Origin of the sequence: Klebsiella sp. CN_Kp100 (genome assembly GCF_040065315.1) — a bacterium.
Lineage (GTDB): Bacteria > Pseudomonadota > Gammaproteobacteria > Enterobacterales > Enterobacteriaceae > Klebsiella > Klebsiella oxytoca.
The window spans coordinates 114,252-169,197 of sequence record NZ_JBEAIJ010000040.1 but is presented as its reverse complement, the minus strand read 5'-3'; the positions used below and the strand labels follow the sequence as shown (position 1 = coordinate 169,197).

The window sequence follows — 54,946 nt, the reverse complement described above, 5'->3', positions numbered from 1 at the left end:
GCTGGCGGGTGCGGCGGCTTCGGCACGTTGGCGAACGGCCGCCAGGGTGGACTCAGCCTCTTCACGGCTGACGAAGTTTTTCTCAACTCGCCATACGCAGTCCTCATTATCAATAATCGAACCTACATCAATGGCACAGCCTTTGGTACTGCATTTATCTACAACATCTTTCATTGCGGTTACCTCGTAAAATTTTCTTTAGAATAAGAATCCATTTGCGGAAAGCAAACCAATAATATTCGTATGGTTGAGTCGTTTTATCATTATACGCCACCGCGTGAAGCGACTTCTTGCGCCACCGCATGGCTACGCCCTGATTGCGCACAGATCGCGCATCCGTCCTGGCGAGAGAGCCCAAAATATCGGCAACCATTCGTGCACACCATCACACTATCCTGCGTTGAGCCTCGTCTATAGCGCTTTGCGGCGTTACCCTTGTCACAAAATAACGCCAACAAGGAGCTGCCATGGCACTGCCAGTGATTATCGATTGCGATCCGGGTCACGACGACGCGATCGCCCTCGTTCTTGCCCTCGCCTCACCCGAACTCGATGTGAAAGCCGTCACCTCCTCCGCCGGAAACCAGACACCGGAAAAAACGCTGCGCAACGTCTTGAGGATGCTCACCCTGCTTAAGCGCCCGGATATTCCGGTCGCCGGCGGCGCGCTTAAGCCGCTGATGCGGGAGCTGATTATCGCCGATAACGTGCATGGCGAGAGTGGGCTTGACGGCCCGGCGCTGCCGGAGCCGGGCTTTGCCGCGCAGGCCTGCACCGCCGTCGAGCTGATGGCGAAAACGCTGCGCGAAAGCGCCGGGCCGGTTACGATCGTCGCTACCGGTCCGCAAACCAACGTCGCCCTGTTGCTCAACAGCCACCCTGAACTGCATAGCAAAATTGCCCGCATCGTGATGATGGGCGGCGCCATGGTGCTGGGTAACTGGCAGCCGGCGGTCGAGTTTAATATCTACGTCGACCCGGAAGCGGCAGAGATCGTTTTCCAGTCCGGGATCCCGGTGGTGATGGCCGGGCTGGATGTCACCCACAAAGCGCAAATCCACGTCGAAGATATCGAGCGTTTCCGCCGTATCGGCAATCCGATATCCACTATCGTCGCCGAACTACTCGACTTTTTCCTTGAGTACCATAAGGATGAAAAATGGGGTTTTGTCGGCGCTCCGCTGCACGATCCTTGCACCATTGCCTGGCTGCTGAAGCCGGAGATGTTTACCACCGTTGAACGCTGGGTCGGCGTGGAAACGCAGGGGAAATATACGCAGGGAATGACGGTGGTCGATTTCTACAACCTGACCGGCAAGATGCCAAATACGACGGTGATGCTCGACATCGATCGCCGGGCCTTTGTCGATCTGCTGGCCGAGCGGCTGGCGTTTTACGCCTGATGGTCAAACTATCCGGCAGGCGCGAAGCCTGCCGGGTACATGATTACTCGTCAGGAGAGACGCGTACCACGACCTTACCGAAGTTCTCACCCTTCAGCAGGCCGATGAGCGCCTGCGGTGCGTTCTCCAGGCCGTCAACGACCTGCTCGCGGTATTTGATTTTCCCTGCCTGCACCCAGCGCCCCATCTCCTGCTGGAACTCCGCAATCCGGTGACCGTAATCCTGGCCGATGATAAAGCCCTGCATCCGAATGCGTTTTTTGAGGATCGTCGCCATCAGCAGCGGTAAACGATCCGGGCCAGCGGGCAGCGCGGTAGCGTTGTAACCGCTGACCAGGCCGCAGACCGGCACGCGGGCCGATGTGTTCAACAGCGGCAGCACTTCATCGAATACTTTGCCGCCGACGTTCTCATAGTAGATATCGATGCCCTGCGGGCACGCTTCTAACAGCTTAACGGCAAAATCGGGCGCGCGGTGATCGATACAGACGTCGAAACCCAGCGTCTCTACCGCATAACGGCACTTCTCGCTGCCGCCCGCAATGCCTACCGTACGGCATCCTTTCAGCTTCGCTATCTGGCCGACCGTGGCGCCGACCGGCCCGGTGGCGGCGGCTACCACCAGCGTCTCGCCCGCTTTTGGCTGGCCGATATCGAGCAGTCCCATGTAGGCGGTAAAGCCCGGCATACCGAGGATACCCAGCGCCCAGGAGGGGTGTTCCGGGTTATCGCCCAGCTTCACCAGCCCGCTGCCATCGGAAATCTCATAATCCTGCCAGCCGCCGTAGCCGAGCACCCAATCGCCGGGCTGATAATCAGCATGGTTCGACGTTACAACGCGGCTTACGGTGCCGCCCACCATCACCGCGCCAATGGCGACCGGCGGCGAGTAGGAAGGCGCGTCGCTCATCCGCCCGCGCATATAGGGATCTAATGACAGAAAGACGGTGCGCAGCAGCAGTTGCCCCGGCCCAGGAGAAGCGACCTCACCCTCTTCCAGGCGGAAGTTCTCCCCGGTCGGCTCGCCGTGCGGACGGGATGCCAGCAGCCAGCGGCGGTGGCGTTGCGGATTAAAAGCCATAACAAACTCCTCTTTTGACAAGTCTGTATTGAGGCTAGCTGCTTTCCCGTCAGCGCGCATTGACATTATGAGGCAGATTGATTGAGCCGGACGACCAGATAGACGCAGGGCTGCGTGGTTTCATTAATGAAGCGGCAGTCGTTCGGCGGCCCGAGCTCCAGACAATCCCCCGCCTGCATTTCGTGGCGCGTAGTGCCTTCGATAAACACCAGCTCGCCCTGCTGCAGCCAGATAAGCTGTCGCGCCAGAGCATAAGAAGCCGCCGGCATCGGAATATCGCTGCCCCCGGGCAGCTCTACCTGCACCAGATCGATAGGCAAATCGCTACGCGGCGACACGTGACGACGCAGATAGTGGCTCTGCGGGTCGTGCCACACCGGCTGATTAGCCAACCGCAGCAGCTTGCCTTCCTGCATCTCGGCGCGGGCGATCAGCGTCGACATACTGATGCCAAAGGCGCCGGAAAGCCGCCCAAGCATAGAGGCCGTCGGGCTGCTTTCGCCGCGCTCGATCTTGTGGATCATCGCCCGGGACGCGCCCGCCCGATCCGCCAGTTCGCTCAGCGACCAGCCGCGAGATTCCCGCTCAATACGGATGCGTGCGCTGATGCGCTGGTTCAGGTTGTCTTCTATAGTGTTCATAGCGTGACACTATAGTGTAGGGCGTCTGTTTGCACAACCAGCCGAAAATGGCCGCTTATTCCGAGGAAAAGGCCCGACGTGATATTACGCCGGGCAATCTGGAGAAATCAGGGGATAATTAAACTTACATCCTTTAAGGCAATAAATGAAAAGAAAACGCCTCGACTAAATAAAGACGCGCAGGCCCACTGCGCCAAGATGATCGTCAATATTCCACGCCTCGTTATCGTTGCCCCAGGCTTTTTCGTAGCCGTATTCAAGATAGGTCACCGCGCTATTACCTAGCCAGTAATCAGTGCCTAATACCGTCGACTGGAAGTGCTGCCCGTCCATGGCATCCCCGCCCTGCGACCAGTTAAAATCAACGTACACTCCCCAGGCCGGCGTGATTTTAAACTGTGAGTCATATTCCAGGCCAAGCACCGTTTCCTGGTCATCACCATGCCGGGTATTACGATCGTAATGACCGCTGGTCGCCGCTTTAACATCATTAACTTTATTCAGGTAATACGTCACCTCCGCGCCGTTATACCAGGCGTGGTCACCGACGTTGGCGGTATATTTTGCGTTCATGCCCATGGAATACGTATTGCCGTCATAGGCATCACCGTTATTATCGGTGTAATGAAAGCAGTGACCATTCGGGCCAAAACTCTGGCAGCCGCTGGCTGATCCGCTATTTACCGTGTAATGATTATAGGCAACGGCGCTGGAGACGGAGAAGCCGTTATCCCAGCGATACTGCGCGGCGGCCGCGGCGCCGCCGTGAACGGTGGCTGAACCATCGCGGTAAGCGTCATGCAGGTTCGGGCCATCGCCATAGGCCGCAAAGCCGATGCTGTCGACGTTGTCATTACCTTGCCCCATGACGCCAAGGGTCATATTTTTATCATTAAAATAGTAGATTGCCGCGGAATTAATAATATCCGTCGACATTCCGGCGGTATCATGTTTCGCCTTTCCACCCCAGGCATAGGTTGTGTCAATGCCCAACCCCCAGTCGGTAGGCGCATATTGTTTACCGAAGGTCACTACACCATATCGATCGTTACCAATACCGGCATAAGCCTGCCGGGTATAAACATCGTTGCCCTGGTCATCTGTTGCGGAATCTAAACCATGAACGCCGGTCTCATAATAACCTACGGCATAATTACTCAGGCCGTTCAGATCAAAATTATGCCGTAAAGCTACCCCCAGCCGCGAGTCATTATTCTGTATATTATGTTCCTGGCTATGATGAGAATCCGTTTTGGCCATTAAACGTACGGATCCTAAAATACCGATCGCCGTATCATCATTGCTCCACAGCGTCTCCCCTTTAGTCTGCGTTGCGGTATAAGCCGGTGCCGCCTGTAGCACATTGGTTTCAGCCGCCATGGTGGTATTGACTAATACATTACCCATAATAATTGTCAGTATCGAAGGCACTACTACTTTCATATTTTTCCTACGCGCCATTGCTTCACCCTTATCAGCAAAATGAATCCCTGCGTATAAATACGCATAATGGTATGAATGGAATATCGTTATAAAATCCACCAGAGTTATGCCGTATATTTTTCCATACGCACTCTGATTAATGACAATATATCTTCCGGGGTTAAGCTATTTCTATTGCGTAAAAATAAAAAAGGGAATGCTATCACAATGATTTGTATCATCTTCAATACAATCATGAAGTTATCGTAGCCACAACTTCATTACTAAATGTCATCAAAATATAAAACCGGTAAATAAAAATTGAAAATATGACTGCCGAGTAATAGTGATACGTTTAATCAGTTGTAAAACAGGAAGTATTGATTTGAATGATGAGACAGGAGAGTCCTGGACAGACAACCGACGGAGTCGGCAAGCCAGAGGAAAAATTTATGGCTAAAACAGATGACAGCCTTGCGTACATTATTGTAATAATAGCGTACTACTATAGTGTACAAACCTGAGGGTTACCATGATCATCCGCCATGCCAGCAAAGACGATTGCGCGGCAATCGCAGAAATCTACAACCATGCGGTTGTCCATACCGCCGCCATCTGGAACGATAAAACCGTCGATACCGACAATCGCATCGCGTGGTATGAAGCCCGACAGATCGCCGGTTATCCGGTGCTGGTGAGTGAAGAAAACGGCGTCATTACCGGTTATGCTTCCTTCGGAGACTGGCGCGCCTTTGATGGCTTTCGCCATACCGTCGAGCATTCCGTATATGTCCATCCTGCGCATCAGGGCAAAGGGCTGGGCCGCAGCCTGCTGGTGGCCCTGATCGCCGAAGCTAAGCGGTTGAATAAGCACGTGATGGTTGCCGGTATTGAAGCGCAAAATGAGGCTTCTTTACATCTGCACCACACGCTGGGCTTTACCACCACCGGACAGATGCCGCAGGTCGGCACGAAATTTGGCCGCTGGCTGGATTTGACCTTTATGCAGCTACAGCTTGACGATCGCCGCGATCCGGACGGCGGCGCATGAATCAGACGCTGACCCTGGCCTGTTTGATTGCCGCCGGCATTGGGCTGGTCGTGCAAAACACCCTGATGGTACGAATTACCCAGTCCGCATCGACCATTCTGATCGCTATGCTGCTGAACTCGCTGGTCGGCATCGTGATTTTTGTCACGATACTGCTGCTGAAGCACGGCGCGGCAGGGATTCAGGAGCTGGCGGTCAGCGTAAAGTGGTGGACGCTAATTCCGGGCTTGCTGGGTTCGTTCTTTGTGTTTGCCAGCATCAGCGGCTATCAGAACGTCGGGGCGGCGACCACCATCGCAGTATTGATTGCCAGTCAGTTGATCGGTGGCCTGGTGATGGATTTACTTCGCGCGCATGGCGTTCCGCTTCGCGCGCTGATTGGCCCATTCTGCGGTGCGGTAATGCTGGTTATCGGCGCCTGGCTGGTGGCCAGACGCCAGTTCTAGCTCCTGGCTTAGTGGATCTCGCCGCCGCGGGTCAACTGCTCCCGGCGCGCTTCCTGTTCCTCATGCTGCTGGCGGCCATGATGAGCAATAGCGTTACGCAAACGCTGCTGCTGCACGTAGCGCTCTTCTCGCCCCAGCCCGGCGTCGTCGCTTAATGTAATCAGCAGTTCGTTCATATGGGTAATGACGCTTTCGGCAATCGCCGCGTCCACGCGCGCGACGACCTCATCCAGATGCGACATGCTTCCTCCTTCCGGCTTAATTAAGTTTAACTTTGGAAAAATCGCTGCCCATCAGGCTCACGCTGTATCCGCTAACGTTACTGCGCGTCGCGTAGAAGGTTTTGCCGGTTGCCAGGGTGATCCATGGGGCCTGCTGATAAAAAATCTCCTGCGCCTGAGCGTAGAGTTTAGCGCGCTCCTGCGGGTCGCTCACCAGGATAGCCTTTTTCACCAGCGCATCGTAGGGCTTATCGCACCAGCGGGCAACGTTGGAGCCGGTTTTAATGTTATCGCAGCTTAACAGGGTACCGGCAAAGTTATCCGGATCGCCGTTATCTGACATCCAGCCAAACAGCGCGCTGTCATGCTCCCCTTTGCGCATACCGGCGAGGTACTCGCCCCACTCATAGGTGACGATTTTGGCTTTGATGCCAACTTTGCTCCAGTCGTTCTGGATCATTTCAGCGATACGGCGCGAATTAGGATTATACGGGCGCTGCACCGGCATCGACCAGAGGGTGACTTCGGCCCCTTTTTCCAGCCCGGCCTGTTTAAGGAGATCTTTCGCTTTTTGCGGATCGTAGTCGTAATCGGGCAGATCTTTCTTATAGCCCAGCATATTGGCAGGGATCGGCGATTTCGCAACGCTGCCGGACTCCAGGAACACCGCTTTCACGATCGCCTGCTTGTCGGTGGCATAATTGAGCGCCTGCCGCACCAGCAGGTTATCGAACGGCTTTTTCTCGGTATTAAACGCCAGATAGCCGACGTTGAGCGCCTCAACCGAATGCAGCGCCAGATCTTTATTACCTTTAATCACCGGGAATTGTACCGGCGACGGAGCGGGAATAATCTGGCATTCATTGGTTTGTAGCTTCGCCAGCCGTGTCTCAACGTTCGGGGTGATCGAGAAGATCAGGTGTTTAGTCGGCACTTCACCATCCCAGTAGTGCGGGTTGGCAACATAGCGGATCAGCGAATCCACCTTATACTGCTGGAGGGCGTAAGGTCCGGTGCCGACAGGCCAGGTATCGATATACTCCGGCGTGCCTTTTTTCAGCATTGCATCGGCATATTCGGCAGACAGAATTGACGCAAAATCCATCCCCCAGTCGGCGAGGAATGCCGCATTGGGTTCGTTGAGCACAAACTGAACGTGGTAGTCATCGATCTTTTTGACCTCTTTAATCAGCTTATCCAGCCCGACGTCGTGAAAGTATTCGTATTGCCCGTGGGAAACATTGTGATAAGGATGATTCGCATCTTTCTGGCGCAGCACCGAGAACAGCACATCATCGGCGTTGAAATCGCGGGTCGGCTTAAAGAATTTATTGCTGTTGAACTGCACGCCTTTACGCAGGGTAAAGGTCCAGGTTTTGCCGTCCGGAGAGACGCTCCATTCCGTCGCGAGGGAAGGAACAGGCGTGTTTTTGACCGGATCAAAGTTTATCAGCCGGTTATACAGCACCTGAGAGCTGGCGACAAAAGAGGGCCCGGAACTGGCAATCTGCGGATTGAAGGATTCCGGAGAGGCTTCGGAGCAATAGACCAGCGTATCATCGCCCGCCGCCAGCGCGCTTGCCGCCGGCAGAAGTGCGCTCAACGCCAGCGCAATAGACGTTTTCCCTGTAAACATGGTTATAAACCTTATGAATTTGTTATAAGTCCTTTAATAACAGCACAGGGGAATTCAACCGGCAAATAATCAATTGGTATCAGGTTATGCTAAAAACCGCTTTTTCGCCGATTAATTCAGCATCTCTACTCTCACCCCCCCCTCGATTTCAGTCATAAATGTGAAGCGTGCGAAAGGTTGCGAAAAAACAGGGCGATAACCGCCCGGACGGCATCACGCGGCGGCGCAACCCGGTACACTCGGCAAATCGCAACGCCAGGAGAAACCTACAATGACAATAACCTGCACTCTCTACACCAACGGCCAGTGGCACGATGCGGAAGGCCATGCCACTTTTACCCGCTACAACCCGCTGACGCAAGAAAGCGCCTCCGTTGCCAGCGCCGCCAGCCTGGCTGACGCTCGCCGCTGCGCCGATACCGCCGGCGCGGCGTATCCGCAATGGCGCGATACGATACCCGCAGAACGGCGACGCCTCCTGCTGGACGCTGCCGAAGAGATGCTGCGCCGTGAGGCGAAGTTTATTGCCGCGATGGCGGCCGAAACGGGAGCCACCGCGCACTGGGCCGGTTTTAACGTGCATCTGGCCGCCGATATCCTGCGCGAAGCCGCCGCATTGACCACGCAAATCGAAGGCCAGGTGATCCCCTCTAACGTGCCGGGAAATCTGGCGTTGGGCATCCGTCAGGGGGCGGGCGTCGTACTCAGCATGGCGCCGTGGAACGCACCATTGATTCTGGCGACTCGCGCTATCGCCACGCCGCTGGCCTGCGGAAATACGGTTATTCTCAAAGGCGCGGAGCTCTCGCCGGCGACTCAGGGGCTAATTATCGATGCCCTGGCGGCGGCGGGCTTCCCCGCCGGCGTGGTGAATTATCTGACCTGCACTCCCGCCGACGCTCCTGCGCTGGTGGAGTCTCTAATAGCGCACCCCGCCGTACGCCGCATCAACTTCACCGGTTCGACGCCGGTAGGACGGATTATCGCCCGCACCTGCGGGGAGCATCTGAAACCGGCGGTGCTTGAACTGGGCGGCAAGGCACCGCTGCTGGTGCTCGACGACGCTGACCTCGAACAGGCGGCTGCGGGCGCCGTTTTTGGCGCATTCGCCAACGCCGGACAAATCTGCATGTCGACCGAGCGCATCATTGTGGATGCGGCCGTCGCGGAAGAGTTTGTGGCGCTGCTGGCCAGGCGCGCGGCGGCCCTGCCCGCCAGCCTGCTCGGCCCGGTGGTAGAGATGAAGACCGTCACCCGCTGCAATGCCTTGATAGAGGATGCGCTGGCGAAGGGCGCGCGCCTGCTCACAGGCGGCACATCCAATTCGACGCAAATGCGCGCCACCCTGCTCGATGGCGTCACCCGGGAAATGCGCATCTGGCATGAGGAATCGTTCGGCCCGGTGAAATCGATTATTCGCGTTCAGAACGAAGCCGAAGCGCTGGCCGTCGCGAACGAAAGCGAATATGGCCTCTCGTCGGCGATATACAGTCGGGACAGCGCCCGGGCGTGGAACCTGGCGCAAAATCTGCAAACCGGCATTTGCCACATCAACGGCCCCACCGTGCACGATGAAGCGCAAATGCCGTTTGGCGGCTGTAAATCATCGGGCTATGGCCGCTTTGGCGGACGCGCGGGGATTGCCGAGTTTACCGAGCTGCGCTGGATCACGCTGCAAACGCTCCCGCGCGAGCTGCCGTTTTAAGTTTCACGGCCGCCAATGGTTCTTGAATTCCCACAGGCGATTAAAGGCCACGTCATCCAGCTGTCGTTCTGCGGAAATATTGCCGCGGAACGGTCGGGAGGTGGTGGCCGCAGCGCCCCATGGGGAAAGCCGATCGTAGCTTTGATCGATAGCGCTGTTGGCGATCAGCACCTGTCCGTTGGCGGTCTGCCCCGCTAAATAGCCGGTCTTGCCTGCCCCCTGATCCCAGGCGCGGCCCAGCTTTGCCTTGAAACTGCCCTGATAGCCGCTGTCGCCGGTAAAGCGGCTGTTCTTCACCAGAAAGCCGTATGGATTATCCGGCAACGTGTTCGGCGCCAGCACGTAAGCCTCGGGAGAACGGCGCGTCGAGACGGTGTGGAAATGCACATTGTCAAAGACCGCATTCGCCCGGCCGAAGACATAATCCACGTCCCCTTCGACGTAGCTGTCTTTGACGTATACGCGGCTAATGCGATCCGTCACCGCTTCATTACGCAGGTTGCTGGTATTCAAATAGAGCGTATCCTGGCGTCCCAGCAAACGGACTTTCTCCAGCTGCACGCGATCGCCATCCGTCCGCAGAGCCACCCCCTGGTGGGTACCGCCATCAACGGTATCCAGCAGACTGTTGGCTACGCTAAGATTAACCAGCTGGAAATCAGCGCTTTGCGACCACATCACCGCCGCGCAGTTAGTGCCTATTGTCTTACTGGTACGCCCGGCGCAAAGCGCATACTGGTACCAGGCGGGGTCGCCTTCACGATACTGATGCTGGCCGTTCACCTGCTCGCGATAGCGCTGCGCAGAAAATTGTGAATCCAGCGCCAGCTCAATCCTGACCTCTTCGGGCTGCTCTCCGGCACCATAAAGGGTTATCGGCGGCGCCCCTGCGGGGATATAGACCGTTTCCCGATAGATGCCTGGCTCGATACGGATATAGATACGCTCATTCTTTGCCGAATGCTGGGCTATTGCCGCATTAACCGCCTGCTGAATGCGGGAGTACGGCGCTCCCGCTGGCGCCACGCGCCAGGCGCTTTCCGTTTGCGGAAGGCTAACTGGCGATGGCGACCATGGCCCATCCGGGGCACTCAACGCGCCGCCCTGCGCAAAATAGCGCTCCATGGTGAAGCTTGCCGCTTCCGCCGCAGTAAGCTGCGGGCGGGAAGCCGTCCCGCGCGGATGTTGCGTTACGCACCCTTGCAGAAGCAGAGGCGTACAGAGTAAAGCCGAGATACCCAGGATGTTGATTATTCGCATTTCACGCTCGCCACATATGAAAGAAACGGAATATCAAAATAAATGAAATATTGTTTCTTTTCGTATGTAGCGATCACGAATCAGACTTCTGCCTCAATGCTGGCATAAAAATTGTCCAGCGTGCGGGCCAGCGCCGATGGGTTTTCCCACGCCATTGAATGCCCGGCCAGCGGGATCGCTAACAGCGGGATCCCCGCCGCGACAGTATCCGTCGCTTCTTGAGCCGGTAACGAATGCTCTCCGTAAATCAGGGCCTTAGGACAGGATAAATGGATAAAGCGGGTAAACCAGGACGGATTAGCGCCCTTCACCAGGCTGGACGCTCCGCGCCACACCGCCCACGGAGCGCTGTTTTGCAGGCAACCGGCCCAGGGCGAGGTTTCGGCACTGAGCATCTCGGCATAGCCCCGGGCAATAAAGCGCTCTTCGGTTTGTTCCGCGATGCGTCTGCTGTACATACCGCCCCCGGGATAGAGATTGGGTTCGGCCACCAGCAGCCCCAGCACCCGTTCGGCGAGCCGTTCTGCGGCTTCAATCGCCACGCTGCCGCCCATGCTGTGACCATATAAGTAGCAGCACGTTAGCCCTAAGCAATCCAGAAGCTCAACTATCACTCCGGCCTGATCGCTGATGCGATAGCCGAAAGATGGCGGCTTGTCGCTGTAGCCGTATCCGGGTAAATCGACCAGAATCGTTCGCCGTCCGGCCAGCGCAGGATCGGCGGCCACGCGAGGATAGTCATAGGTTGAGGCGCAGCCCAGGCCGTGGATAAAGATAATCGGTTCACCGCGGCCGGGCAGATCCAGCCAGCGCACGTTGCCGCCGGCCTGAGAGGAATAGAAACTGTTCATCGAAGATCATCCGTTAGTTGAGCCTGTTTTTTTATACAGTCATCACTAAAAGTTAGCCATCGATTTTTCAATCAGAACAAAGAGACCAGCAGCGCCATGGGAAAGCTGAACGGCCATGTCGCGCCAATCAGCAGCGCCGCCAGCAGGCGGATCCAGCGGCTCTCTTTCGTTAAGAACCAGCTTATTACCGCGCAGATACAGCCCATAACTGCATAAAAAACCAGCATTTTCTGGTACAACGTCATTTTTCTTCTTCCTTCCCTGAGAGGCATTTTCGCGTCAAGCGATGCCTTTTCGTACCCCAGCGTACGTCAGAGTTTATGGCATAATAAAACGAGTCACGGCTTAAATTTTCAGAAATACGCCCGATTCGGCTTAGTCCGATAGCGCAACCTTTGACCTCGTACTATAACTGTAGAGGCTAATTCATTAAGGTGGCGTTATGGATGTTTCCAGCAAAACCGTCCTTCTGATAAATGTCGGCGCAGCGCTTGCGCTAATCGGCCTGTTGTCCGTTCGTTTTGGTTGGTTTTAGCGATTTTACTCAGCAATGAAACCTAAAAAAGCAGCCTTTGAAGGCTGCTTTTTTACGATTTAATAGCGCTTGCCTCAGCTGCAGAGGCGTGTTGTTGCACGGTCATCAGCTTCTGCAATTCAGGATCCCACGCCGGGAGCAGGTCAACTTTTTCACTGTCCCACGCGGCCGCAGCGCAAACCGCTTCTGCTACGCCCTGTTTTTCACAATCAACAATCTGTTTAGCGGGAAAATTCCCGTAAAGCATCGCTGTGGCGCAGGCCACGAAGAGAAAACACGCTATTTTTTTCAAAACTATATCAACGTCGAAGCAACAAATTGCGCCGAATGTTCGCATGAGCGGCTATATAAAGTCAAACCCGCTTCCCTGCCCCACCAGCCGTCATCATCGCGACTTATTTAACATAAACATTACATATTCGCTAAATTTAAAGGGGGGCACGAAAATATTAATGGCGATAAATGAATATCTCTTGCCTTTCAGAACTTATTCTCACAACCCGCAGTTAATAACACCTTTATTTATAGGGTTATATATTTGATGGCTTAAGTTTAAATAAGCCTCATTTGCCGCAATCAGCGCTGCGCGCTATTCTCCGAAGCTCACGGGCCTTTCCTGTCGCAGGGCAATTGTTCACTATTCTTTATCCAATCATCAGCATTGAGCCAAGAGGCGATCATCATAATTAGCGGGTTCAATGGCGGCCAGGATGCAGTAAAACGGGTTAAAAAGATAAAACATCATTACTTATCAATAACTTACAAAATAAAAATAGCGATAAAACTTTTCTATCGAGTTTAAATGATAAGAAATATCATTTGCCTTGTTTCGCATAAAATCATACATTCATAATTACAAGTTATGCGAAGCTTGTTTTTTACTCATTGCTTTTTGAGGTGGTACATGTCCGGAATCGCCGTGCTTATTGTGGCGTTAATTTTACTTATTGCTGCAATTTATAATCTTTTTTCTTATGTTCGCGAGCGTCGTCAATCAAGTTTACCGAGCAAAAAAAACAAACGTTAGCCTGTTAATCATTTGCCAAAAAATAAATAACGCCGTACGTATTTAATTTCTGATGACCTGATATCAGGCAAAATCACAGCAACAAGTTAATATCTCCAGCGCAACAAAAAGCCCCTGCATTGCCTGCAGGGGCTGGCGAACTTTTCCGTCAGTTAACGAGAGGACCCGGAAGAGCGCATCCCTCGCCCCGAGGACTAACCGGCCCCACCCGGCGCTTATCTCCGGCACTCATCATGGCTTAGCTCTTGAAGGGGCTTAAGAATATTCTCATAAACGCACGCTTCTGTTTTAACATTTTTTGCTATGGTAACTATTAGCAGGCTAATCTGAATCACTCATCCTCTACCCGTGCTTGATCATCACATGACGGATGGTCGTATAATCCTCCAGGCCATACATCGACATATCCTTGCCGTAGCCGGAGAGCTTCTGCCCACCATGCGGCATTTCGCTAACCAGCATAAAATGCGTATTGACCCAGGTACAGCCATACTGCAGGCGGGCGCTGAGCCGGTGCGCTCTGCCGACATCGCGAGTCCATACCGACGAGGCAAGACCATATTGGGAATCGTTGGCCCAGCACAGCGCCTGCTCTTCATCGCTAAATGCGGTGATGCTGACAACCGGACCAAAAACCTCCCGCTGCACAATCGCATCGTCCTGCTTCGCCCCTGCCAGCAGCGTGGGCTGGAAGTAGTAACCATTGCCCGGCGCTTTGCTGCCGCCGGTCACCACCTGAATATGCGGCAAGGCACGAGCCGCATCGACGGCGGCGCTGACCCTGTCCAGATGCGCCTGCGAGCTCAGCGGGCCCAGTTCGGTCGTTTCATCGTCCGGCGGTCCAATCTTCAGGCTGGCGACCGCCGCGCCGAGCTTTTCCACCAGTTGGTCATAGATTCCGGCCTGCGCGTAAATGCGGCAGGCGGCGGTACAGTCCTGACCGGCGTTATAAAACCCAAAGGTCCGTACCCCCTCCACCACCGCGTCAATATCCGCATCATCAAAAACGATAACCGGCGCCTTCCCGCCCAGCTCCATATGGGTTCGCTTAATCGACGCCGCGGTATGGCCGATTATATGCGCGCCGGTAGCAATCGAGCCGGTTAGCGACACCATGCGAACCCGGGCATGGGCGGTCAGCGGATCGCCGACGGTTGCTCCGCGCCCGAACAGAACATTAAGCACCCCGGCGGGGAAAATCTCCTGCGCCAGTTCACCTAACTTCAGCGCGGTGAGCGGAGTGATCTCAGAGGGTTTTATTACCACGCAGTTGCCTGCCGCCAGCGCTGGCGCCAGTTTCCAGGCCGCCATCATGAGCGGATAGTTCCACGGCGCGATAGAAGCCACCACGCCGACCGGATCGCGGCGGATCATCGAGGTGTGGCCTTCGAGGTATTCACCTGCCGCCATACCCGGCAGACAGCGCGCTGCACCGGCGAAAAATCGGAAAACATCGGCAACCGCCGGTAGCTCATCGTTGACCACGCAGTGCAGCGGTTTGCCGCAGTTCAACGACTCCAGTTGAGCCAGCTCCTGGGCATGTTCAGTAATCAGGTCCGCCAGCCGCAGCAGGCATTCGGCGCGGGTTTTCGGCGTCATCTGACTCCAGCCGGCAAAGGCCAGGTCAGCGGCGTCAACCGCGGCATCAACCTGCGTCGCCGAGGCCTCCGCAATCGACAAAATCTCTTCGCCGGTGGCTGGATTAAACACCGGCACAGTCTCGCCTTCGCCAGCCACTAACTTACCGTTTATCAAAAGGTTATTTTGCATAGCATTATCCTGTATCGGTTTTTTATTTTCCGTTTTCCGCGCTGATGTCGCCGTCACGAGTGAGCCACCAGGCCCCCAGAATCGGAAACATCGTCACCAGCATGACCAGCAGCGCGACGACGTTGGTGACCGGGACATCGCGCGGGCGCCCGAGCTGATTAAGCAACCAGAGCGGCAGCGTACGCTCGTGCCCGGCGGTAAACGTGGTCACGATAATTTCATCAAACGACAGAGCAAACGCCAGCATTCCCCCCGCCAGCAGCGCCGATCCCAGATTGGGCAGTACCACGTAACGAAAGGTTTGCCAGCCGGTTGCGCCTAAATCCATCGACGCTTCCACCAGACTCCATGAAGTGCGGCGAAAGCGGGCAATCACGTTGTTAAATACCACGACCACGCAGAAGGTCGCGTGTCCCACGACGATAGTCAGCAGCCCGGGTTCCAGATTGACAGCCTTAAAGGCGGTCAGCAGCGCAAGCCCGGTAATAATGCCGGGCAGCGCAATCGGTAATAGCAGCAGTAGCGACACGGCGTTTTTGCCAAAAAACGTGCTGCGCCACAGCGCACCTGCAGCCAGCGTGCCAAGTACGAGAGCGATGGCGGTCGACAGCGCGGCGATTTTGAGTGACAACGTCACGGAATCGATAATATCGCTACGCCCCGCCGCTTCGCTAAACCAGCGCAGCGTCAGGCCTGCAGGCGGAAAGCTGAAGGCGGCGTCTTCGGTATTGAATGCGTAGAGAGCGATAATCAGCAGCGGGAAATGCAGGAATATCACGCCACCCCAGGTGGCGACCTTCAGGAACAGCGGTGCGCGATCAGAGTGCATCAAATGCTCCCAGACGTTTCACGAACGCCAGATAGAGGGCAATCAGTACAATGGGCACCAGGGTAAACGCCGCCGCCATCGGCATGTTGCCAATCGCCCCCTGCTGGGAATAGACCATATTGCCGATAAAGAATCCCGGCGGCCCCACCAGCTGCGGCACGATAAAATCGCCCAGCGTCAGGGAGAAGGTAAAAATGGACCCCGCCGCAATGCCGGGGATCGCTAACGGCAGCACCACATAGCGAAAGGTCTGGCGCGGACGGGCGCCAAGATCGGCGGAAGCCTGCAGCAATGAAGACGGCAGGCGTTCCAGCGCCGCCTGCACCGGCAGGATCATAAACGGCAGCCAGATATAGACGAACACCAGGAAGCGCCCCAGCCCAGAGGTCGACAGCGTATTGCCGCCGACCGCCGGGATCGTCAGCACCATGCTCAGTACGCTTTCCAGACCAAGATGGCGCAGGAACCACTGGGCGACGCCATCTTTAGCCAGCAGCAGCGTCCAGGCATAGGCTTTGACGATATAGCTCGCCCACATCGGCAGCATCACGGCGATATAGAAAAAGGCTTTCATCTTGCCACGGGTATAGCGGGCCATATACCAGGCCATGGGCAGTGCCAGAATCGCGCTGGCGACGGTCACCGATAGCGCCATCACCAGCGTGCGCACAATAATGTCGTAGTTAGCCGGATTAAACAGCGCGCGCAGATTGGCCAGCGTCAGGTCGTTGGTGACCGACATGGTGAAATCATCAAAGGTATAGAAACTTTGCCACAGAAGGGTCAACAACGACCCCAGATAGACAATGCCAAACCACATGAGCGGCCCCAGCAGTAGCAGAAACAGAGCCAGCGAGGGATGACGCCAGAAGGTGCCGGCCAGGCGTCCGCCTCCGGCAGAGGGTATCGCCATCGTCATATCACCCTCCGCTCTCCAGGGGGACCATCGCCGCACGCGACCATGAAGCCAGCACCTGTTGCCCTACCGGAGGGGCGTTCAGCGCAGCCTGACCATCGACATTCGCCTGACTCACCAGCAGCTTCTCGCCGTCAGCCAGCTTCAGCTCGACGCGCGTGGCGGCGCCCATATACTGCACCGCCTGCACGATCCCCTGAATCTGCACCTCCCCGCCGGCATTCAGCCGAATATGCTCCGGACGCAGCGACCAGGCGCCCGTCATCGCGCACAGCTTCTGTGCCAGCTCGCTGCTAAACACGTTGGCGGTACCGACAAACCCGGCGACAAACGCCGTTCTTGGCCGCAAATAGAGATCCTGAGGCGCATCAACCTGCTCAATGCGTCCCTGATTAAAGACCGCCACGCGGTCAGACATCGACAGGGCCTCTCCCTGATCGTGGGTCACAAAAATGAAGGTGATGCCCAGCGCCTGCTGCAGTTTTTTCAGCTCCAGCTGCATCTGTTCGCGCAGTTTTAGATCCAGTGCCCCCAGCGGTTCATCCAGCAGCAGGACCCTGGGCTGATTCACCAGCGCCCGGGCGATGGCTACCCGCTGGCGCTGGCCGCCGGAAAGCTGAGAAGGCTTGCGCGCATGCACAAAAGCGAGCGCCACCTTCTCCAGCGCCTCCTGCGCACGGGCGTGGCGCTCCTTTTTGCCGATCCCCTTAACCATCAACCCGTAGGCGACGTTATCGAGTACCGACATATGAGGAAACAGCGCATAATCCTGGAAAACGGTATTCACATCGCGCTGCCAGGGCGGCAGCGCGCTGGCCGGTTGGCCAAAAATACGTATCGTTCCGCCCGAAAGCTGTTCAAATCCGGCAATCAGGCGCAGGCAGGTGGTTTTGCCGGAGCCAGATGGCCCCAGCATAGAGAAAAACTCGCCGTCGCGAATAGCGATGCTGACGCCATCCACCGCCCGCACGTCGCCGTACAGGCGCGAAACATTATCCAGCTCTACCGCGTGCATGTTCTTCGCCTCCGGCGACTTAACGACCGCCCATAATCGCGATGTAATCCTGCGTCCAGCGGCTGTAGGGGACGAATTTCCCGCCTTCGGCAACCGGCGTTTTCCAGAACGCAATTTTGGCGAATTCGTTGTAACCATTGGTTTCGCAGCCTTTATCCCCGAGCAGCGCGCTGGCTTTGCAACCCGCGGGTACGACCGGCAGCGAACCAAACCAGGCGGCGACATCCCCCTGCACTTTCGGGGTGAGCGACCAGTTCATCCATTTATAAGCGCAAACCGGATGTTTAGCATCGCTGTGCAGCATAGTGGTATCCGCCCAGCCGGTGACGCCCTCTTTCGGAAAAACGGTGGCAATCGGCTGGCCTTCCGCTTTCAGACCGTTGGCCTGATAGGGCCAGGCGCTGGAGGCCACCACGCCTTCGTTTTTAAAATCGCTCATCTGCACGGTGGTATCGTGCCAGTAGCGGTGGATCAGCGGGTGCTGTTCGCGCAGGACTTTCAGTACCGCCTGATACTGCGCTTCGGTAAGTTGATAGGGATCATTAATACCCAGCTGCGGCTGAGTGGCTTTAACGAATAGCGCGGCGTCGGCAATATAAATCGGCCCATCATAAGCCTGTACGCGGCCCTGATTGGTTTTGCCGTCCGGCAGATTTTGTTTTACGAACACCACGCTCCAGCTATCCGGCGGCGTCGGGAAGGTTTTGCTGTTGTACATCAGCAGGTTTGGCCCCCACTGGTACGGAGTGCCGTAGACCTGTCCGCCGACGTTAAACCACGCGCCTTTTTCCACGCGCGGGTCGAGGGAGTGCCAGTTAGCAATCAGCGCAGTGTTAATCGGCTGCACGCGCTTACCCATAATCAGGCGCAGCGAAGCGTCGCCGGAGGCGGTGACCAGGTCATAGCCTCCTTTTGCCATCAGGCTGACCATCTCATCGGACGTGGCGGCGGTTTTGACATTAACCTGACAGCCGGACTCTTTTTCAAACTGGCTCACCCAGTCGTAGCTTTTATCGGTTTGTCCCCGCTCGATATATCCCGGCCAGGCAATAATATCGAGACGACCTTCGCCTTTATCGAGAGAAGTCGGCGGCTCGGCGGCCTGCGCCGTCAGGAAAACCATCCCCAGCACGCAAAGGCTGCCACGGGCAATTTTTTTGCTCATCGGGTCATACTCCTGTCACAAGAAAATGAGCGGCAGCCGTGCCGTAAAAATATCTTCCTTCATAACAGTAGACGGCGCGCCTGGGGCCCCCGGGGAAATTTATTCAGGTTGTGACAAGGGGCGCATTACGCAAAAAACGGCATACACGGAATAACTTTATGGATTATAGACAAGGAGTTAGCGAGGCAATACGACTATGCGAATTTCCTATGGTTGGCATCAGTAAAAATAATAACCCACCTGTTCGCCGGCTTATTTTTCGGCCCGGTATCACTGGCGGGAAATAAATAACGCTAAGCCAGCATTTCGCGAATCAGTTCGCCCAAGCGTTTAACCCCCAGCTCCTCTTTTTCGCCCCAGCCCCACGCGGTATTAAAGCGGAAGAATGAAGTCCAGCTGGCGGTGGTGGAAAACATTTTCCCCGGCGCAATGCTGATGTTATACGCCAGCGCGCGGGCGCTCAGCTCCCCCGCATCGGCTCCTGCGGGAAGCTCAAGCCAGAGAAAATAACCGCTATCGCTATGATGAATTTTTACCTCTGCGGGAAGATGGCGCAGCAGGGCCTGCCAGGCCAGCTGTTTGCGCTCGGCAAGCTGGCGGCGTAAACGGCGCAGGTGGGCATCGTAGCGTTTAGTCGAAAGGTAGTCGACCAGCGCCAGCTGCATTGGCGAACTGGTGGAGAGCGTACTCATCAGCTGTAGCTGCTGGATCCGTCGGGCGTGCTTGCCCGCCGCCACCCAGCCGATACGGAACCCGGGTACCAGACATTTGGAGAAGGAGCTGCAGTGCAGCGTCATATCGTCGCGATCCCAGTATTTGGCTGGCAGCGGTTTCTCACGACCAAAGTAGAGCTCGCTGTAAACATCATCTTCAATCAGCATCACGTTATAGCGCGCCAGCAGCGCCACCAGCCGCGCTTTTTTCTCCGCGCTGAGGGTAAAGCCGAGCGGGTTTTGCCCATTGGTCATCAGCCAGCAGGCTTTCACCGGATAGCTCTGTAGCGCCTGCTCCAGCGCGGCGAGATCGATCCCCTCTTTAACATCCGTGGCCACCGATAGCGCTTTCAGGCGCAATCTTTCAAGAGCCTGCAGCGCCCCGTAGAAGCAGGGATTTTCCACCACCACCCAATCGCCCGGTTCGGTGACAGCCTGCAGACTAAGGTTCAGCGCTTCCAGCGCGCCGGCGGTGATCACGATGTCGTCCGGCGAGATATTCATTCCCTGCAGCGCGTAGCGCCGGGCAATCGCATGGCGCAGTTCATCGTTCCCCGGCGGCAGGTTTTCAATCACGCTCATGGCGGTTGCGGTTTTGCTCACCTGCGCCAGCGAGCGGTTGAGCTGCGGTAAGGGGAACAGTCGCGGATCGGGAAAAGCCGAGGCGAAGGGCAACATAGAGGCCTGGCGGCTGGCCTGCAGCACTTCAAAGATATAAGTGTTGATATCAACCGCTTCATCACGCGTTACCTGGGCGGGCGGCGCGGGCTGCCGCGGTTTAGTGGGCTGCGGCGCGACATAATAGCCGGACTGCGGACGGGCGATGATGCGTCCCTGGCTCTCCAGTAGCTGATAGGCGTGGCTAACGGTCATAAAACTCATTCCGCTGCTTACCACCTGTTCGCGCAGCGAGGGCAACCTGTCGCCGGGTAACCACACCCCAAGCGCGATCTGTTCGGTAATCTGCTGCGCCAGCCGCTGGTACTTTTTCATCCGTCGATCCGTGTCGCTATTCGTAGGGTCAATTATATATCAGATGAGAAATAATGGCAGTTTATAAAAACTGTTATGGTGTGTAGTGAAATAATACCTTACCGGAGGCGTTGCTGGCGCATCTATCCGGGCTAGCGGACCGCAGACGGCTGGGAGCCCGTAGCCCGGCTAAGCGCAGCGCAGACCGGGAGAGCGCCATTCTGCGTTTTGCCAAAAGGTCATAACAGACCCCAACTGTTATAGGGAAAAACAGCGTTTCTGTTCCTGCAACCCGTTATCAACGAAGCCTAGAATTGCGCTGAGTCAATTTTGTTGCGGAGTTCTGCATGTTCGGTCTTGATGCATTCCACCTGGCGCGGATCCAGTTCGCTTTCACCGTGTCATTTCATATTATCTTCCCCGCCATCACCATCGGGTTAGCCAGCTACCTGGCGGTACTGGAAGGCTTATGGTTAAAAACCAAAAACCCGACCTGGCGCTCGCTGTACCACTTCTGGTCAAAAATCTTCGCCGTTAACTTCGGCATGGGGGTCGTCTCCGGCCTGGTGATGGCCTACCAGTTCGGTACCAACTGGAGCGGATTCTCGGAATTCGCCGGGAGCATTACCGGCCCGCTGCTGACCTATGAGGTTCTGACCGCCTTCTTCCTTGAGGCCGGATTCCTCGGCGTGATGCTGTTCGGCTGGAACCGTGTCGGACCTGGCCTGCACTTTTTCGCCACCTGTATGGTCGCGCTGGGGACGATTATCTCCACCTTCTGGATCCTTGCATCTAATAGCTGGATGCAAACGCCGCAGGGATTTGAGATCGTCAATGGTCAGGTGGTGCCGGTGGACTGGCTGGCGGTGATTTTTAACCCGTCTTTCCCTTACCGCCTGCTGCATATGACGGTGGCGGCTTTCCTCAGCAGCGCGCTGTTCGTCGGCGCGTCGGCAGCCTGGCACCTGCTGCGAGGGAACAATACCCCCGCCGTCCGCGCGATGTTCTCTATGGCGCTGTGGATGACGCTGATTGTCGCCCCCATCCAGGCGCTGATTGGCGATATGCACGGGCTCAATACGTTGAAACACCAGCCGGCCAAAATCGCCGCCATTGAAGGGCACTGGGAGAACGCGCCCGGACAGCCCACCCCGCTGCTGCTGTTCGGCTGGCCGGATATGCAACAGGAGCGTACCCGCTATGGCCTGGAGATCCCGGCCCTCGGCAGCCTGATTCTCACCCACAGCCTGGATAAGCAGGTGCCGGCGCTGAAGGAGTTCGCCCCGGAAGATCGCCCTGACTCCACCATCGTATTCTGGTCCTTCCGCCTGATGGCCGGGCTCGGCATGCTGATGATCCTGCTGGGCGCGCTGGCCTTGTGGCTACGCTATCGCGGCCGCCTCTATCACAGCAGGCCCTTTTTACGCTTTGCGCTATGGATGGGACCTTCGGGACTTATCGCGATTCTGGCGGGCTGGGTGACCACCGAAGTGGGCCGCCAGCCGTGGGTCGTCTATGGCGTTCAGCGCACCGCTGATGCCGTCTCCGCTCACGGCGACCTGCATATGTCGATCAGTCTGCTGACTTTTATCGTTGTCTACGGTTCGGTGTTCGGCGTCGGCTACAGCTATATGCTACGCCTGATTCGCAAAGGTCCGCAGACCGCGCAGCCGCCGGCCTCCGGTACGCCAGCGCGTCCACTCTCCGCCGCTACGGGCCATGAACAGCAGAAGGAGTTCCGCTAATGGGTATCGATTTATCGGTTATTTGGTTTGTTATCATTGTCTTCGCCACCCTGATGTATATCGTAATGGATGGCTTTGACCTGGGCATTGGCATTTTATTTACCACTACCCGGGACACGGCGGACCGCGACGTGATGGTAAACAGCGTCGCCCCGGTCTGGGACGGCAATGAAACCTGGCTGGTGCTTGGCGGCGCGGGGCTGTTTGGCGCATTTCCTCTGGCTTACGCGGTCATTATCGATGCGCTGGCGATCCCGCTCACCCTGATGTTGATCGGTCTTATTTTTCGCGGCGTTGCCTTTGAATTTCGCTTTAATGCGACGCCATCGCATCGTCCATTCTGGGATCGCGCTTTTATGGTCGGTTCCCTTCTGGCCACCTTCACCCAGGGCATGGTGGTCGGAGCGGTGATCAACGGTTTCCCGGTCAACGGCCGCAGCTTCAGCGGCGGGATGTTTGACTGGTTGACGCCGTTTACCCTGTTCTGCGGTCTGGGGCTATGCGTTGCCTACGCGCTGCTGGGCGCCAGCTGGCTGGTGATGAAAAGCGAAAATGCGCTCCACCGCAATATGCGCATGACCGCGCGCGGCTTGCTGTTGGCGCTGCTGGCGGTCATTGTCGCCATCAGCATCTGGACGCCGCTGGCGCAACCGGCCATCGCCCGGCGCTGGTTTAGCCTGCCTGACCTCTTCTTCCTGCTGCCGGTACCGCTGCTGGTGGCGGCGATCGGCGCCTGGCTCTGGCGAACGCTTCGCAACAGCGCCAGTCACCTGCTGCCTTTTACTCTCACGCTGGGGCTGATCTTCCTCGGCTTTAGCGGGCTGGGGATCAGTATCTGGCCGCATATTATTCCGCCGGACATTACCCTCTGGCAGGCCGCCGCGCCGCCGCAAAGCCAGGGCTTTATGCTGGTTGGCGCGCTGCTTATTCTGCCGGTTATCCTCGGCTACACCTTCTGGAGCTACTACGTTTTTCGCGGCAAAGTTCAACACGGCGAGGGGTATCACTGATGCAACGAGTATGGCTTAAGCGAGCGGTATGGATGATAGTGCTGTGGGGAGGCAGCGTGCTGGCGCTGGCGGCGGTGAGCATGGGGTTTCGGCTGCTGATGACGGCCGCCGGGCTGAAGGTTTGAGCCGCCCGTGACGTCATTTTAGTCGGCCCGACGGCTCCACCGTCGGGCTTTTTTTCGCCATCCGTCAGGGAGCGCTGACAAAGGCTTTTCCCATCTTTGATAAACGCGGAAATAAGCTCAACAAATCCCTGGCATAGTAGCCCCACTCACCGACAGAAGGGAAAAGATATGCTCAGAAGATACGTTTCAGCGCTACTGCTGGTGTGCGCCCTGTTTTCCGGCCACGTGCTGGCCCACCAGCACGGACACGATTTCTTCCCGGTACAGGGCCTCGAGCAGCAGCTACAGCACGAAGCCGATAGCGATGAGCTACGCAGCCAGAGCGAAGAAGCCGCGTCCGATCTGCGCGAACATCACCGCTGGCAAAATGCGCGAAAGCCGAAAATGCACTTCTATCCCTAAGACCTGTCAGTCATCAGGCGCCCTTGCGTTTCGGCAGGGTTTTTATAAGCTCATCCGGGCTGACGGACGCCACGATGCTGCCCGGTAGCGGCATTTTAAGGATATGATTTTTTATCTTACCGACGACGTGCATTTCGCAGGGGCGGCAGTCAAATTTCAGCGTCAACACTTCATCGCCGTGAATCAACTGCATCGGCGTGGCTTTCCAGCTTTTAATCGACCCTTTAGCCTGTTTCGGACACAGATTAAAAGCAAAGCGCAGGCAGTGCTTAGTGATCATGACCGGCACATCGCCCTTCTCCTGATGCGCTTCATAGGCGGCATCGATCAGCTGCACGCCGTAACGCTGGTAAAACTCGCGCGCCTTATGGTTGTAGACGTTCGCCAGAAACGACAGGTGCGTTTCCGGATAGACCGGCGGCGGGACGGAAACCGGCTTGCGGCAACCGCGCACCACGGCTTTCAGCCGCGCGTCATCCAGCATATCTACGGTTTCCCGACGCAGCTGGTTCAACAGGCTGTTCGGCACGAATAGCGCACCCGGCAGGTTAATTTCCATGTTGCGCGAGTAGTAAAGGGTCTGGCCCAGCTTCGCCAGGCCGTCGCGCAGATTCGTCAGCGCTTTCTCCGCCTGGGTCGCTTCGGCAAAATCGCCGTCCAGAGTATGGGTGACGCTGACGCCCTCCTCGCTGGTCATGGTTAAGACCAGCTGTTCCTGCCAACCGCTCAGTTCGATATCCACCGCGATGCGACGCTCGCTGGAGGTTTTTAGCAGCGCCTGCTGCCAGTTATGATCGAGGTTGCGGTTTAGCGGCTGATGCGGGCGCACTTTGTGTAAATCCGCGGGCATCTCGTTCGGCCATACGCGGTAGCGATTTTCGCCCGTTTTTTCAACCGTGTTGGCGCGAAAGCCGACAACCTCACGTTTGATCATCACGTTCAGGCCGTCGCCGTTGGTCAGGGCTTCGCTCACCTCAACGTCGAGAAAATCCTTGCCGACTTTCAGCACTTCACCCACCGGCAGGCCAATAAACTTCGGCGAATCAAACGCGCCGATATCGCCTTTGCGGGCGTTGACAAAATAGTCGGTGCTGCCGCGATGGAAGGTTTTATCCGTGGACGGGATGAAGAAGTGCTCCGTACGTCCCAACGACGAGCGGGCCAGATCGCCGCGATCTTCAATGATGGCGTCAAGCATCTGGCGATAATGCGCGGTAATATTCTTCACATAGCTCATGTCTTTGTAGCGTCCCTCAATCTTAAAGGAACGCACTCCGGCATCGATCAGCGCGGCCAGGTTGGCGGTCTGATCGTTGTCTTTCATCGACAGCAAATGCTTTTCATAGGCCACCACGCGGCCCTGGTCATCTTTCAGGGTATAGGGCAGACGGCAGGCCTGCGAGCAGTCGCCGCGGTTGGCGCTGCGCCCGGTCTGAGCATGGGAAATATTGCACTGACCGGAATAGGCCACGCACAGCGCTCCGTGGATAAAGAATTCGATGGTCGCGTCGGTATTATCGTAAATCGCTTTGATCTGCTGAAGATTCAGCTCGCGGGCGAGGACGATTTGGCTGAAGCCGACATCGGAAAGAAATTTCGCTTTCTCCACGCTGCGAATATCGCACTGGGTGCTGGCATGCAGCTCAATCGGCGGAATATCCAGCTCCAGCACGCCCATATCCTGGACAATCAGCGCGTCCACGCCGGTTTCGTACAGATCGGTTATCAGACGTTGCGCCGGTTCCAGTTCATCATCATGAAGAATGGTGTTCAGGGTCACGAACACCTTCGCGCCGTAGCGGTGGGCAAATGGCACCAGTCCGGCGATGTCGCTCAGGCTATTGCTGGCGTTGTGACGCGCGCCGAAGCCCGGTCCGCCGATATAGACCGCATCCGCGCCGTGTAAAATCGCTTCACGGGCGATCCCGGCATCGCGGGCAGGACTCAATAGTTCAAGATGATGGTTTTGCAGGCGCATACGCTCGTCGTTATCCATTATAGGGGGTCGAAATGGCGGCTATTGTAGTCAGAACTGCGCGCAGACCAAAACATTTTCCACTGCCGCCGCAGGGGGAATTTTCACTTTTCAGCAAAGTATTGAAGGAAAAGATATTTCCCACAAAAAGCGCCTGAGGATACAGTCATCGCGTATTCCGGATTTTCCTCGTCACGTTGTGATTTGTTGTCTCAGTCATTTGCCTGGCCGCGAGTTTGCTCGCGGCTTTTTTATTGTGCTTTTGGGTAGTGGATCAGCGAATGGAAATGAGCGGTCTGCGCGCCGCTATTGCGGTAGGCGTGCGCTAAATCACCGGCGAACCGCCGCCCTTCCCCTGGCTGCAGCGACAGCCACTCGCCCTGCAGGCACAGATCCAGCACGCCGCTAATCACCACCACATGTTCAATAACCCCTTCCTCGTGCGGCGTAGACTCGCTTAGCGCGCCGGGCGCCAGGGTAATGGAGAAGTGATCGAAACGCAGCACCGGGTCCCAGGGAAAAACAGGCGTCACAACCATCGCCTGCTGCTGCGGGTCGAAGGCGGCTGGTTCAGCGCTATCATCGGCGATAATAAAGGCGGAAAACGGTACGTTCAGGCCGGTGGCAATTTTCCACAGCGTCGCCACGGTCGGACTGGATTCGTTACGTTCAATCTGGCCCAGCATGGCTTTCGATACGCCGGTTTCTTCCGCCAGGCGCGACAGGCTCCAGCCGCGCTGCTGGCGCAGCGTTTTTAGCGTCGCCGACAGATGTTGCGCAATATTCATTCAACCTCCCAATAATCTATTAGGGAATTATACGCACATTTGCCTGATTCTACAGGGTAACGACATCATCAGCCCCCTCTTCGCAGCCCTGTACTGGCCCGGCGGTGGTGAAAGGTAGTTGTGCGCTATAACGCACAATGCTACATTACAACGACCGTTATAACGCACAAGGTAATGTTTATGCGCTCTTTTACTCTGCCTTTTCCGACTCTGCTTGCCGGTTTTGTCGCAGTCTTAGTCGGCTACGCCAGTTCTGCCGCCATTATCTGGCAGGCAGCGGCGGCGGCAGGCGCCGATGCTTCGCAAATCGCCGGCTGGATGACCGCCTTAGGCCTGGGAATGGGCGTGAGTACCCTGGCGCTCACCTTATGGCGAAAAGTACCAATCCTGACGGCGTGGTCAACGCCCGGGGCGGCGCTGCTGGTTAGCGGCCTGCACGGCGTCACGCTGGCGCAGGCGATTGGCGTGTTTATTTTTGCTAACGGCTTAATCGTACTGTGCGGCGTAACCGGTCTGTTTGCCCGGCTGATGAAAATCATTCCCCATTCGCTGGCGGCGGCGATGCTGGCCGGTATTTTGCTGCGTTTTGGTATGCAGGCTTTCTCCAGCCTGCAGGGCAATCTGCTGCTATGCGGCAGCATGTTAGCCGCCTGGCTGATATGCAAAGTCTGCCTTCCCCGATTTGCCGTGGTGGCCGCCCTGCTGGCGGGAAGCGCGGTCGCCGCCCTCAGCGGAGATGTGACAGGGTCACAAATCAGCTGGCGCTTTGTCGCCCCCGCTTTTATCGCTCCTGAATTTACGCCCGCGCTGCTGCTTAGCGTCGGCGTACCCTTTTTCCTTGTTACCATGGCTTCGCAGAATGCCCCCGGCTTTGCTACCCTGCAGGCTTCGGGCTATCGGGTTCCGGCTTCATCGCTGATCGTGGCGACCGGCGGTCTTGCGCTGCTGCTGTCGCCGTTTGGCGTCTACTCGATCTGTATCGCCGCGATTACGGCCGCGATTTGCCAAAGCCCGGAAGCCCATCCGGACCCGCTAAAGCGCTGGCTCGCGGCGGCGGCGGCGGGCGTTTTTTATCTGCTGGCGGGAATCTTCGGCGGCTCCATCACTTCGTTGATGGCGGCGCTGCCGGCGGCATGGATCCAGATGCTTGCCGGACTGGCGCTACTGGGCACCATCGGCGGCAGCCTGTTTCAGGCGCTCAATCATGAGCGTGAACGCGATGCCGCGGTGGTGACTTTTCTGGTCACCGCCAGCGGCGTGGAGCTGGCCGGTATCGGCTCTGCTTTTTGGGGGCTGGTTCTCGGCGGCGTCAGCTACGTTTTACTGTCAGCGCTGCGCCGAGCGTAGCTGCGAGGGCGTCAGGCCGGTGGCGCTTTTTACCCGATTGCTAAAGTGGCTGGCGCTGCTAAAACCGCAGGCCATAGCAATATCGGTTAACGGCAGCAGACTGCGGGTAATGAGCGCCTGCGCTTTAACCATCCGGCGCTGCATCACGTACTGATGCGGCGCCATTTTCATTGACTGGCGGAACATCCGCGCAAAATGGTATTCGCTGAGCGCCGCTTCCTGCGCCAGATCGGCAAGGGTGAGCGGCCGGTCGAGGTTCTCCTCAATCCATGCCAGCAGATTACGCAAGACGTGCGGCGCCAGGCCACCGGTCACCGTCGGCAAACGCCACTGAACGTTTGAATAATGCTGAATCAAGTGCGTGAGCAGCAGCGTGCTGGCGGAACTCAACGTAAGGTGGTTGGCCTGCTGCTGCCAGTCGTTGTCCAGCAGAAACTGGCGATAGACAGCGGTAATTTTGTCATCGCTGGAAAAGGTTTTTTCCTGCAGCGTGAACGAAGCCGGGCTACGGTCCCAAATCTGCTCGCCTACCCGGCGGAGATGTTCATCGGTGCAGTAAAGGTGGACAAAAGAGAGGTCGCCGCGAATATCCCAGGTGCTCTCGTCGCCTTTCGGCATCAGGCAGAAACGGTCGGGCCCGCCGCCGTTTTTCCAGCCATGTGGCGTCTTCTGGTAGCTTTCGTAGCCATCGGCAATATACAGGCTCAGAGTGTGGTGATCGCTTTGTACCGTTATGGTATCGAGATTGTTATACCACGCCGCCAGCTGAATCCCGGAGTTGAGCTTAACCGTCTCCCGCAGCACGGCATTTTTTTGACGCAATGTTTCGAAAGTCCCGTAAGCCATAGCCTTCACAGTTCAGTTTCCGCAGATCCCTAGTCTAAGAAGAGTCGCTGACGGATACCAGCTTTCGCCCGCCGCCAACGCAAAATAAGCGCAAGAATTTGCAAGTCGGCAACACGTGGATGACAGCGCGGAGCATGGCGAGGCTGCAAAATGACGGGTACAACACTCACAGGAGAGACATTTTGAACGCATTACTCTACGGGTTAGTCGTCGTTATCTGGGGTACGACATGGATTGCTATCTTTTTGCAGCAGGGGCCGGTCGCCGCGCCGGTGTCTATTTTCTGGCGTTTTGCCGTCGCCAGCATCACCATGCTGACCATTCTGCTGGTTACCCGCCGTCTTCGCCCGCTGGCCGCCCGGGACCATCTTTTCTGCCTGCTGCAGGGCTGCTGTGTCTTCTGCTTTAATTTCTGGTGCTTCTATACCGCCGCTGCGTATATCAATACCGGGCTGGAGTCGGTGATCTTCTCCATGGCGGTGCTGTTTAACGCGATTAACAGTTTTCTCTTTTTCAGCCAGCAGCCTCCGGGCCGTTTCTGGCTGGCCGCCGCGCTGGGACTGGCGGGGATCGTAACGCTCTTCTGGGATGATTTGTGGGCCAGCGGCCTCAATGCCTCGCTGCTACTCGGTATTGCGCTCAGCGCATTAGGCACCTACGGATTTTCGCTCGGCAATATGCTCAGCCTTCGCCACCAGCGCCGCGGCCTGGAAACCTTGACCACCAACAGCTGGGCTATGCTTTACGGCACGCTGGTCATGGGCGCTATCGCCCTGGTACGCGGCGATAGTTTTGCCCCGCAGTGGACGCTAAGCTATATGGGCGCGCTGCTGTATCTGGCGGTGTTTGGCTCGGTGATCGCTTTCGGCGCCTATTTCACGCTAGTGGGGCGAATCGGCGCCAGCAAAGCCGCCTACAGTACCCTGTTATTTCCGCTCGTCGCGCTGACGATTTCCACCTTTTATGAGGGCTACGTCTGGCATAGCAACGCCGTCGCCGGGTTAGCGCTGATTCTGCTCGGCAATCTGGTGATGTTTGCTCGCCCGGAGCAGTGGCTGCTGCGGCGCAGGCTGGCCTGAGTTCGCTCGGATCGCTGCTGACGCTCGCGCTGCCGTCGAGAAGAAATGAAAAAGGCGCTATCAACCACTAGCGCCTTTATTCACGGATACGCCTGATTAACGGTTATTGGGGTCGAATTTCACCGCGTCAATCGCCATATCATCGATCACCTGCTTCAGGGTCTCGACGGTGAGCGGCGTATTTTCGTTGGACAGGTTTTTACCTTCGCCCTTACGGACCACTTTGATAACCGGCTTTTTGGTCGCCGCGTCAATCAGCTCACCTTCAAAGAACAGGTTGGTGTCCATGGTACGGTGACCGGTTGCCGCCTGGGTACCGGCGATAATCATCGCCACCGGAATCACTTCGTAGAACTGCAGGCCTTCTTTGCTGGAATCCACGCCGGTGATGGCGCCGCGGAAGATCAGGCTGCGTTTCCCTGCGGTGGTAGCCAGCGGTTTACGCTCGGAAATAGCCTGTTTCATCTCTTTGTTGGTGTAATTAAGGATATCGCTGAGCGCCTTTTCGCCAACCTGGGTCGTCGGCTTAGGGACCGGATAATAGGTGATGGGGTTATAAACGATATTGTCATAGTTGTTCGGATTGTAATCCGCAGAAATCCAGCGCAGCTCCGGTTTACCGGAAGCGGAGGTGGTTTCTTTTAAACCTGAGTAATCTTTTAAAAAACCGGAATATTGTTCAGGTTTAGCCAGTTTTGATGAACAACCGGCCAGGGCTAACAGGCCAGCCAGCGCGGCGACCTTAAAAAATAACTGAGTACGCATATAGTTTGATCCCTGTGAATACCATCTATCGGCAAGTGTTATAGCAAAAGACAGGGGTAAGTTTTGTGGCAAAAGTGGTGATACGTCAAGTAGCGTAAAAAAATAAACCCGCCGCTGCCGGCGGGCCGTTTTTTCGTATTTATTTTATATCAACCTGATAAAAAATATGCTTGCCGAAGGGGTCGATTTCGTAACCAGAAACGTTTTTACGTACCGGTTCAAAAATAGTCGAGTGGGCAATCATCACCGCCGGCATCTGGTCGTGCATCATCTGCTGCGCCTGCAGATAGAGCGTCTCGCGTTTTTGGCGATCGGTTATCGATTTCGCCTCGGCGATGAGGTTATCGAACGGCTGATAGCACCATTTCGCCGAGTTAGAGCCGCCGTTTGCCGACTGGCAGGTAAACAACGGGCCAAAGAAGTTATCCGGGTCGCCGGTCGCGGTGGTCCAGCCCATCAGCGCCGCCTGGTGTTCACCATCCTTAACCCGCTTTAAGTATTCACCCCACTCATAGGTTGTGATCTTAGTTTGCACGCCGATTTTCGCCCAGTCGGCCTGAATCATCTCGGCCATGCGTTTGGCGTTCGGATTATAAGGACGCTGCACCGGCATCGCCCACAGGTCGATGGTTATCGGCCCGGAAACGCCCGACTCCGCCAGCAGCGCTTGCGCTTTCTGCGGGTCATACTCGTAATCTTTAAGCTGGCTATCCGCGCTCCATACCCCCGGCGGCAGCAGGTTTTTCGCCGCCGTACCGGTGCCGTGGAAGACGGCTTCAATGATCGCCGGTTTATTGATCGCCATCGCTAAGGCCTGGCGCACCTTGACGTTGTCCAGCGGCGCTTTTTGCGTATTAAACGCCAGGAAACCGGTGTTGAGGCCCGCTTTGCTCATCAGATTGATCGCGTTGTTCTCTTTCATTCGCGGCAGGTCTGCCGGATTGGGGAACGGCATTACCTGGCACTCGTTTTTCTCCAGCTTGGCGTAACGCACCGAAGCGTCCGGCGTGATGCTGAAAATCAGGCGATCGATATGGGCTTTCCCCTGCCAGTATTCCGGGAAAGCGGTGAAGAGAATGCGGGAATCTTTTTGATACTGTGCGAGTTTGAACGGACCGGTGCCAATCGGGTCCATGTCCACGCGTTCTGGCGTGCCGGCTTTTAACATCGCATCGGCATATTCCGCCGATAAAATAGAGGCAAAATACCAGGCAAGATCGGCGACAAATGGCGCTTCAGGATGCGCTAATGTAAAACGCACCGTATATTCATCAGGCTTATCGATTGCGGTAATTAACTGACCAAACTCCAGGCTTTCAAAATTAGAATAATTGCCGTTGGAGACATTGTGATAAGGATGATGAGGATCTTTTTGCCGCATAAATGAAAAAATAACATCATCGGCATTAAAATCGCGGCTGGGTTTGAAATATTTATTACTCTGGAATTTAACGCCTTTACGTAAATGGAAAGTATAAACTTTGCCATCTTCGCTGACTTCCCAGCTTTCGGCCAGGCTCGGCACTAATTCCGTAGTACCGGCTTTAAAGTCAACCAGCCGGTTATAGACCGGTACCGCGCTGGCATCCACGCTGGTTCCCGAGGTATAGAGTTGAGGGTTAAAGTTTTCCGGCGATCCTTCTGAACAGTAGACCAGCGTTTTTGCGCTAATAGCTGAGCTGGCCGTCAGGGCCGCTACCGCCAGAGCAAGCGTCGTGAATCTGCGTTGCATATGTTTTCCTTTTTAATTTGTCAGCTAATGAATAGCTTGTTGTTTTCCCTTCCATACATAACACTAAAGCCTGATTGCAAACACCTGAAAACTCGAATAAAGAAGGAATCACTATGTCATCAGCCCTGGCCAGTCAATTAACCCAACGCTTCTTTCGCTATCTGGCGATAACCAGCCAAAGCGATCCGCGAGCGTCCACCCTACCCACCACCGCCGGGCAACACGCGATGGCACAGGCCCTTGCGGATGAGCTACGCCAGCTTGGGCTGGATGACATTGTGATTGACGAACACGCCACCGTGACGGCGGTGAAAAAAGGCAATGTCCCAGGCGCGCCGCGGATTGGCTTTATTACCCACATCGATACCGTTGACGTTGGTTTGTCACCGGAGATTCATCCACAAATTCTGCGCTTCACTGGTGAAGATCTCTGTTTGAACAGCGAGAAAGATATCTGGCTGCGCGTCGTCGAGCATCCGGAAATCCTCGCTTATCCCGATGAAGAGATTATTTTTAGCGACGGTACCAGCGTGCTCGGGGCGGATAACAAATCCGCCGTCACGGTGGTGATGACGGTGCTGGAAAACCTCACGGCGGAGCATCGCCACGGCGATATCGTGGTGGCCTTTGTGCCGGATGAAGAAGTGGGTCTGCGGGGAGCGAAAGCGCTGGACCTCTCGCGCTTTGCCGTCGATTTTGCGTGGACCATCGACTGCTGCGAGCTCGGCGAAATCGTCTATGAGAACTTTAACGCCGCCGCCGCGGAGATCCGTTTTACCGGCGTCACGGCCCATCCGATGTCATCAAAGGGCGTACTGGTGAACCCGCTGCTGATGGCCACCGATTACATGAGCCATTTCGATCGCCAGCAAACGCCGGAATATACGGCCGGACGCGAAGGCTACGTGTGGTTTAACGGCATCCAGGGCGATCAAAATAGCACCCTACTGCAGGCCAGCATCCGCGACTTCGATCTCGCCAGCTTTAATCGCCGCAAGCAGCAGATCGGCGAAGTGGCGCAAAAAATCGCCGCGCAGTATCCAACCGGTAAGGTGGAATTTCACGTCAGCGATACCTACAGCAACATCAGCAATGCGATTGGCGAAGATCGCCGCGCCATTGATCTGATGTTCGAAGCAATGGAAAGCTTAGGCATTACGCCGAAACCAACGCCGATGCGCGGCGGCACCGACGGCGCGGCCCTGTCGGCAAAAGGGGTGTTAACGCCAAACTTCTTCACCGGCGCGCATAACTTCCACTCGAAGTTTGAATTTCTGCCGCTGCGCGCTTTTGAAGCCTCTTATCAGACCGCGTTCCAGCTCTGCCTGTTAGCCGCGCGTTAGGCCGGTTTGCGCGCCAGCATGGTGGCGAAACGCAGCTTGATGCGATTGCCGTTGGCGTCGGTGCGGTGGAGTTCTCCGACGTCTTCGTTGTACTTGAGGAACGCCCAGCCCTGGTAGTAGTGGCTAAGTTCACCCGGTTTAAAGGCGAACGGGAAGCCAACGGTGCACGGATAATCGTCGGTATCCATAGCGGCAACGATCAGATTGTAGCCGCCGGGTTTGGTACAGCGTTGCATATTGGCGATAAGACCCGGGATGGTCTGTGCATCAAGGAACATCATCACCACGGTGGAAAGAATAAAGTCATACTCGCCATCAAAGCTCAGGGCGTTAAGATCCTTAATCGCCGTCCGCAGATTCTCCAGCCCTTCCGCCTGACGAATGCTCTCAAGATTACCGATGCTGGCAGGGTTTTTGTCCCACGCGGTAACATCAAACCCGTTGGCTGCCAGATACAAGCTATTGCGACCGTTGCCGCAGCCCAGATCCAGCGCCCTGCCCGGGGCGATCAGCGTGGCGGCGTGCAGCACCTCCGAATGGGTGCGGGTCATGCCGTATTTATCGGTAAAGTAGTTTTCGTCACGAAGCGTCATGATTAATCCTTATTTTTTAATAATGCGTCGCGTTCAACGCGAATAAGCAGTTTACCGCGCACCAGCAGCAAGAAGGTACGAACCAGCAGCAGGCCGACGATCAGATTGGTAAACAGAAACAGCGGGAACGCCAGAGTATGGAAAAAGCCGCCCGGATGCTGATGACCGAGATGCAGCCCGGTCGTCGCCAGCGCGGAGATGCCAAATGAGAAGCTCCAGAAAGAGGCGTTAAACGGCTGGCGTAGATACCAGGGCATCAGCCGCAGCATAAACAGCAGCTGGAGCAGACCATAGCCGAACAGCAGCTTAGCGAAGGTATCCGCCTCGCCGCCGTTTACGCTCAGCCAGGCGCTGCACGCCACCAGCGCCGGCGCCAGCTGAATGCCGAGCGAAGTCCGCATCGCCGTCGGCAGTTCGCCATCGCTGCGCAGGCGCTGCAGGATAACCGGCTCCAGGCTTAGCCAGGAGAAGATCCCGGCGCCAAGAAACACCAGTCCGGCGTCGTTAAAGCCCAACGCGCCGCAGGCCATGGCGCTGATAAAGTTATTCGCCACCGTCGGTAGATAGAGACCCGGCGTAGTTGCCTCGCTGGGATGTTTCCCCCGCCATAATCCGGCGCTCTGCCATGCCGAATAGCTCAGCTGCAGCACCACCCCAATCGCGAATAATACCAGCGACAGCGGCCGCAGCCAGGGAACAAAGCCGATGGCGACCAGCATGGTGGTCGCCGGAAACAGGCTGACAAAACTGCTGGCCACCGGATGTCGCATCTCCTGCAGTACGCTGTGCGGGAAACGGACCGCCCGGGTAATAAATGCCAGCGCCAGCAGTAGCCAGATGAGCGTAGCCGCGATCACCAGGGCGTCACCGACGACCCGGCTCACCGGCCAGATGGTGCTGGCGTAGCGCCAGGCGAAGCCCATGCCGATAATGCCCAGAACCATACCAAAATAGCCCGCCGGAAGATTCAGCACCCGGCTCGCGCGCTGCGTTTTATTCATTTTGTTTAAAATTTAAAATTATATTAAGTTGCATTTTAAAGGAACCTTCAAAAACGCGCTACGGAGTTTTTTGCTATGTTTATGTTAACCATACGTAATGAGATAGTCAGATGCGCAAATATTACCTCAGCGAGAAGGTTCGCCAGTTTCACTATGAGGCCGACGGCAACAAACATAGCGTAAATCTGCGGCAAATTGTCGCCTTACGTGATTTCGCTGACGTAAAAAGCGGTGATGAAGGCGGCTGGCTGGACGATGAAGCAGCCCTTAGCCACGAGGGCGCGTGCTGGATTTATGATCCTAATAGCGCCGTATTTGCCGGGGCAAAAATTGAGGGCAATGCGCGCTTAACCGGCGAGTGCATTATCAGCCATGGGGCCATCGTCAACGGTAACGCTTGTCTGGATAGCGCCGCAGTGAGCCATAATGCGCAAATAGGTGACAACGTCACAGTTTCACACTCGCGCATTCGCGGGTGCTGCCACCTGGCCGACCACGCGCGGATCCTCCCCCACTGTTTAATTATCGCTGCTCAAGGTCTGACTGCTGACAACGATAAAATCCTGCGCATTTATCAGCGGGCCACGGTCAGCGCATCGCGCGTCGTTCACCAGGCACAAATTTACGGCGATGCGTTTGTCGAACACGCTTTTGTCGAGCACCGGGCGGAAATTTTCGATCATGCGCGGCTGGAAGGTAATGAAGAGAACGACGTCTGGATCTGCGATAACGCCCGCGTTTATGGCCATGCGAGGATTATCGCCGGGTGGGAAGCAGACGCTATCCCGACCCTGCGCTACAGTTCGCAGGTGGCGGAGCACGCTGTGGTCGAAGGCAACTGCCTGCTGAAGCATCGGGTGATGGTAGGCGGCCATGCGCACCTGCGGGGCGGGCCGATTCTGCTGGACGATAGTGTGTTAATTGAAGGCCATACGGTGATTTGCGGCGATGTGGTGATCGAGCATCAGGTCACTATCGGCGATGAAGCGCGCATCGAAGCCAGCGCGGGAGACGCCATTTCTATCCGGGGCGCGAAGGTCATTAACGGCGACGAACATTATACCCGCACGCCCATTGTCGGCTTTCTTTAACCTTTGCGCCCGGCTGCGGGGTTTTCAGCCTCCGGCCCCTGCTCTGTTCCCGGGGGCGGCGCTCTACGCGCCTTGCCCGGGCATCCGGCCGTACGTCCTGTCGCCCGGGTAAAGCGTCAGCCGCGCCCCGGGAATTCATCAATAATGCGTCCGTAGATATTCTGATCATCATACGAACCGTTGAGATACTCAGCCTGCCTGAGGCACCCTTCGAGGCTAAAACCGTTACGCAGGGCCACCTGATTGCTTTTGTGGTTCGCCACCCGACACTTAATCACAAAGCGGCGGACCGTACCGCTGCGGGCAAAATAGTCCATCAGCGCCTGCAGAGCCTGCGAAAGCAGCCCCTGCCCCTGATGGCTTTCATCAATCCAGTAGCCAATGTAAGCGGTCTTGTTGATTGGCTCTATCTGATTGAACGACAGCACGCCGACAATCTCCTCCTGCAGAAAGAGCAAAAACATCTTGGCATAGCCGCGCTGGTGGAGCATCACGTTGCCCTGCACGTGGCGGCGGGTCTCCTCTTCGTGAGTCACCTCAGCGGGCCAGCTCAGCGACTGCTGAAGCCAGCGCTGGTTTTTCATCACCAGCTGATGCAGTTCCGGCACGTGACGCTCGTCAACCGCGCGCAGGGAGAGAGAATCCGTAACGGGGATATGTTCGATAGCAGATCTGTTTTCGGCGGACATGGCGCACTCTGATTAACGATGTGATTAAAAAAATACGCGCCCGCGCGGTTACCCGGCGGGCGCAGTAACGGACACTTACCTCATTACCCGATCGTCGACATAGTTGCGTTTATCCGGCGGCGGCGGGAAGTACTGATACAGCCAGGTCTCGCTGATAGCCTCCCCCTGGCAGCGCAGGAACATGCGCATCTCAACCGGGTCAGTCGAATCCGAAGTCGGATACCAGTCAAACTGAATGCGGTAGCCATCAAAGGGTTCAACGTAGAGGATTTCTATCTGTTTCGCTTCACCGCTCGACAGGGTAATGACCGGCTCGATGCCTTTAGGCGCAGCGGCCTTCAGGTCGCCGCCGACAAAATCGATAGCAAACCGACGGGTCCATTTATCCGGATAGTGTTCGCCCGGCGCCCAGCCTTCCGGGAAACCGCCCATCCCCGTCCGCGTTGCCATCACCCGCGCCAGCGGCGAGCGTACCGGCGGCTGCGCGCTCCAGTAGAGACGATAACGGAAGTCCAGTTCATCCCCGGCTTTCACCGGCTTCTCCGGCTGCCAGAAGCAGACGATGTTATCCAGCGTTTCGCCAGTGGTCGGGATCTCCATCAGGTTGACGGCCCCCTTGCCCCACTGGTTACGCGGTTCGACCCACAGACTCGGGCGCTTGTTGTACCAGCCCATAATATCCTGATAGTGGGAGAAGTCGCGATCCAGCTGCAGCAGGCCAAAACCGCGCGGATTCTTATCCTGGAAAGCGTTGAACTGCAGCTTTTGCGGGTTATTCAGCGGGCGACAAACCCACTCGCCGTTGCCCAGCCACATCGACAGACGGTCAGAGTCGTGAATTTGCGGATGGATGGTGTCACACATTCGCCGTTCGTTATTACCGCAGCTGAACATACTGGTCATCGGCGCGATGCCCAGCTGCTTGATGTCTTTGCGCGCATAGATATGGTTTTCCACATCCATGATCACCTGCGTCTCCTGACAGTTAACGATGAACTTATAGGCGCCGGTGACGCTTGGACTGTCGAGCAGCGCATAGACGGTAAATACCGTGGCTCCCGGTTTAACGGTCTCAAACCAGAAAGAGGTGAAGTCAGGAAACTCTTCCGGCGTATCGGTAAAGGTATCGATCGCCAGGCCGCGGGCGGAAAGACCGTACTGGTAAGTGCTGTCCACCGCGCGGAAGTAGCTGGCGCCGAGGAACGCGACGATGTCGCGACGCGCCAGTTCAGGGGCCTTAAATACGCGAAAACCGGCAAAACCCAGGTCGCTCTGGCCCACCAGCTGTTTGGTGTCGACGCCGGCATCATTGTATTTAAACAGTTCAGGCCGGAAGTGTATTTCACGTGCCTGTTGAGTTTGTGAATCCAGCGAGAACATTCTCACGCGGCGGCGGAACCCCATTCCCACGTGAAAAAACTGGATATCCAGCTTGCGCTCTTCAATGTTGCTCCACAGGGAGTGCGCGGCGTCATACTGAATGCTGTTGTAGGCCTGCGGCGTCAGGGTTGCCAGGGTTGGCGGCAGATCGCGAGGCGCGCCGCCCCATGGCTGACGGGCAAGATCGTGGGCCATCGACTGGAGGACACTATAATCAAAACGGCGCGTTTGCCCATCGGCAATTCCCGAATCTTCGGCGAATGCGGCTTTAGAAAATAGAGAGGCGACTCCTGACGTTCCGCATACGGCGGCAACAGCCATGGAAGATTTGAGAAAACGTCTGCGGTTCATGCCTGAGAGAGCATCCTTCTTCATATGTGAATTGAGACGCGACGTAACAAACCCATGCGTCGTGAATGTCGCTCACTCTAGACAAAAACGATTGATAATCCAATTGTTGAGGGCAGAAATCAGGTGAAAAAAATATGTCCACCGGACCAGACCGAATTGCCGATAGCCAGGGGCGGCGATGATTTCGCCAACCGGCGGCGTTTGATGCTTAATTCAGCGACAGTGAAGAGAAAGAGGAAGCGGCCAGCCGAGCGCCGGCCGCAGAGAAGCTTATTTTTGATTCAGAAGATTAAAGCTGGTCATCAGGTTGCGATAATCCGGGATATGGTTGGAGAACAGCGTGCCCAGTCCTTCGATATCATTACGCCAGTCGCGATGCAGTTCGCAGGCAACGCCAAACCACGACATCAGTTGCACGCCAGCCTGCGACATCCGATCCCAGGCCGCATCGCGGGTAATCGGGTTAAAGGTGCCGGAAGCGTCGGTCACCACAAATACATCAAACCCCTCTTCAATAGCCGATAGCGCCGGAAAAGCCACGCACACTTCCGTCACCACCCCGGCAATGATCAGCTGCTTCTTGCCCGTCGCTTTCACTGCCTTAACGAAATCTTCGTTATCCCAGGCGTTAATATTACCCGGGCGCGCAATATAGGGGGCATCCGGGAATTGCTCTTTCAGCTCAGGCACCAGCGGACCATTAGGGCCGTTTTCGAAGCTGGTGGTCAGGATGGTCGGCAGACCGAAATACTTCGCCAGGTCGCCAAGGGCAAGGACGTTGTTCTTGAATTTATCAGGATCAATATCGCGCACCAGTGAAAGCAATCCGGTCTGGTGATCGACCAGCAGCACGGCGGCATCATTTTTATCCAGACGAACATACGGTTTGGCCATGGTTTCTTCCTCATTTTAACGTCAGATTTTCCGTCAGAACGCCGGTTCTGCGGAGATGGTGTTAATAAGGCTGATCATAGTGTAATCACTGGCTGAGGATTAGCCGCCGAAAGTGGGACGCATTGTCCCATTTGCAGAACGCCACCCGGCTAGCGGAGATTTTGTGAATAATGTTAATCCAGCGTCACATGATGCTTCATGACCCGACGAAACAGCGCCAGACGCGCGCGCATAAAGCGGTTCTCCACCTTAAAGCCGGCCCGTTTGTGCAGCCCGATTCGCAGCAGGCGATCCCGTCCGCGCACGCTGGCGGGCCAGCGTACCGGCCCTGAGAGTTCATGACAGTCATTGCCGGCGAAGCGAGCGAAGTTCGCCCAATAGTCGGCGACCCGGGCGGCAAAGTCTCTGTCGCGATCGTTGGCATAATTTCGTACCGGCTCGGCAAGGTCGAGATTGTCAAAAACGTATGCCACTTCATTACCGTGCCACGCGCCGTGCGGATAGGTCTGGTGTTCCGCCTCGGCCACGTAGTCAAACCAGTAGCGCCAGCACGGTTGCCCTACTCGCTGCTGAGCCTGCATCACCACATAGCCCAGAGTGGTAAAGGCCATATCCCGGCAAACTTCGCGCCCCAGCGCTTCATCTCCCTTCACGCCGGGATAGAGCAATTTAATTAGACCCAGACCGAAACGGCGTTCACGGCGAAGCTTCTGGATCTGCCCGGCGATATCGACGCCAAACACCGCCATGACGCTCGCCTCATCGCTGTTCGAACCGATCATCACCGGCAGGGGATGCTGACGTCCGCTAAAAAAAGTCTCCAGCATCGGCTGCGGCAGCACGGCATCGCCAACCACGGGTGCCGGGCCGATGGTCAACGGCGCGGTCAACGACCAGAACGCTTGCGCCGGAATCGCCCGCAGCTGTTCGGCGCTGGCCTGCGGCAAAGAAAAGTGTTCCGCAATAAGCTGCCCCTTCGCCAGCGCCTTCTCTCGCGGCAGATCGGGCAAGGTATAGCCGCTCTGGATTATCGCTTTATGGAACAAGCCTCTGGACTTAGGCGAAACCATCAGCGACAGCACGCTGCGCGCGCCGGCGGATTCGCCGAACAGCGTCACGTTAGCCGCATCGCCGCCAAAGGCGTGAATGTTCTCCTGCACCCACTGCAGGGCGGCGATCTGATCGAGTAGCGCGAAATTATAGATACGCTCGCCGTCTTCCCCTTCCAGCGCCGGATGAGCAAAAAAGCCCAGATGCCCGAGCCGGTAGTTGACCGTCACCACTACCACGCCGCGGGAAGCTAAGGCTTTACCGTCATAGGGCGGCAAACTTCCCGCGCCGATGGTATAGCCCCCGCCGTGCAGCCAGACCATAACCGGCAGCGGCTGCGATCGGGCGGCGGGCGACCAGACATTAAGGTAGAGGCAATCTTCGGAAAAGCTGCCGGGATCGCCGCCGCCGAGCTCGCGGCAGTATTCAATATCCTGCCAGCTGGAGGCCGAGAAGGTCTCTGCCCGGCGCACGCCCTGCCAGCGGGCAGCAGGCTGCGGCGCGCGCCAGCGAAGATCGCCGACGGGCGGCGCGGCATAAGGAATACCGCGCCAGATATGAATGTTCTCTTCAGAGGTGCCGGATAGTATCCCCTGCCGGGTTTTCACCAACGGGGTGGACGGATTCTGCATGACCTGCTTCCTTTAACGACTCATGCCAGCAGAGTACTGATTTTACAGCAGACCGCAACGTCGTTTGCTGCGCTCTTCCGCCTGCTGATAGAGGGTGAACTCGTCATAAACCGCACAGCCCAGCGCCTCCTCAAAGGCCTCCCGGCTGGCGTTGCCGTGGCTGCGGGTCTGCACCTCGTTGCCCAGATTCGACTGAAATATCCCGGCGGCGCTTACCGGTAAAAAGTCTTCATAAATAATCGGTTGCGCAATCACCCAGCCGCGTTCGATCAGCGGCTGCGGATCGTCTCCGGGGCGAAACGCCTGACGATGGGCTTCTCCGGCAGGGGTCAGGCGGTAGCGGAAGTATGCCAGTCCCTGCTGACGCAGCAGGAATTCGCTGTCCGGAAACGCGCTAAACACCTCCTGCAGATGACGCTGATGGTTGAGGTTATCCTTGCCCACCCCCGCCTCGCCCAGAAGACGATCGTAGAGCGCGCGGCCTTTCGGCGTGAGGGCAATCCCGCGCTGCTCGATTTCACCAAAGCGAGCGGTATGCGTGCCTTTATGCTCTCCGGCAAACATCACCGGCTCCTCGAGAGCCTTAAAGCTGGTCTGGCGCAGTAAAATAGGCACTTCGCGGCGCGGCGGCCCTTCTATCAACGCCTTCGGGGCGATGCCGCATTCAGGCATCAGCGCCTGTACCCGATCGATATCCAGGGTGCGCGGAGTCAGATGATTGATGTGGCAGCCGGGGAAACAGACGACATCGGCAATCAGCCGGTGCTCATCGTGCAGCGCATGATAGGTTTCTTCATCGACGAGGGTCTGTCGATGCCAGCGAAAGGTTTCCAGCGCCTGTTCGACGAACTCCCGGGCCTCTGCGGCGGTGAATTCTCCTTTCTGTTCATAAAGCGCAATCAGTTCACGACAGCGTGGGGTGAAGATATCGCGCCCGGAAAGGATTTGCGCCGCCCGCTTACGCAACGCCTCATTAGCGATAAGCTCAAGGCGCAGAAGCGAAGTAAAAATACGAAACGGGTTGCGCGCCAGCGCGGCGTCATCAACGGGACGAAACGCGGTGGAGTGAACCGGCACGCCAGCCTGCGACAGATCGTAATAACTAACGGGATACATTCCCATAATGGCAAACATGCGACGCAAGGTCGCCAGTTCCTCCGCCGTACCAACGCGGATCGCGCCGTGGCGTTCAACGTTCAGCCGCGCCAGTTCATCGGCGTTAGCCAGTTGTTCATGCAGCTTCGGGTTATTCTCCAGAATAGCCAGATTAACGTCGGCCACCAGCTCCAGTAGCGTCCCGTACTGCGGAACTTCCTGCTGGTACATCGCCGACATCGCCTGCGAAAAGCACTCCCGAATCTCATCAGCCGTGATGGTGTTCGCCATGATGTCTTACCTCCAGTGAATTCTCCCTGGAGTGTAGAAAAGCTGTCTGAAGACGGTGGGAAGAATTTACAAACTGTGATGCCGGTAGCTGCCCGTTTAATTTCGCCTGAACACTTCATAACCAGTAGTTATGTTAAACACCCTTTAATTTCACTTTAAATTAACAAAACATTTACACACACTGCTTGTGGCGACATAACAACGATATGCCTCTCTACCGATAAAACGGAGTACCCTGATGAACGACAAATGGTCACCGCGCGAGGTTCTGCATCGCGACTATAGCAGCCATCCTCCGGCTTACGCGCCGGGCTATAAAACCAGCGTTCTGCGCTCGCCGCGCAATGCGCTTATCTCCCTACAGAATTCACTTTCGGAAATCACCGGGCCGGTTTTCAGTAGCGACGATCTCGGCGCGCTCGATAACGACCTGATCCTGAATTACGCCAAAGACGGCCTGCCGATTGGCGAGCGGATTATTGTGCACGGCTACGTACGCGATGGATTCGGTCGGCCGATGAAAAATACGCTGGTCGAAGTCTGGCAGGCCAACGCTGGCGGACGCTACCGACATAAAAAGGATCAATATCTGGCGCCGATCGACCCGAACTTTGGCGGCTGTGGACGCGTGCTGACCGACGAGAACGGCTATTATTGTTTTCGCACCATCAAACCCGGTCCCTACCCGTGGCGCAACCAGGTAAGCGACTGGCGCCCGGCGCATATTCACTTCTCTCTCTCCGGAGACGCCTGGGCACAGCGTTTAATTACGCAGATGTATTTTGAAGGCGATCCGCTGATCAAACAGTGTCCTATCGTCAAAACCATCAATAACGACGATGCCATCAGGACGCTGATCGCCGAGCTGGATACCCATGCCGCCGTACCGCTGGACTCGCTGGCTTACCGTTTTGATCTCGTGCTGCGCGGCCACCGCGCCACGCTGTTTGAAAACCGCACGCAGGGGGCCGCCCGATGAGAGATTTTTTACCCGAAACCGCTTCACAAACCGCCGGTCCTTATGTGCATATCGGCCTGGCGCCGGACGCCGCCGGATTTCATATCTTTGAGAATAACTTTGGCCCAACGCTGACGACCCCTGCGACCGAGGGTGAGCGCATTACCATTGAAGGCAGAGTCATTGATGGCTCCGGAACGCCGGTGCGCGATGTGCTACTGGAAATCTGGCAGGCCAACGCCGCCGGGCGCTACAATCACCCGGACGATCGGCAGCAAAACAAAAAGCTGGATGCGGAGTTTCGCGGCTGGGGGCGCAGCTGCTCGGACTTTACCAGCGGTATCTGGCGCTTCGAAACCATTAAACCCGGCGCCGTGGTGGGCCGTGATGGCCGCGTAATGGCCCCTCACGTCAATTTATGGGTGGTGGCGCGCGGAATAAACATTGGCCTTAATACGCGGATGTACTTCTCCGACGAGCAGGACGCTAATCAGGCCGATCCGGTACTCAATCTGATTGAGTGGGAAGTTCGCCGTCAGACCCTCATCGGGCAGCGCGAAGTGCGCGGCACGGAAATCGTTTATCGCTTCGATATTCACTTACAGGGCGACAACGAAACCGTGTTCTTCGATATCTAAATTTGCCCGTTCCTTCTCCGCCTCTGCCAGCCAGAGGCGGCGCTTTTCCACAATCTCAACAAAATCAACTTGTAAAATAATAATATAAAATGTTAATAATATTTTGCTATGAAGTTAACAAATTTAAACACCCTTACTTGTCACCGGTCAGCCTCAGTTCTTAACATTGATTATGCAAAAAAATGGTCTTTTCAGTCAGCGCATTCGCTTGCGCCATCTACATACCTTCGTGGCCGTCGCTCAACAGGGAACTCTTGGGCGCGCGGCTGAAACCTTAAACCTTAGCCAACCGGCTTTGTCCAAAACCCTGAATGAACTGGAGCAGCTTACCGGTACGCGGCTGTTTGAGCGCGGACGCCTTGGCGCTCAGCTCACGCTGGTCGGGGAACAGTTTCTTACCCATGCGGTGAAAGTGCTGGACGCGCTCAATACCGCCGGGCAAGCGCTAAATCGTAAAGAAGGCCTCAGCAACGACATCGTGCGTATCGGAGCGCTGCCAACCGCTGCGCTGGGGATTCTGCCCTCGGTGATTGGCCAGTTTCACCAGCAGCAAAAGGATATCACCCTGCAGGTCGCGACCATGAATAACACCATGCTGCTGGCGGGCCTGAAATCGGGAGAAATCGATATCGGCATCGGAAGAATGTCCGATCCGGAGTTGATGAGCGGTCTGAACTATGAGCTGCTGTTTCTTGAATCGCTGAAGCTGGTGGTTCGTCCGGGGCACCCGCTGCTGCAGGAAACCGTTACCCTGAGCCGGGTGATGGAGTGGCCGGTGGTGGTATCGCCAAAAGGCACACTGCCGCGACAGAATGCGGAAGCCCTGCTGCAAAGCCAGGGCTGTAAAATTCCCACTGGCTGCATCGAAACGCTGTCGGCCTCGCTCTCGCGCCAGCTCACCGTCGATTACGACTACGTGTGGTTCGTCCCCTCCGGCGCGGTGAAGGACGATCTGCGCCGTGGACTGCTCGCCGCGCTGCCCATACCCACTCAGGGCGCTGGCGAACCTATCGGTATTCTGACCCGCGTGGATGCCACCCTCACCGCCGGTAGCCAAACGTTGCTGAGCGCCATTCGCAAATCTATGCCGGTCTGACCGGCGTCTTCCGCTTTTCTCCCGGCGCCGCCCCTCCAGCCGCCGGGGAAACGCAGCCTCTTTTTCCAGCGATTCACTAACGTCATTCATCACAATAATCAATTAGTGCGAAATCATTCATTAACAATTGCGCAAATTTATTTAACAGATCTATCATAGCCACGATTTCACCAAATGGTTCACTCGAAATCAATAACAGCAAAAAACCCGCTTTTATGAAGGCCACGGTCACTTCATTCAAAAGAGTTAACTTGAAAATTTGATTCATCTGGTTCACGCCTGTTCAGGGGTGGTTAAGGAGACAAAAATGGCAACTGGCAACGTGCCGCGAGGGTTCCCACGGATCCTGCAGTGGCTTCTCGCCGGACTGATGCTGATCATCGGTCTGGCTATCGGTATTCTTGGTGCAAAGCTCGCCTCGGTCGGCGGGACGTTCTATTTTGCGATTATGGGCCTGGTGATGGTGATCGCCTCAGCGCTCATTTTCCGCAACCGTCGCGGCGGCATACTGCTGTATGGGCTGGCGTTTCTCGTCTCGATCGTCTGGGCGATTAGTGACGCGGGGTGGACTTACTGGCCGCTGTTCTCGCGCCTTTTCGCGCTCGGCGTGCTGGCCTTCCTGTGCGCGCTGGTGTGGCCGTTCCTTTCCCGCCAGCCTGCGAAAAAAGGGCCCGCGTTTGGCCTGGCAGCGGTGTTGGCAGTGGTCCTGTTGGCAAGTTTCGGCTGGATGTTCAAATCTCAGCCTCTGGTCAGCGCCAGCGAGGCGGTGCCGGTTAAACCGGTCGCCGCCGGCGAGCAGCAGAAGAACTGGGCGCACGGGGGCAACACCACCCACGGCGATCGCTTCGCCGCCCTCGACCAGATTAACAAACAGAACGTGAACCAGCTGCAGGTCGCCTGGATCGCCCATACCGGCGATATCCCGCAGAGCAACGGCTCCGGCGCGGAAGACCAGAATACGCCGCTGCAGATTGGCGATACGCTTTACGTCTGTACGCCCTACAGCAAAGTACTGGCGCTGGATGTCGATAGCGGTAAAGAGAAGTGGCGCTATGATTCAAAAGCCACCGCGCCGAACTGGCAGCGCTGCCGTGGTTTAGGCTATTACGAAGACAGCCAGGCCCAGGTGTCCTCTGCCGCCGATACGCAGCCGGCCGCCTGCTCCCGCCGTCTGTTCCTGCCAACTACCGACGCCCGTCTGATCGCCATTGATGCCGATAACGGTAAACTGTGCGACGCATTCGGCGACCACGGTATCGTTGACCTTAGCGTGGGGATGGGGGAAATCAAAGCAGGTTACTACCAGCAAACCTCTACGCCGCTGGTGGCGGGTAACGTCGTCGTGGTTGGCGGTCGCGTGGCGGATAACTTCTCCACCGGCGAGCCTCCGGGCGTGGTTCGCGCCTATGATGTTCACACCGGCAAGCTGGCGTGGGCATGGGATCCGGGCAACCCGAAACTGACCGGTGAACCGCCTGCAGGGCAAACCTACACCCGCGGTACGCCGAACGTCTGGTCGGCCATGTCCTATGACGCGAAGCTGAATCTGATTTACCTGCCTACCGGTAACGCTACCCCAGACTTCTTTGGCGGCGAACGTACCGCGCTGGACGATAAATACAGCTCTTCCATCGTGGCCGTTGATGCGACGACCGGACAGGTACGCTGGCATTATCAGACCACCCACCACGATCTCTGGGACTTCGACCTGCCTTCGCAGCCGCTGCTGTACGATCTTCCTGACGGTAAAGGCGGCACCACCCCGGTACTGGTGCAAACCAGTAAACAGGGCATGATCTTTATGCTCAATCGCGCCACCGGTGAACCAGTCGCCAAAGTTGAGGAACGCCCTGTCCCTGCGGGCAACGTCAAAGGCGAGCGCTACTCCCCGACCCAGCCCTATTCCGTTGGCATGCCAATGATCGGCAACGAGACGCTGACAGAGTCGGATATGTGGGGCGCGACGCCTGTCGACCTGTTGCTGTGCCGCATTCAGTTTAAAGAGATGCGCCATCAGGGTGTCTTCACCCCTCCAGGCGAAGATCGTTCGCTGCAGTATCCTGGCTCGCTGGGCGGGATGAACTGGGGCAGCGTGTCGGTTGACCCGAATAATAGCCTGATGTTCGTCAACGATATGCGCCTTGGCCTCGCCAACTATATGGTTCCGCGCGCCAACGTGGCGAAAGACGCCAGCGGTATCGAAATGGGGATAGTGCCGATGGAAGGCACCCCGTTCGGCGCCATGCGCGAGCGCTTCCTGTCGCCGCTGGGCATTCCTTGCCAGAAACCGCCGTTCGGCACGATGTCAGCGGTCGATCTGAAAACCGGCAAGCTGGTGTGGCAGGTTCCGGTGGGCACCGTAGAGGACACCGGTCCGCTGGGGATCCGCATGCATATGCCGATCCCTATCGGCATGCCGACGCTGGGCGCTTCGCTTGCCACCCAGTCCGGCCTGCTGTTCTTCGCGGGTACCCAGGACTTCTACCTGCGCGCGTTTGATACCGCCAACGGTAAAGAGATCTGGAAGTCGCGTCTGCCGGTCGGCAGCCAGTCCGGCCCGATGACCTATGTCTCGCCGAAAACCGGTAAGCAGTACATCATCATCAATGCGGGCGGCGCTCGCCAGTCCCCGGACCGCGGCGATTATATTATTGCCTACGCGCTCCCGGAGCAGAAGTAATCCTCAGGGCCCCAGCCGGGGCCCTTTTTACTGGCGAAGTACCTTTCCTGGATATTGCCCGGTGGCGTAAACGCCTTACTGTGCCTACCAGCGGTGGTTATCCACGGTGTTGCAGGTCGGGTCAGGCGCCAGCCGCTACCCGACATCACGACATCACGACATCACGACATCACGACATCACGACATCACGACAGCGAAATTGTCTTCTCATCTCCCTGAACGCGCCATTTTCATTCAGTCATGTTATTATTGCGAATGGTTATCAATAATAAAAACTGAACAAGGATAATGGATGAAAAGTTCAACCTGCCGCCTGCTCGCAGGCACCGTTTTGGCGTTAGCCGCTGCCTCCGCACAGGCGCTGAAGGCCCCGGAAGTGGACCTGCGCGATCCGACGATCTGGGAAGAGAAAACGGCCAATCCGCTCACCGCTGACCAGCCGCCCTGCGAGGTTTTTAGCGGCCCGCACTGCGCGGTCTGGGAAGATGAAAAATCTGATATTCAGCGAGAACGGGAGCGTCGGGAACAGCGGCGGTGGCATAGCGGTTATGAAAATTTGCGGCGAGAATAGCGTATATTCAGAAATAACCCGGGCAAGCCCGAGTTATGTTTGGACTGAAAAATCAGTTATCACCGAAATGGATGACGGTACGAATTGATTTCCCTTCATGCATCAGGTCAAAAGCTTCGTTGATCCGATCCAGCGGCATACGGTGGGTAATAAACGGGTCGAGGCGAATTTTGCCCGCCATCGCGTCTTCCACCATGCCCGGCAGCTGAGTGCGTCCCTTGACGCCGCCGAAGGCGGAGCCGCGCCAGACGCGCCCGGTAACCAGCTGGAATGGCCGCGTTTTGATCTCCTGGCCTGCGCCAGCAACGCCAATAATCACGCTTTCGCCCCAGCCTTTATGGCAGCATTCGAGCGCTGCGCGCATCACGTTCACGTTACCGATACACTCGAAGCTAAAGTCGACGCCGCCGTCGGTCAGCTCAACAATCACATCCTGAATCGGCTTATCGTAGTCATTTGGGTTGATAAAGTCGGTGGCGCCCATTTCTTTGGCGAGGGTGAATTTTTCCGGGTTAGTATCCACCGCCAGAATGCGCCCGGCTTTCGCCTGTACCGCGCCCTGAATCACCGCCAGACCAATGCCGCCAAGCCCGAAAACGGCGACGGTATCGCCCTCTTTCACTTTCGCCGTGTTGTGCACCGCGCCGATGCCGGTCGTGACGCCGCAGCCCAGCAGGCAGACTTTGTCCAGCGGCGCCTGCGGGTTTACTTTGGCCAGCGAAATTTCGGCCACTACGGTGTATTCGCTAAAGGTGCTGGTCCCCATGTAGTGGTAGATTGGTTCACCGTTATAAGAGAAACGGGTGGTGCCGTCCGGCATCAGGCCTTTACCCTGGGTAGCACGAACCGCCTGACAGAGGTTGGTTTTGCCTGATTTACAGAATTTACATTCGCCGCATTCGGCGGTGTAGAGCGGAATAACGTGGTCGCCCGGCTGCAGGCTGGTTACGCCTTCGCCAACCTCGACGACAATACCGCCGCCTTCATGACCCAGCACCGCCGGGAAGACGCCTTCCGGATCGTCGCCGGAGAGGGTGAAAGCATCGGTATGGCATACGCCGGTATGGGTGATCTTCACCAGCACTTCGCCCTTTTTCGGCGGCGCGACGTCAATCTCAACGATTGAAAGCGGCTGGCCTGGGCCAAACGCGACGGCTGCACGTGATTTCATATCTCTCTTCCTCGTGGTGATTTTATTTTAAATAGGATCGTAGCAGATGCCCGACTTCCGCCATTCTGGCGGCGCGCTGGTCTGGCGTCGTTTCGCCGCTAACCAGTTCGTCCTGCAGATGAATCTCAACCATCTCCCCCATCAGGCCGTTAGCGGCGCCGCGAATAGAGGCAATCTGTTGCAGAATGGTCATACAGGGTTCGCCAGATTCCAGCGCCCGCTCGAGCGCTTCAACCTGGCCGCGGATGCGCCTTACCCGGCTGAGGGCACGCTTTTTATCTTCAGGTGAATGTGGCATGGTGTCGCCCTCCATATCATATAGGGGGGTATACTATATTTATTATTGCCATGAGGCAAATGGCTTCGCCGCTTTAACCGTAGCATAGCGGCGAGAATTTGCGCTCAGTCGAGGCTAAGGATCATCGATTCACAGCGTAAGTCGGCGTTCGCCATGTTCGAATGCCAGCGCTTTTCGCCGGTTGAAGTGAATCCCAGGCGCAGATAAAAACCGGCCGCGTTTGGCGTTGCATCGAGGGTAATGTGCCTGAACTTGCGTTGTTTCGCCTCCCCGATAATCGCCGCCATAATCATGCTGGCGCAGCCTTTACCCTCCCAGGTCGGCAAAGTAAATATGGCTTCAACGCTACCCGCTTTGATATCCAGATAGCCGCTGGCGACTGGCTTGCCCTGCCCATCATCAACAACAAAAAATGGATTATCGCGCACCGCATGGCGATAACCTTCAGGCATGTTGTCGGGAGTCCAGGCCTGGAGGACTTCCGCAGCATAGCTTTCACGGCAGCCGTGGCGAATCGCCTGATTACGAACTTCCCAAAGGGCCGGAGCCTCTTCTGCGATGGCAAGTCTGACTTTCATACCCTTCCCCTTTTTTTATTGTTGATAACATTTTTATCACAATTAAAATAAAGAGCGACAAAAAACCCGCCGAAGCGGGTTTAGCGGGGTTTAATGCTTACGCGGCATCATCCGCAGCAGCGTGTTATCTTTCCAGAAATAATGGTGCATCAGCGCCGCCAGCGCGTGCAGGCCGATAATAAAGTAGCCGGTATTGGCCAGCAGCTCATGCCACGCTTTCAGATTATCCACCAGTTCAAAGTCGCTTTCCGCTGCGTGCGGCATGGTCAGACCAAAAGCGAACCACGGGTTGCCGCGATAGTACATCATGACCATGCCGATGATCGGCAGCGCGATAAACAGCAGATAGATCACCAGATGCCCGAGATGCGCGAAGCCGGTCATCATCGGCGATGGTTTGGGGACTATCGGCGGCGCCGGTGATTTCAGGCGCACGATCAGGCGCGCCACCATCAGAACAAAGATAGAAATACCGCACGAGACGTGAATCATATTAATGGCAGGCCGCGCGCTGCGCGGGAAAAAGCCCCGCAGCTCCATCGCCGCGTACGCGCCAATCACTAATAAAAAAACCAGCCAGTGGATGCCTATCTGCAGGCCAGAGTATTTATCGCGCATGGAAAACCCTTAAAAAGATGGTGATGGAGTCAACATAACCACCTTTTATTAAAAATTCATTAACTTTTACGTACTTATAAAAAAACAATTGCCCTACTCCGGCATTTGATGCAAAAGCAGAGATCGCGCCTGCGCGAGGAACTTATTCTGTCGCCTTGACGCTGTATATAATTACAGTACAATACTGGCTGTCATCAAAATAACCGGGATAACGCATGTTTGTAGAACTGATTTATGACAAAAGAAATTTCGAGGGATTGGCCGGCGCTAAAGAGATCATTCTTAATGAACTGACGAAGCGAGTTCACCGCATTTTTCCCGATGCCGACGTCCGCGTAAAACCGATGATGACTTTAGCTTCGATTAATACCGACGCCAGCAAGCACGAGAAGGAGCAGATCAGCCGCGCCGTGCAGGAAATGTTTGAAGAAGCCGATATGTGGATGCAGGAAGATTAACCGGGTTCCGGTAGATTTCGAATCGCGGTCTATGCCTTCTTAACCGCGAAGCCACTTGCGGGAATATTGACGAATAAGGCCTCAGGGAATCATGAACACATTTAGCATCATAGCTATCCCATTCTTTGCCGCAGCTACTGTTCTTCTGGCCTTAGCCGCGAGCCGAAAGAACCGAACCTGTTATATCGTTGGCGGCGTGTTAATGGCTTCATCCGTGGTTAACGCAGTGATTGGCATGGCGCTGTAGAGTCAGGTGGTAAAATGAGTTTTGTCTGGTATATGACGCTGATATGCATTTTTTTAGCCTGGCTAATGATGACTTTGCTCCCGGTGTAATCCCGGGTTTTCTGATACCCGGGCTTCGTTTATCTCTTTATCGGGGTTTATATCCCCTTTCGCACCAGCGTTGCCGCTTTTTTAAAAATCTCGTCCTCGACGCCATCTCCCTTCTGCCTGCCTAACCGCATCAGTTCCTCAACAATACTTTCCCGATTAATTGGCTTCTGGTCAGACACCAGGCCAATGACCGCTGCGCCAATCGCAAGCCCGATCAGCCCCGTTTGCTCGTCTTTGTTGTTCATCGTTCCGCTCCGTTATGCCCGCCAAAAGTTTAGCAGCCGCAACCGCGTCTGCAACCTGAGCATCCGCAACCATAGTGTACAAAGTCAAAGACCTGCAGAAGCATAACGCGCGGACGAACGGTCAGGAAATGGCCTTCGCTGACCGCTAAAAAGTGTGATGTTGATCAAAAACAAAAAAACGCCAGCCTCAGAGGCGTATTTGTATTACGTCCGTTGCCGGGAGTAAGCCTGGTGGTTAAGCGGAGTTTTATTTGCAGATTATTAAGAGGAGAAATAGCCATGATCACTTACGATCGTAACCGCAACCCTATTACTAACGGTAGTCAGGTAATGATTAACGGGACGGGTAAAACCGGTAAAATTGTTGCTATACATGCCAATGGTCTTACTCCTGCCCAGCTGCGTCGTAATAAGACAGTAGAAGTTGAAGGCGCTGAAGGCAAATTCGAGCCCGTTGAATTGATCCGTCTTGGACTCCACTAAGATTGCGTAAGCTGCGGCGATCACTCGCCTGAACCGCAGGGGATGCCGCAGACGCCCGGCAGACGACGTCTGGCGACACGCCTACCGGCGCTCTGCGCCATGGCTCGTTTTAGCCTGATACATCCGCCGGTCGGCCACTGCAACGATGTCATTGAGACTATGGTGCTCATGGGGATCGTATTCAACGCAGCCCCATGAGAACGCCAGCTGCCACGGATTACCCGCTTGCTGATTATACTCGGCAACATTCTGGCTAAGCTGCTCCATCGCCTTGTTCGCGGCCTGCTGGGCGGTATTGGCAAGCAGGATGATAAACTCATCGCCGCCCTGTCTGGCAATTAAATCCGACTCTCTGAAGGTAGACTTCATCACATCGGCGATTGCCGTCAGGGCTTTATCCCCTTGCTCATGGCCCCAGGTATCGTTAATCAGCTTAAAGCGATCGAGGTCGATAAACACCAGGCTCGCCGGTTCACTTCGCCGTCTGGCTGTTAACAGCGCATACTCCGCTAACGACAAAAATCCCCTCCGGTTAAATAACCCCGTCAGTTCGTCGGCGGTCGCCGCATCCAGCACCTTGAATTCATCTTCTACAATGGCGGCCAGGTCACTCAATATCTGAATTTCATGTCCGGAAAAAGCGCGCGGCTTATGATCCATAAGGCAGAACGAACCTACCGTCGCGCCGTCAGGTAGCTGAACCGGATACCCGGCATAAAAGCGAATAAACGGCGCTTCCGTCACCAGCGGGTTATCGTGAAAGCGCATATCCTGCTGCAGGTCGTTGACGATCAAAGGATCGGTTTGCAGAATGGTGTGCGCGCAGAAGGTGATATCCCTCGGCAGCGTATCTACATCAAGTCCGGCGCAGGATTTAACATGCAGGGTGTTCTCCCCGACGAGGCTAATCGACGCCACCGGCAGATCGTAGAGCGTACGCGCCAGCCTGGTCAGGCGATCGAAGCGCTCTTCTTTTCCGCTATTCAGCAACCCGGATGCCCGCAGCGATTGCAGACGACGCAGTTCATCTGGATGAGGTCCGGCTAATTTCAATTTGTCTCTCTTATCTTTTATGGATGAGCGGCGCAGCGCGTAGAGTCAATGCGCGCCTTGATTGTTAACACAGATTTTACATTTCTGATATCATGAGTTAAGCATATATCGCTGACTCGTCAAACCCGCCATCAGATGCCCTCCGGCGCCGCCCACTCCCGCAGCGTGTCTTTCAGCCACTGGCTTGCGCCGCGCTGACCGCTGCGCTTATGGGAATAGATTTTCACTTCAAATGGCGGCACCTCAAACGGCAGTTCAAAAATCTTCAACCCGGCGGTTGCGAGCATCTTTTCAGCAGCCGAGCGCGGCATCGCCATCAACAGTTCACTTTGCGCAATAATAAACGGTGCGCTCAGCATTGAGGGGGTTTTGATGGTGATATGTCGCGTGAAGCCCATTTTCGCCAGCTGCACATCGAGAACCCCCTGGCTTTCATTCCACGGAGTGACCACCAGATGCTGGGCCGCCAGATAATCCGCCAGGGTGAGTCTGTTCCGCCTTTCGTTACTCATCGCAACATAGTCATCCTGCAGCCAGCGAATCTCATCCAGTTCAGGATGTTCCGCTTCATTGAGCGCGCTGAAACCCAACGCCAGGTCCACCTCTCCGGCCAGCAGTTCCGTCAGCGCCGGACTATGCGGCAGATAACGCAGTTCGAAACGCAAACCCGGCGCCTGGTGGTGAAGTCTGGACATCAGGGTTGGAAAAACGCACTGCGCGGTGAAATCTGTGATCGCGATCTGTAGGCAGTCGGTACTGGCGGAAGCGACAAACTTTGGCTGCGGGGTGAGCTCCTGATTTAAAAACTTTAACGCAGATGATATCGACGGCGCGAGCTGGGTCGCATATACGCTGGGGCACATGCGGTGACCCTCACGAT

Annotated in this window: 56 protein-coding genes (2 of these 56 only partly in view); 21 read left to right on the top strand and 35 right to left on the bottom strand. The window is 56.2% G+C overall.

The features are described 5' to 3' along the window. Positions 1-174, bottom strand: the 5' portion of a protein-coding gene (locus ABLV12_RS17105; RefSeq protein WP_017145949.1) for a DUF406 domain-containing protein. Its footprint begins 126 nt before the window's first position; only the first 174 of its 300 coding nucleotides appear in the window; it begins with the start codon at positions 172-174; the stop codon falls past the left edge of the window. Positions 175-467: 293 nt separating this feature from the next. Between ABLV12_RS17105 and rihA the strand changes: the two genes are divergently transcribed. Then, on the top strand, positions 468-1,403 hold the full coding sequence (gene rihA, locus ABLV12_RS17100) for a pyrimidine-specific ribonucleoside hydrolase RihA (RefSeq protein WP_160886881.1): 936 nt from the start codon (positions 468-470) through the stop codon (positions 1,401-1,403). 43 nt (positions 1,404-1,446) lie between these two features. On the opposite strand, the gene ABLV12_RS17095 is transcribed toward rihA, so the two are convergent. From ABLV12_RS17095 to ABLV12_RS17085, 3 genes are all read right to left on the bottom strand, one after another. Then, on the bottom strand, positions 1,447-2,484 hold the full coding sequence (locus ABLV12_RS17095; RefSeq protein WP_004112778.1) for an NADP-dependent oxidoreductase: 1,038 nt from the start codon (positions 2,482-2,484) through the stop codon (positions 1,447-1,449). 65 nt (positions 2,485-2,549) lie between these two features. Beyond that, positions 2,550-3,125 carry a helix-turn-helix domain-containing protein gene (locus ABLV12_RS17090; RefSeq protein WP_004101846.1) on the bottom strand — a complete coding sequence of 192 codons (576 nt, stop codon included), beginning with the start codon at positions 3,123-3,125 and terminating at the stop codon, positions 2,550-2,552. A gap of 165 nt (positions 3,126-3,290) precedes the next feature. Then, positions 3,291-4,586 carry a membrane protein gene (locus tag ABLV12_RS17085; RefSeq protein ID WP_032728193.1) on the bottom strand — a complete coding sequence of 432 codons (1,296 nt, stop codon included), beginning with the start codon at positions 4,584-4,586 and terminating at the stop codon, positions 3,291-3,293. 493 nt (positions 4,587-5,079) lie between these two features. Here ABLV12_RS17085 and mddA point away from each other — a divergent pair, with 493 nt between their 5' ends. Both mddA and ABLV12_RS17075 read left to right on the top strand, forming a co-directional pair. Then, on the top strand, positions 5,080-5,598 hold the full coding sequence (gene mddA, locus ABLV12_RS17080; RefSeq protein ID WP_064396086.1) for an L-methionine sulfoximine/L-methionine sulfone acetyltransferase: 519 nt from the start codon (positions 5,080-5,082) through the stop codon (positions 5,596-5,598). Then, positions 5,595-6,044 carry a DMT family transporter gene (locus ABLV12_RS17075; RefSeq protein ID WP_032728190.1) on the top strand — a complete coding sequence of 150 codons (450 nt, stop codon included), beginning with the start codon at positions 5,595-5,597 and terminating at the stop codon, positions 6,042-6,044. The genes mddA and ABLV12_RS17075 overlap by 4 nt, the downstream gene beginning before the upstream one ends. Before the next feature lie 8 nt (positions 6,045-6,052). On the opposite strand, the gene ABLV12_RS17070 is transcribed toward ABLV12_RS17075, so the two are convergent. Next, the gene (locus ABLV12_RS17070) at positions 6,053-6,286 is read right to left on the bottom strand and encodes a DUF2526 family protein (protein WP_032728189.1); all 234 of its coding nucleotides are present in this window, start codon (positions 6,284-6,286) and stop codon (positions 6,053-6,055) included. A gap of 16 nt (positions 6,287-6,302) precedes the next feature. After that, positions 6,303-7,901 (bottom strand): ABC transporter substrate-binding protein, encoded by a 1,599-nt coding sequence (locus ABLV12_RS17065; protein ID WP_064396088.1) that lies wholly within the window; start codon positions 7,899-7,901, stop codon positions 6,303-6,305. A 271-nt stretch (positions 7,902-8,172) separates the two neighbouring features. Here ABLV12_RS17065 and ABLV12_RS17060 point away from each other — a divergent pair, with 271 nt between their 5' ends. Then, positions 8,173-9,606: an aldehyde dehydrogenase gene (locus ABLV12_RS17060; protein ID WP_348867179.1), complete on the top strand. Its 1,434-nt coding sequence runs from the start codon at positions 8,173-8,175 to the stop codon at positions 9,604-9,606. A 3-nt stretch (positions 9,607-9,609) separates the two neighbouring features. On the opposite strand, the gene ABLV12_RS17055 is transcribed toward ABLV12_RS17060, so the two are convergent. From ABLV12_RS17055 to ABLV12_RS17045, 3 genes are all read right to left on the bottom strand, one after another. Then, positions 9,610-10,866: a putative acyl-CoA thioester hydrolase gene (locus ABLV12_RS17055; RefSeq protein ID WP_004101825.1), complete on the bottom strand. Its 1,257-nt coding sequence runs from the start codon at positions 10,864-10,866 to the stop codon at positions 9,610-9,612. A gap of 80 nt (positions 10,867-10,946) precedes the next feature. Then, positions 10,947-11,717 carry an alpha/beta hydrolase gene (locus tag ABLV12_RS17050; protein ID WP_325905627.1) on the bottom strand — a complete coding sequence of 257 codons (771 nt, stop codon included), beginning with the start codon at positions 11,715-11,717 and terminating at the stop codon, positions 10,947-10,949. A 71-nt stretch (positions 11,718-11,788) separates the two neighbouring features. Next, complete coding sequence (locus tag ABLV12_RS17045) at positions 11,789-11,962, bottom strand: GhoT/OrtT family toxin (RefSeq protein ID WP_004101823.1); 174 nt, start codon at positions 11,960-11,962, stop codon at positions 11,789-11,791. Positions 11,963-12,159: 197 nt separating this feature from the next. Between ABLV12_RS17045 and yncL the strand changes: the two genes are divergently transcribed. Further along, positions 12,160-12,252 (top strand): stress response membrane protein YncL, encoded by a 93-nt coding sequence (gene yncL, locus ABLV12_RS17040; protein WP_004101822.1) that lies wholly within the window; start codon positions 12,160-12,162, stop codon positions 12,250-12,252. Between the two features lie 52 nt (positions 12,253-12,304). Here yncL and ABLV12_RS17035 read toward each other — a convergent pair whose 3' ends face one another. After that, positions 12,305-12,544 carry a hypothetical protein gene (locus ABLV12_RS17035; protein ID WP_224261178.1) on the bottom strand — a complete coding sequence of 80 codons (240 nt, stop codon included), beginning with the start codon at positions 12,542-12,544 and terminating at the stop codon, positions 12,305-12,307. A gap of 612 nt (positions 12,545-13,156) precedes the next feature. Between ABLV12_RS17035 and ABLV12_RS17030 the strand changes: the two genes are divergently transcribed. Beyond that, positions 13,157-13,279, top strand: a complete 123-nt coding sequence (locus tag ABLV12_RS17030) for a small membrane protein (protein ID WP_004101819.1) — start codon at positions 13,157-13,159, stop codon at positions 13,277-13,279. Positions 13,280-13,621: 342 nt separating this feature from the next. Here ABLV12_RS17030 and patD read toward each other — a convergent pair whose 3' ends face one another. The 6 genes from patD to ABLV12_RS17000 form a co-directional block, all read right to left on the bottom strand. Continuing rightward, positions 13,622-15,049: an aminobutyraldehyde dehydrogenase gene (gene patD, locus ABLV12_RS17025; RefSeq protein WP_325905626.1), complete on the bottom strand. Its 1,428-nt coding sequence runs from the start codon at positions 15,047-15,049 to the stop codon at positions 13,622-13,624. 22 nt (positions 15,050-15,071) lie between these two features. After that, the gene (locus tag ABLV12_RS17020; protein WP_017145957.1) at positions 15,072-15,878 is read right to left on the bottom strand and encodes an ABC transporter permease; all 807 of its coding nucleotides are present in this window, start codon (positions 15,876-15,878) and stop codon (positions 15,072-15,074) included. Beyond that, entirely contained in the window at positions 15,868-16,797 is a 930-nt protein-coding gene (locus ABLV12_RS17015) for an ABC transporter permease (protein ID WP_004112757.1), read from the bottom strand. The genes ABLV12_RS17020 and ABLV12_RS17015 overlap by 11 nt, the downstream gene beginning before the upstream one ends. A 1-nt stretch (position 16,798) precedes the next feature. Then, positions 16,799-17,809 carry an ABC transporter ATP-binding protein gene (locus tag ABLV12_RS17010; protein WP_004112756.1) on the bottom strand — a complete coding sequence of 337 codons (1,011 nt, stop codon included), beginning with the start codon at positions 17,807-17,809 and terminating at the stop codon, positions 16,799-16,801. 19 nt (positions 17,810-17,828) lie between these two features. Beyond that, a complete protein-coding gene (gene ydcS, locus ABLV12_RS17005) occupies positions 17,829-18,974 on the bottom strand; it encodes a putative ABC transporter substrate-binding protein YdcS (RefSeq protein ID WP_004101810.1) in 1,146 nt (381 codons plus the stop codon). 293 nt (positions 18,975-19,267) lie between these two features. After that, complete coding sequence (locus ABLV12_RS17000) at positions 19,268-20,680, bottom strand: PLP-dependent aminotransferase family protein (RefSeq protein WP_004101808.1); 1,413 nt, start codon at positions 20,678-20,680, stop codon at positions 19,268-19,270. A 326-nt stretch (positions 20,681-21,006) separates the two neighbouring features. Between ABLV12_RS17000 and ABLV12_RS16995 the strand changes: the two genes are divergently transcribed. From ABLV12_RS16995 to ABLV12_RS16980, 4 genes are all read left to right on the top strand, one after another. After that, complete coding sequence (locus ABLV12_RS16995) at positions 21,007-22,404, top strand: cytochrome ubiquinol oxidase subunit I (RefSeq protein WP_160886889.1); 1,398 nt, start codon at positions 21,007-21,009, stop codon at positions 22,402-22,404. Beyond that, positions 22,404-23,414, top strand: a complete 1,011-nt coding sequence (cydB, locus tag ABLV12_RS16990; protein ID WP_016807855.1) for a cytochrome d ubiquinol oxidase subunit II — start codon at positions 22,404-22,406, stop codon at positions 23,412-23,414. Before ABLV12_RS16995 ends, cydB begins: the two co-directional genes overlap by 1 nt. Beyond that, entirely contained in the window at positions 23,414-23,539 is a 126-nt protein-coding gene (locus tag ABLV12_RS16985) for a DUF2474 domain-containing protein (RefSeq protein WP_004112746.1), read from the top strand. The genes cydB and ABLV12_RS16985 overlap by 1 nt, the downstream gene beginning before the upstream one ends. A 168-nt stretch (positions 23,540-23,707) precedes the next feature. After that, entirely contained in the window at positions 23,708-23,941 is a 234-nt protein-coding gene (locus ABLV12_RS16980) for a DUF2554 family protein (protein ID WP_004101803.1), read from the top strand. Positions 23,942-23,954: 13 nt separating this feature from the next. Here the strand turns inward: ABLV12_RS16980 and ABLV12_RS16975 are convergent, their stop codons facing one another. Continuing rightward, positions 23,955-25,919 carry a U32 family peptidase gene (locus tag ABLV12_RS16975; protein WP_016807856.1) on the bottom strand — a complete coding sequence of 655 codons (1,965 nt, stop codon included), beginning with the start codon at positions 25,917-25,919 and terminating at the stop codon, positions 23,955-23,957. A gap of 248 nt (positions 25,920-26,167) precedes the next feature. Beyond that, positions 26,168-26,704 (bottom strand): XRE family transcriptional regulator, encoded by a 537-nt coding sequence (locus ABLV12_RS16970; RefSeq protein ID WP_004101801.1) that lies wholly within the window; start codon positions 26,702-26,704, stop codon positions 26,168-26,170. Between the two features lie 159 nt (positions 26,705-26,863). On the opposite strand from ABLV12_RS16970, the gene ABLV12_RS16965 reads away from it, so the two are divergent. Then, positions 26,864-28,051 (top strand): benzoate/H(+) symporter BenE family transporter, encoded by a 1,188-nt coding sequence (locus ABLV12_RS16965; RefSeq protein ID WP_325905687.1) that lies wholly within the window; start codon positions 26,864-26,866, stop codon positions 28,049-28,051. On the opposite strand, the gene ABLV12_RS16960 is transcribed toward ABLV12_RS16965, so the two are convergent. Beyond that, a complete protein-coding gene (locus ABLV12_RS16960) occupies positions 28,031-28,897 on the bottom strand; it encodes an AraC family transcriptional regulator (protein ID WP_023329644.1) in 867 nt (288 codons plus the stop codon). The two genes, ABLV12_RS16965 and ABLV12_RS16960, sit on opposite strands and share 21 nt — an antisense overlap. A 182-nt stretch (positions 28,898-29,079) precedes the next feature. Here ABLV12_RS16960 and ABLV12_RS16955 point away from each other — a divergent pair, with 182 nt between their 5' ends. Continuing rightward, positions 29,080-29,976, top strand: a complete 897-nt coding sequence (locus ABLV12_RS16955) for a DMT family transporter (RefSeq protein WP_325905625.1) — start codon at positions 29,080-29,082, stop codon at positions 29,974-29,976. Positions 29,977-30,072: 96 nt separating this feature from the next. Here ABLV12_RS16955 and ABLV12_RS16950 read toward each other — a convergent pair whose 3' ends face one another. Then, entirely contained in the window at positions 30,073-30,741 is a 669-nt protein-coding gene (locus ABLV12_RS16950) for a DUF3313 domain-containing protein (protein ID WP_032728184.1), read from the bottom strand. A gap of 139 nt (positions 30,742-30,880) precedes the next feature. After that, positions 30,881-32,473: an ABC transporter substrate-binding protein gene (locus ABLV12_RS16945; protein WP_023320885.1), complete on the bottom strand. Its 1,593-nt coding sequence runs from the start codon at positions 32,471-32,473 to the stop codon at positions 30,881-30,883. Positions 32,474-32,586: 113 nt separating this feature from the next. On the opposite strand from ABLV12_RS16945, the gene pepT reads away from it, so the two are divergent. Continuing rightward, entirely contained in the window at positions 32,587-33,816 is a 1,230-nt protein-coding gene (pepT, locus tag ABLV12_RS16940; protein WP_004101787.1) for a peptidase T, read from the top strand. Here the strand turns inward: pepT and tehB are convergent. Both tehB and tehA read right to left on the bottom strand, forming a co-directional pair. Further along, on the bottom strand, positions 33,813-34,409 hold the full coding sequence (gene tehB, locus ABLV12_RS16935) for a tellurite resistance methyltransferase TehB (protein ID WP_004101785.1): 597 nt from the start codon (positions 34,407-34,409) through the stop codon (positions 33,813-33,815). The two genes, pepT and tehB, sit on opposite strands and share 4 nt — an antisense overlap. A 2-nt stretch (positions 34,410-34,411) precedes the next feature. Next, positions 34,412-35,410 carry a dicarboxylate transporter/tellurite-resistance protein TehA gene (gene tehA / locus ABLV12_RS16930; protein WP_017145963.1) on the bottom strand — a complete coding sequence of 333 codons (999 nt, stop codon included), beginning with the start codon at positions 35,408-35,410 and terminating at the stop codon, positions 34,412-34,414. A 110-nt stretch (positions 35,411-35,520) separates the two neighbouring features. Here tehA and ydcK point away from each other — a divergent pair, with 110 nt between their 5' ends. Next, entirely contained in the window at positions 35,521-36,501 is a 981-nt protein-coding gene (gene ydcK, locus ABLV12_RS16925; RefSeq protein ID WP_064396102.1) for a YdcK family protein, read from the top strand. A 116-nt stretch (positions 36,502-36,617) separates the two neighbouring features. On the opposite strand, the gene rimL is transcribed toward ydcK, so the two are convergent. The 5 genes from rimL to ABLV12_RS16900 all read right to left on the bottom strand — a co-directional run bounded on the left by rimL (position 36,618) and on the right by ABLV12_RS16900 (position 42,883). Beyond that, positions 36,618-37,190 carry a 50S ribosomal protein L7/L12-serine acetyltransferase gene (rimL, locus tag ABLV12_RS16920; protein ID WP_004101779.1) on the bottom strand — a complete coding sequence of 191 codons (573 nt, stop codon included), beginning with the start codon at positions 37,188-37,190 and terminating at the stop codon, positions 36,618-36,620. A gap of 75 nt (positions 37,191-37,265) precedes the next feature. Further along, complete coding sequence (locus ABLV12_RS16915; protein ID WP_004101777.1) at positions 37,266-38,921, bottom strand: glucan biosynthesis protein; 1,656 nt, start codon at positions 38,919-38,921, stop codon at positions 37,266-37,268. A 270-nt stretch (positions 38,922-39,191) separates the two neighbouring features. Beyond that, the gene (ycaC, locus tag ABLV12_RS16910; protein WP_004101775.1) at positions 39,192-39,815 is read right to left on the bottom strand and encodes an isochorismate family cysteine hydrolase YcaC; all 624 of its coding nucleotides are present in this window, start codon (positions 39,813-39,815) and stop codon (positions 39,192-39,194) included. A 173-nt stretch (positions 39,816-39,988) separates the two neighbouring features. Then, entirely contained in the window at positions 39,989-41,497 is a 1,509-nt protein-coding gene (locus ABLV12_RS16905; RefSeq protein WP_047719877.1) for a carboxylesterase/lipase family protein, read from the bottom strand. A gap of 42 nt (positions 41,498-41,539) precedes the next feature. Further along, positions 41,540-42,883 (bottom strand): VOC family protein, encoded by a 1,344-nt coding sequence (locus ABLV12_RS16900; protein WP_016807866.1) that lies wholly within the window; start codon positions 42,881-42,883, stop codon positions 41,540-41,542. Positions 42,884-43,121: 238 nt separating this feature from the next. On the opposite strand from ABLV12_RS16900, the gene pcaH reads away from it, so the two are divergent. The 5 genes from pcaH to ABLV12_RS16875 all read left to right on the top strand — a co-directional run bounded on the left by pcaH (position 43,122) and on the right by ABLV12_RS16875 (position 48,826). Then, positions 43,122-43,862, top strand: coding sequence for a protocatechuate 3,4-dioxygenase subunit beta (gene pcaH, locus ABLV12_RS16895; RefSeq protein ID WP_004850552.1), 741 nt, complete (start codon positions 43,122-43,124; stop codon positions 43,860-43,862). Continuing rightward, positions 43,859-44,479, top strand: a complete 621-nt coding sequence (gene pcaG / locus ABLV12_RS16890; RefSeq protein ID WP_004101759.1) for a protocatechuate 3,4-dioxygenase subunit alpha — start codon at positions 43,859-43,861, stop codon at positions 44,477-44,479. The genes pcaH and pcaG overlap by 4 nt, the downstream gene beginning before the upstream one ends. Positions 44,480-44,651: 172 nt before the next feature. Then, on the top strand, positions 44,652-45,575 hold the full coding sequence (locus tag ABLV12_RS16885) for a LysR substrate-binding domain-containing protein (RefSeq protein ID WP_004101757.1): 924 nt from the start codon (positions 44,652-44,654) through the stop codon (positions 45,573-45,575). A gap of 307 nt (positions 45,576-45,882) precedes the next feature. After that, complete coding sequence (locus ABLV12_RS16880) at positions 45,883-48,255, top strand: membrane-bound PQQ-dependent dehydrogenase, glucose/quinate/shikimate family (RefSeq protein ID WP_348867178.1); 2,373 nt, start codon at positions 45,883-45,885, stop codon at positions 48,253-48,255. Between the two features lie 292 nt (positions 48,256-48,547). After that, complete coding sequence (locus tag ABLV12_RS16875) at positions 48,548-48,826, top strand: hypothetical protein (protein ID WP_004112710.1); 279 nt, start codon at positions 48,548-48,550, stop codon at positions 48,824-48,826. 52 nt (positions 48,827-48,878) lie between these two features. On the opposite strand, the gene ABLV12_RS16870 is transcribed toward ABLV12_RS16875, so the two are convergent. The 4 genes from ABLV12_RS16870 to cybB form a co-directional block, all read right to left on the bottom strand. Then, complete coding sequence (locus ABLV12_RS16870; RefSeq protein WP_004101749.1) at positions 48,879-49,997, bottom strand: S-(hydroxymethyl)glutathione dehydrogenase/class III alcohol dehydrogenase; 1,119 nt, start codon at positions 49,995-49,997, stop codon at positions 48,879-48,881. 22 nt (positions 49,998-50,019) lie between these two features. Next, positions 50,020-50,295, bottom strand: coding sequence for a metal/formaldehyde-sensitive transcriptional repressor (locus ABLV12_RS16865; protein WP_004101746.1), 276 nt, complete (start codon positions 50,293-50,295; stop codon positions 50,020-50,022). A 104-nt stretch (positions 50,296-50,399) separates the two neighbouring features. Beyond that, entirely contained in the window at positions 50,400-50,873 is a 474-nt protein-coding gene (locus ABLV12_RS16860) for a GNAT family N-acetyltransferase (protein ID WP_004101741.1), read from the bottom strand. A gap of 90 nt (positions 50,874-50,963) precedes the next feature. After that, the gene (gene cybB, locus ABLV12_RS16855; protein ID WP_064396110.1) at positions 50,964-51,491 is read right to left on the bottom strand and encodes a cytochrome b561; all 528 of its coding nucleotides are present in this window, start codon (positions 51,489-51,491) and stop codon (positions 50,964-50,966) included. A 215-nt stretch (positions 51,492-51,706) separates the two neighbouring features. On the opposite strand from cybB, the gene ABLV12_RS16850 reads away from it, so the two are divergent. Then, positions 51,707-51,949, top strand: a complete 243-nt coding sequence (locus ABLV12_RS16850; protein ID WP_004101739.1) for a DinI family protein — start codon at positions 51,707-51,709, stop codon at positions 51,947-51,949. A gap of 383 nt (positions 51,950-52,332) precedes the next feature. On the opposite strand, the gene ABLV12_RS16845 is transcribed toward ABLV12_RS16850, so the two are convergent. Then, positions 52,333-52,530 carry a hypothetical protein gene (locus tag ABLV12_RS16845; protein WP_004101732.1) on the bottom strand — a complete coding sequence of 66 codons (198 nt, stop codon included), beginning with the start codon at positions 52,528-52,530 and terminating at the stop codon, positions 52,333-52,335. Between the two features lie 279 nt (positions 52,531-52,809). On the opposite strand from ABLV12_RS16845, the gene ydfZ reads away from it, so the two are divergent. After that, complete coding sequence (gene ydfZ, locus ABLV12_RS16840; RefSeq protein ID WP_004101729.1) at positions 52,810-53,013, top strand: putative selenium delivery protein YdfZ; 204 nt, start codon at positions 52,810-52,812, stop codon at positions 53,011-53,013. A gap of 81 nt (positions 53,014-53,094) precedes the next feature. Here ydfZ and ABLV12_RS16835 read toward each other — a convergent pair whose 3' ends face one another. Next, positions 53,095-54,066, bottom strand: a complete 972-nt coding sequence (locus ABLV12_RS16835; RefSeq protein WP_004101728.1) for a sensor domain-containing diguanylate cyclase — start codon at positions 54,064-54,066, stop codon at positions 53,095-53,097. Positions 54,067-54,197: 131 nt separating this feature from the next. Then, a protein-coding gene (locus tag ABLV12_RS16830; RefSeq protein WP_032705087.1) for a LysR family transcriptional regulator crosses the window boundary here: on the bottom strand, positions 54,198-54,946 show its 3' portion. Its footprint extends 178 nt past the window's final position; 749 of the gene's 927 nt are visible here — the last part of the coding sequence; its start codon lies off the right edge, out of view; it ends in the stop codon at positions 54,198-54,200.

What these genes read in the sequence shown, in the direction of transcription:
- ABLV12_RS17085 (WP_032728193.1), bottom strand. Translation starts at nt 4,586, where the DNA reads ATGGCGCGTAGGAAAAATATGAAAGTAGTAGTGCCTTCGATACTGACA.
- pepT (WP_004101787.1), top strand. Translation starts at nt 32,587, where the DNA reads ATGTCATCAGCCCTGGCCAGTCAATTAACCCAACGCTTCTTTCGCTAT.
- ABLV12_RS16850 (WP_004101739.1), top strand. Translation starts at nt 51,707, where the DNA reads ATGTTTGTAGAACTGATTTATGACAAAAGAAATTTCGAGGGATTGGCC.
- ABLV12_RS17075 (WP_032728190.1), top strand. Translation starts at nt 5,595, where the DNA reads ATGAATCAGACGCTGACCCTGGCCTGTTTGATTGCCGCCGGCATTGGG.
- ABLV12_RS17065 (WP_064396088.1), bottom strand. Translation starts at nt 7,901, where the DNA reads ATGTTTACAGGGAAAACGTCTATTGCGCTGGCGTTGAGCGCACTTCTG.
- tehB (WP_004101785.1), bottom strand. Translation starts at nt 34,409, where the DNA reads ATGACGCTTCGTGACGAAAACTACTTTACCGATAAATACGGCATGACC.
- mddA (WP_064396086.1), top strand. Translation starts at nt 5,080, where the DNA reads ATGATCATCCGCCATGCCAGCAAAGACGATTGCGCGGCAATCGCAGAA.
- ABLV12_RS17055 (WP_004101825.1), bottom strand. Translation starts at nt 10,866, where the DNA reads ATGCGAATAATCAACATCCTGGGTATCTCGGCTTTACTCTGTACGCCT.
- ABLV12_RS17050 (WP_325905627.1), bottom strand. Translation starts at nt 11,717, where the DNA reads ATGAACAGTTTCTATTCCTCTCAGGCCGGCGGCAACGTGCGCTGGCTG.
- ABLV12_RS16875 (WP_004112710.1), top strand. Translation starts at nt 48,548, where the DNA reads ATGAAAAGTTCAACCTGCCGCCTGCTCGCAGGCACCGTTTTGGCGTTA.
- ABLV12_RS17020 (WP_017145957.1), bottom strand. Translation starts at nt 15,878, where the DNA reads ATGCACTCTGATCGCGCACCGCTGTTCCTGAAGGTCGCCACCTGGGGT.
- ABLV12_RS16985 (WP_004112746.1), top strand. Translation starts at nt 23,414, where the DNA reads ATGCAACGAGTATGGCTTAAGCGAGCGGTATGGATGATAGTGCTGTGG.
- pcaH (WP_004850552.1), top strand. Translation starts at nt 43,122, where the DNA reads ATGAACGACAAATGGTCACCGCGCGAGGTTCTGCATCGCGACTATAGC.
- ABLV12_RS16870 (WP_004101749.1), bottom strand. Translation starts at nt 49,997, where the DNA reads ATGAAATCACGTGCAGCCGTCGCGTTTGGCCCAGGCCAGCCGCTTTCA.
- ABLV12_RS16865 (WP_004101746.1), bottom strand. Translation starts at nt 50,295, where the DNA reads ATGCCACATTCACCTGAAGATAAAAAGCGTGCCCTCAGCCGGGTAAGG.
- cydB (WP_016807855.1), top strand. Translation starts at nt 22,404, where the DNA reads ATGGGTATCGATTTATCGGTTATTTGGTTTGTTATCATTGTCTTCGCC.
- tehA (WP_017145963.1), bottom strand. Translation starts at nt 35,410, where the DNA reads ATGAATAAAACGCAGCGCGCGAGCCGGGTGCTGAATCTTCCGGCGGGC.
- pcaG (WP_004101759.1), top strand. Translation starts at nt 43,859, where the DNA reads ATGAGAGATTTTTTACCCGAAACCGCTTCACAAACCGCCGGTCCTTAT.
- cybB (WP_064396110.1), bottom strand. Translation starts at nt 51,491, where the DNA reads ATGCGCGATAAATACTCTGGCCTGCAGATAGGCATCCACTGGCTGGTT.
- ABLV12_RS16860 (WP_004101741.1), bottom strand. Translation starts at nt 50,873, where the DNA reads ATGAAAGTCAGACTTGCCATCGCAGAAGAGGCTCCGGCCCTTTGGGAA.
- ABLV12_RS16845 (WP_004101732.1), bottom strand. Translation starts at nt 52,530, where the DNA reads ATGAACAACAAAGACGAGCAAACGGGGCTGATCGGGCTTGCGATTGGC.
- ABLV12_RS17030 (WP_004101819.1), top strand. Translation starts at nt 13,157, where the DNA reads ATGTCCGGAATCGCCGTGCTTATTGTGGCGTTAATTTTACTTATTGCT.
- ABLV12_RS17060 (WP_348867179.1), top strand. Translation starts at nt 8,173, where the DNA reads ATGACAATAACCTGCACTCTCTACACCAACGGCCAGTGGCACGATGCG.
- yncL (WP_004101822.1), top strand. Translation starts at nt 12,160, where the DNA reads ATGGATGTTTCCAGCAAAACCGTCCTTCTGATAAATGTCGGCGCAGCG.
- ABLV12_RS16980 (WP_004101803.1), top strand. Translation starts at nt 23,708, where the DNA reads ATGCTCAGAAGATACGTTTCAGCGCTACTGCTGGTGTGCGCCCTGTTT.
- ABLV12_RS16880 (WP_348867178.1), top strand. Translation starts at nt 45,883, where the DNA reads ATGGCAACTGGCAACGTGCCGCGAGGGTTCCCACGGATCCTGCAGTGG.
- ABLV12_RS16900 (WP_016807866.1), bottom strand. Translation starts at nt 42,883, where the DNA reads ATGGCGAACACCATCACGGCTGATGAGATTCGGGAGTGCTTTTCGCAG.
- ABLV12_RS17095 (WP_004112778.1), bottom strand. Translation starts at nt 2,484, where the DNA reads ATGGCTTTTAATCCGCAACGCCACCGCCGCTGGCTGCTGGCATCCCGT.
- ydfZ (WP_004101729.1), top strand. Translation starts at nt 52,810, where the DNA reads ATGATCACTTACGATCGTAACCGCAACCCTATTACTAACGGTAGTCAG.
- ABLV12_RS16905 (WP_047719877.1), bottom strand. Translation starts at nt 41,497, where the DNA reads ATGCAGAATCCGTCCACCCCGTTGGTGAAAACCCGGCAGGGGATACTA.
- ABLV12_RS17010 (WP_004112756.1), bottom strand. Translation starts at nt 17,809, where the DNA reads ATGCACGCGGTAGAGCTGGATAATGTTTCGCGCCTGTACGGCGACGTG.
- rihA (WP_160886881.1), top strand. Translation starts at nt 468, where the DNA reads ATGGCACTGCCAGTGATTATCGATTGCGATCCGGGTCACGACGACGCG.
- ABLV12_RS17045 (WP_004101823.1), bottom strand. Translation starts at nt 11,962, where the DNA reads ATGACGTTGTACCAGAAAATGCTGGTTTTTTATGCAGTTATGGGCTGT.
- patD (WP_325905626.1), bottom strand. Translation starts at nt 15,049, where the DNA reads ATGCAAAATAACCTTTTGATAAACGGTAAGTTAGTGGCTGGCGAAGGC.
- ABLV12_RS16995 (WP_160886889.1), top strand. Translation starts at nt 21,007, where the DNA reads ATGTTCGGTCTTGATGCATTCCACCTGGCGCGGATCCAGTTCGCTTTC.
- ABLV12_RS16960 (WP_023329644.1), bottom strand. Translation starts at nt 28,897, where the DNA reads ATGGCTTACGGGACTTTCGAAACATTGCGTCAAAAAAATGCCGTGCTG.
- rimL (WP_004101779.1), bottom strand. Translation starts at nt 37,190, where the DNA reads ATGTCCGCCGAAAACAGATCTGCTATCGAACATATCCCCGTTACGGAT.
- ydcS (WP_004101810.1), bottom strand. Translation starts at nt 18,974, where the DNA reads ATGAGCAAAAAAATTGCCCGTGGCAGCCTTTGCGTGCTGGGGATGGTT.
- ABLV12_RS16885 (WP_004101757.1), top strand. Translation starts at nt 44,652, where the DNA reads ATGCAAAAAAATGGTCTTTTCAGTCAGCGCATTCGCTTGCGCCATCTA.
- ABLV12_RS17070 (WP_032728189.1), bottom strand. Translation starts at nt 6,286, where the DNA reads ATGTCGCATCTGGATGAGGTCGTCGCGCGCGTGGACGCGGCGATTGCC.
- ydcK (WP_064396102.1), top strand. Translation starts at nt 35,521, where the DNA reads ATGCGCAAATATTACCTCAGCGAGAAGGTTCGCCAGTTTCACTATGAG.
- ABLV12_RS16915 (WP_004101777.1), bottom strand. Translation starts at nt 38,921, where the DNA reads ATGAACCGCAGACGTTTTCTCAAATCTTCCATGGCTGTTGCCGCCGTA.
- ycaC (WP_004101775.1), bottom strand. Translation starts at nt 39,815, where the DNA reads ATGGCCAAACCGTATGTTCGTCTGGATAAAAATGATGCCGCCGTGCTG.
- ABLV12_RS17090 (WP_004101846.1), bottom strand. Translation starts at nt 3,125, where the DNA reads ATGAACACTATAGAAGACAACCTGAACCAGCGCATCAGCGCACGCATC.
- ABLV12_RS17015 (WP_004112757.1), bottom strand. Translation starts at nt 16,797, where the DNA reads ATGACGATGGCGATACCCTCTGCCGGAGGCGGACGCCTGGCCGGCACC.
- ABLV12_RS16970 (WP_004101801.1), bottom strand. Translation starts at nt 26,704, where the DNA reads ATGAATATTGCGCAACATCTGTCGGCGACGCTAAAAACGCTGCGCCAG.
- ABLV12_RS16950 (WP_032728184.1), bottom strand. Translation starts at nt 30,741, where the DNA reads ATGCGTACTCAGTTATTTTTTAAGGTCGCCGCGCTGGCTGGCCTGTTA.
- ABLV12_RS17000 (WP_004101808.1), bottom strand. Translation starts at nt 20,680, where the DNA reads ATGAAAAAGTACCAGCGGCTGGCGCAGCAGATTACCGAACAGATCGCG.
- ABLV12_RS16945 (WP_023320885.1), bottom strand. Translation starts at nt 32,473, where the DNA reads ATGCAACGCAGATTCACGACGCTTGCTCTGGCGGTAGCGGCCCTGACG.
- ABLV12_RS16975 (WP_016807856.1), bottom strand. Translation starts at nt 25,919, where the DNA reads ATGCGCCTGCAAAACCATCATCTTGAACTATTGAGTCCTGCCCGCGAT.